Source organism: Paraburkholderia dipogonis, from assembly GCF_042680985.1.
Taxonomy (GTDB): Bacteria; Pseudomonadota; Gammaproteobacteria; order Burkholderiales; family Burkholderiaceae; genus Paraburkholderia; species Paraburkholderia phytofirmans.
In genome coordinates this window covers 1-57,069 of the sequence record NZ_JBHUFR010000012.1, presented here as the reverse complement: position 1 = coordinate 57,069, position 57,069 = coordinate 1, and the positions used below count along the sequence as shown (strand labels likewise).

Sequence of the window (57,069 nt, the reverse complement as noted above, 5' to 3'; positions counted from 1 at the left end):
AAAGGCCGCATTCTCCGACAGGAACCCGTAGCCCGGATGGATTGCCTGCACGTTTTCTCGACGGGCGATCTCGAGGATCTTTTTTGTGTCGAGGTAGGTCGCAGAGGCCGGACCGTCGCCGAGACCGTGTGCGATGGGCGCCTCGCTCACATGAAGGCTCGCGCGATCCGCTTCCGCGTAGACGGCGACACCGGCTATATCGAGCTCACGCAGCGTTCTAAGGATGCGACACGCGATAGCGCCGCGATTGGCGATCAGGATTTTCTCGAACATGAGAGGGGACTGGATTCATGGGCGGGCCGTCCCGCCACGTGGGAGTTGCGTGCCACGGTCGTCCGCGGCAGAGGTCCGTGTCAGCGATTTGCGTGGGTCAATTGTTCCCGCGTACGGATGCTGCATCGTCCGGAGCGAACCAGCATGACGAAGTAAAGCCAGTTGCGGATACGCTTCAGTTCCATATCAAAAGCTCCGCAGGGGTCGGGTTATAGGCGTTGCAAGGATTGTTCAACTGCGGGCAGTTGGAGATCAGGACGATCACATCCATTGCCGCGCGCAATTCGACATACTTGCCTGGCGCCGAGATGCCGTCTTCGAACGTCAAACCGCCTTCGGACGTCACTGGCACGTTCATGAAGAAATTGATGTTCGCGCCGATATCCTGCTTCGACAAACGTCCGTCGTGCGCACAGGCGCGCAGATAGTTATCCCGGCAGCTATGCATGTAGCGCTTTTCCAGCGCGTAGCGCACCGTGTTGCTCTCCTGCGCGCAGGCACCGCCGAGCGTATCGTGACGGCCGCAGGTATCGGCGACGATCGTCAGCATAGGATTGCCGAGGTTCGAATACAGAACGGTACCTGTCGTCAGGTACAGGCTTTTCTGCCGGCGCAGCGTGCGCTGTGGGTCGAAACGCTCACGCGGATCGGCAAGACTGTAGAACAGCGTATCCACGGCCTGGTTGCCTTCCAGATCGAGAATGCGCAGCGTCTGCCCTACTTTCAGTTCGTGAAGCCACGGTTCACCCGCGGCGAGTGTCTCGCGAAAGACCGCGTTTTCGCGGCGTTTGTCGCTGACTGTCAGCGTCGTTGTCATGGTGTCGGGCTCCGCTCAGAGAAAGAAACGATCGGTGTTGACGAAACCGCGCACGTTTTCCTCGCACGAGGTTCGGCAAAGCTCGGCGACGTCGCGCTCCGCGTGACTCAATGCAAGTTTGACCGGCCTGGGCGCGTACTCCGGATTGGGATCGAGCGGATGCTGGATCGCGGTGAGCACGACGAGTGTGTTCATCGGCGCATACAGGTCGACGTGGTCGCCGGCCTTCGAATTGCCGGGTACGAAATTCAACGCGCCAGCGTCGGTCACCTCGACGCGGCTAAACAGATTGAGCGTCATCAACAGGTCCGAGATTCCGAGCCCCCACTTGCCCATCTCGACGAGCAGATTGTCCGTGCCGTTGCGATAGAACGCGTTGCGCAGGTCCTGATAGCGGCCCGTGCCGTAGCGCTCGTGCACTTCTTCCGCGTTCGATACGCCGCCGATACTGTCGTGCCAGCCGCAGGTATCCGCGACAATCGCGGCAAGTACGCGGCCCATATCGGAGTACAGGCAATGACCGGTCGTGAGTTTCGCCGTGTGCTGGCACTTCAGCGTATCGGGCAGGTTGAGCCGCTCGCTCTTCTCGGTTGCGTTGATCAGCATGACGCTGACGTTCGCGCCGCCGCGCAGGTCGGTGATGCGCAACGACTGGCCGCGCTTGACGATCAGCGATGCATGGCCGCCGCCGGGGACGGTTTCTTCGAGTAGCAAATCCATGTTGTTCAGATTCCCGTTAGGCTGAAACCGCGTCGACACGCGCTGCGCCTTCCATTGCGGCTTGGGCCATATGAATGGATGACGCGGAGTCGCGGCTGTGGTCGAGCGGAATGTTGTAAGTGATGCGCGCACCGTAGGCGCCGGGCGCTTGAGCATCTACGCGGACCTTGTCGAACACCAGGACGCGGCTGCCAAGCGTGAAGCCTTCCTTCAGGTCATGCGTGACCATGAAGATCGTCAGTTTCGTTTCGCGCCACAGGCCCAGCAGCAAGTCGTGCATGTCCTTGCGGATACCTGGATCCAGCGCGCCGAATGGCTCATCGAGCAGTAACACGCGCGGCTTCATCATCAGCGTCTGGGCGATCGCGAGGCGCTGTTGCATGCCGCCCGACAGTTGCTGCGGATATTTGTCCAACGCCGCGCCGAGCCCTACGCGTTCCAGCATCGCCACGGCTTCGTTACGCGCGGCGCGCCGCTGCGCACCGAACAGTCGCCCCGTGAACTTCGCACGCGGCAGTTCGAGTCCCAGCATCACGTTGCGGATCACACTCAGATGGTCGAACACCGAATAGCGTTGAAACACTACCCCGCGATGCTCATCGGGTTCAGCTGGCAACGGTTCGCCGTCGAGCAAAATTTCGCCGCGCGTGGCGCGCTCCTGGCCGAGCAACAGCCGCAGGAACGTGGACTTGCCGCAACCCGACGCGCCCACCATCGAACAGAACTCCCCTTCTTCGATACGCAGGTTTAATCGTTCGAGCACGACCTGATCGCCGTATTCCTTCCAGACGTTACGAACTTCGATCATCGCGCGCCTCTGCCATACCAGGGGAAAGACCATTGCGTCAGGCGGCGCAGCCATTCGTCGGTGAGCCACGCCAGTAGCGTGATCCATGCGACGTAAGGCAGGATCACGTCCATCGCCAGGTAGCGGCGCACCAGAAAGATGCGATAGCCCAGACCATCCGTCGAAGCGATCGCTTCCGCCGCGATCAGAAACAGCCACGCCGCGCCGAGCGAAAGACGCATCGCCACCAGCAAACGCGGCAGCAATTGCGGCAGCACGAGACGCAGAATCAAGGTCCAACTGCTTGCGCCGAGCGTCTGCGCCTTGACCCACAACTCGGTTGGGATCTCGCGAGCCCGCGCGTGCAGATCGCGGATGATCATCGGCGTAATGCCAACCACGATCAGCACGACCTTCGACAACTCGTCGAGTCCGAACACGATGAACAGAATCGGCAGCACCGCAAGCGGCGGAATCATCGAGATCACAGTGATGAACGGCGAAAACGTTGCGCTCACCAGCGGAAACGAGCCGGTCGCGATGGCCCCCACCAAGGCAATCACGGCGCTCACGACGAGGCCGATGCCGAGCCGCCGCAAGCTCGATGCCGTGTCGGCCCACAGCAGATACTCGCCCGTGCGCTTGTCCTCGTTGAAAGCGACCTGCTTGATGGCGTCGCTCATTTGCGTGGCGCTCGGCAGCAGCTTGTCATCGGGGTTGAGCTTAAGCCGCATCGACGACCCGGTGAAATAGACCGCCATCAGCACGATGAACGGCAGCAACAGCAGCATGAAACCGCCGCCGCGGCTCGGGTATCGGTTGATGATTCGCATGGATGCCTGCCTTATGAAATGCGTGAGGTTCGGCTCAGAGCTTGCCCGCAGCAGCCATTTCCACGTAGGTCGGATCAAAGCGCAGCTTGACATTGCTCTTGTTGCCGATCACGACACCCTTGTCGAAAGCCATGCCGACCACATCCGCGCTCTTCGCGTCCTGTCCGAGCAGACCGTGATCGAACGAGAACTTCGCGACCCGCGTCATGATCTTCGGCATGTCGGCGCTCGTGACGAAATCGACTGCGGCCTTCGGCGTGTAGAACAGTGCGGTGGTCGACAGTTGACCCTTGAAGCCCGCGAGATCGGTGCCCGATGCCTTCGCCATCGCGCTGAGCGCAGCGGTGCTGTCGGCGTTGTTGGCCTTCATCAGCGCGACCATCTCGAACCATGCGCCCGTGAGCGCCTTGCCGAGCGCCGGGTTGTCGTTCAAAGTCTTCGTGTTGACGACCATCATGTCCATGATTTCGCCGGGAATCTTGCTCGAGTCGAAGACCTCGCTGACGTTCGGCTGCGCCTTCAGGTCGGCGAGCATCGGGTTCCACGTCACCGCGTTGTGAACGGCGGGCGTGGCGAATGCACCGGAGATGTCGGCATCGGACGTGTTCACCACCTTGAGGTCACGCTCGCTCATATGCGCGCTCTCGAGAGCGCGCGCGAGCAGGTAGTGCGATACCGAGAACTGGACCAGATTGATCTGCTGGCCCTTCAGGTCGGCAACCTGCTTGCCCTTGCCCTTGATGAGCACGCCATCGTTGCCGTTCGAATAGTCGCTGACGATCAGCGCGGTCGAATCCACGCCGCCCGAGGCCGGAATGGTCAGCGCGTCCATGTTGGTCATCGCGCAGCCGTCGAACTTGCCGGCGGTGTACTGATTAATGGATTCGACGTAGTCGTTCAGTTGCACGACATCGACATTGATGCCGTATTTTCTGGCCCATTTGGAGACGATGCCCTGGGTTTTAGCCTGGCCCCACGGCATCCAGCCCGCGTAGATGGTCCAGCACACCTTGAAGTCGGTGCGTCCAGCGGCAAACGATGAGTTTGAGGCGACAGCGGCGAGAGAGATGGCGGCGATGCTGAGGAAGCGAACAAGCTTGCGCATGAGGTTGACCTCGGAAGGGACGGTTAGCGACGGCAGGGAGCAGCGCAAACATCGCGTTCTCTCCCGGGCTTTTGTCCCGCCGTGTAACCTCGCCTGAGGTCGACAGCTCTCGGACCAGCACCTGCGTGAAGCAGGCCGGAACCCTAGCCGTCCATTTCCAGATTGTGTGTTAAACCGGATGCTGCGCCGGCTCCTTGCACTTGCTATTAAGCGATAAACGTGCCAAACGAAAATCGCTGCAATCCGGCGTTGCGCGGCGGGCTTCTGCCCCGCCGCAGTGACGGCGCGCACCTGGACATGCCGAATCGGCACCTTATCTGTGCATTAATTCTCAAGACCTTGACATTCCGTTCATCTTTTGGCCAACGCCTCTGACTTGGTCCTTGTTCACAATCCATTCCTCCAAATATGTGACCACCGTCGCGCTAACCAGATTGCGACACTATCTATATAGGAAAAACGCATCGTTCGTGAAGCTGAGCGGACAAAGGGAAGATGCGTCCTGCGGACGCGAATTGGCCGAAGCACTTCGACGTTTTAGGCGCGCGCCATCCGCGCGACAGGAGCCAGCCTCTGACTTGGCGCGTGGGAAGTCGCTAGCCAGGTCGGAGTTGGGACAGGAAAGTCTTCGGGGTAGCTTACGATCGCACGCCGCAGAGCTTTACCGAGTTTATAAAAGCGTCGTGCGCTCGGTATTGGGAAGTTGCAGCACGCCCATCTGCAGCGGAACCAGCTTCACTGGCCATTCCGGCTTGTGTGGGTGAGACATCGACAGGGGCGAGAAGCAGCCGTCAGAGAGCGCCATCGCAGTCGTGTCAACGGATGCTCAGTTGCGATGTAAGCTTCACCGAAAGCGTGGGTGTGTTGCCGTAGAGCGAAGTAAAGTCGTCACCAGAAGCGAAGTAATTTCGTCAACACCGCGTATTTGTGTCATCTTCCGTATCAGCTGGGCGCCAATCATTGGGGGCGCCTATAAAGAAGCAGACGCCCCTGATACTCCATGCCCTACGAGCTTCATCTCGGGATCAACAATGCCGAGTCTGCGCCAATCAGATTCGCGGAGGCTCTTTGCGTGGTCTGAATCACAGCAACTCTCTTAAAAAAATCTTCGTCGCTCCTGATCGGCCGCAGCGCAAACATCTGGAAAAGGGCGGTCTGGATGACGCCCCGATCGCCGAGCAGAACGCACGCGTTACCGATCGATCGAGGTGACCTGATCAACTGCTGGATCGCGTCGGCCATCGCGGACGCAAAGAGGTCGCGGCGCCGCTAGTACAGACAGCGTGCGCTGCCTGTTTCCGGCCCACTTCCTTGTCGCCATTTCATTTAATAGCAATGCCATGCATTCGTATTCCTAAAATTCTACGTGGAAATCGACGATGCATCTTGTTCCTAGGCCACCATGAAGATGACTTGGCATCGCCGGTCGCTTACGAGACGTTTTCGCTCGGGTTCCTCCTATGAGACGGGAGAGGCGCTCGAAAAGGCGTTGGAAGAAACGGTCTGGCAGGACCTGACTCTCGCTCGCGGATTTGCCTGACTCGAGACGATGGTGCGAGAAGTCCCGAATTCAGACAGCGCGGACGACCAGAGCATCTATGAATGGTTCGCGCTGGCGTTTCGCGTAGAGAATACAGTCACACCGCTCTTAACCGCTCGCATCCCGCCGGCCGCTCTCGTTGAACTCCAAGCCGCAGTCGTTCGCCATACCAATCGCAAGGGCGCAGTCAAGTTCTCGACGATAGGTGTCGTTGTCCAACCTGGCATAGGCACCCCATGTTCATCGCCGGCGTTTTGCGCAGTCATGCAGCCAGGCGACGACCGTCAGTTTGGCACCGACGCGCATCAGAAAAACCTGTCCGCAGAAGCGTTCCTTGTCGTGGCCGGCACGTACCAACTGACGGAGGCGGATGAGAAAGAATCGCTCGATGCCCAGTTTGCACTATTCGATGACAACCGCTTGCCAGAAGGCTGCCTGACAATCCCGCAACTATCGTTCGGCTCGATGAGCATTGAATACGCGGGAGCATTGCCTGACGTCCTTATCCAATGCACGACGGATCTTGAAGCCGACGGCGGGATGGAAGACTTGAAAGACCAACTTGAGACAGCTGCCGCGGGCGATCGGGTTCGCCTGGTTAATGTGCCGCCACGTGGTCCCGTCGTCAACGATAGTTACGCAATTCAGGAACGCAAGTCACGAACGCCGTTGAATTCAGTCGCCGAAGGCAGCCGACGAAAGACGATACCCTCGGTCATGTCAGGCGTCTTCAAGATTTCCTCGCGCGCGACGTAAACCAGATAACCGCACCAGGTCTCGACGGGCCTCTATCAACAAGGACACACTCATGGACATGGCACATGTTATCTGGCTAACGGGCCTGTCCGGCGCCGGGAAAACGACGCTCGCCAACGCACTGCGGGGAAAACTGCAGTCGCAGCGGGTTCCGTCGATCGTGCTTGACGGCGACGCCCTGCGCACCGGCATCAATTCGGACCTTGGATTTAGCGCCGAGAATCGCGCGGAAAACGTTCGGCGCGTCGCGGAGATTGCGAAGCTGATGGCGAGCAACGGTCACGTGGCTATCGTCGCGCTCATTTCGCCGCTCGAAGCGCATCGCCAACTCGCCAGATCGATTGTCGGCGAAGCGTCGTTTCTGGAAGTTCATGTGGCGACTTCCGTACATGAATGCGAGAAGCGCGACGTCAAGGGCTTGTACAAGCGTGCCCGACTTGGACAAATCGAGGGATTCACGGGGCTAAGCGCGCCGTATGAGGTCCCACTGGCGCTCGATTGCGTCATCGATACCGCGCTGGAAAGCGTGCAGCAATCGGCGGACAGGCTATACGCGTTTCTTGTGTCGCGCGTGTCCACAGAAAGCAAAAGCTGGGACTATGCTCTCCGCACGTCCTTGGCGAACAGCGCGATCGCAGCCACCAGCGCAGGCAGCGCCAATACCGTGAAGACCTGATCCGCGCTCCAGTGCATTTCCAGCATCTGAGCGCCCATGAATACGCTTAGCAGTGCGCCGCACCGGCCGGCTCCGTGCATCCAGCAGGAACCTGTCGCGCGTGCTCGGGTCGGGTAGAAGATCGTCGGCAGCGCATTGACGCTGCAGATTGCGCCGATCAGGAAAAAGCCGAGAGCGAACGCGAGACACATCATCAACGCACTGGAATGAAAGACCAGTCCAATGCCGACAAACAGCGCACTACCCGCGAGGCACGCCAACGCCGGTAACTTGCGCAAACCCGGCTTGTCCATGCCCCAGCCGATAACCAGTGCGCCGATCACCCCGCCCGTCTGATAAAGGCCAGTAATTTCAGCAGCGAAGCGAAATGGAAAGCCCGACTCCTTGATGAGCGTCGGCAGCCAGTTCGACAAGGTATTGCTTGCGAGAAGCGCTGCGAAGTACGTGAGCCACAGCATCGCGCCGCCGAACAGATACTTCGAAGAAAACAGCAGCTTCGTTTCGGCCGGTCCGGCGCGCTCGACAGATGAAACGAAAACGGATTGGGTGGTAGTACTGCCCGGCACCATCCTTTCGACAATGGGGCGGATCTTTGCGGAGCGTGCCTTTCTGGCGATCAGAAAGCTGACCGATTCCGGCAACTGCATCATCAATACGGGCAGAAGCAGCAACGGCAGCGCCCCACCGACGACCAGCAGACTGCGCCAGCCATACGCAGGAATGATCCACGCCGACATGAAACCCGCGCACGCCGAACTGAACGACACCGCGCAGATGATGAACGAGACCGAAAGCGAACGGATGCGCTCCGGTGCATATTCGGAGATCAGGGTAGCGGTGTTGGGCACGACCGACCCTACGCCCAAACCCGTCAATACCCGAAACACCACCAGCGCGGGCAAGGACGCAGCGGTTGCCGTAAGCAGTGTCGATGCACCGAACAACGCGACGCTGGCCACGAGCACTACCTTGCGCCCGAAACGGTCCGCGAGCGGACCCGCCACCATCGCGCCCACAATAAGACCGATCTGCGCGCCGCTCAACGCGGGCCCCAGCATCTGACTGCTGACGTGCCACTGCTGCTTCAACACCGGGACGATAAAGCCCATGACGGCCATATCGAATCCCTCGAACGCGATAATGCAGAACCCGAGAACCAGTACGAGCTTCTGGAGCCACCCCAGCGGACGCTCGGCTATCAGTTCATGCACGTCGACGACAGCAGCAGTGTTCACCAGTCTATCCTTCGAAAATCTCTAATTGATTCCAGCGCGGGCCGTTTGCCTACGCGCCCAGATTGCGCAAGCGGTCCCGCAACACTTTGCCCGTGGCGGTACGCTCGAACTGATCGACGAAGAAAACCTTCTCCGGACAAATAGGCCCAAGGCGTTGAACAGCCCATGCCATCAATTCGCGTTCGGAAATACGATTGCTCAGGATGATCGCCACCGCCAGAAGATCTCGCCCGGCCGGCTGCGGCAACACGAACGCCGCCGCCTCGTGAACAGCCGGGTGGGTTTCGAGCACACTCTCGACATCGCGGAATTGAACCTTGTTGCCGGCGACATTGAATACGTCGTCCTCACGCCCTTCGATGTATAGAAGACCCTCCGCATCAAGCCGCGCGGTATCGCCGGGGTAATACCATCCATCACGGAAACGGTCCGCCGTTTGGGAAGGATCGAGATAGTAACCTTCGAACATCTGGTCCAGCTTCATCCGCAACCGGCCAGACTTGTCCGCCTGAACGGGCCGGTCTTCGTCATCCACCACTTCGAGCGTTATCCACGGCAGCACACGCCCTGCACTATCCGGCGCGCGACGCAATGTGTCCGGCGACGCGATGGCAACCGGTCCCACTTCCGACGTGCCGTAATCCACATACACATTCGGCGTGAACTTGCGAAACAGCGCCTCCAGCAGACGCGCATTCGGCATGCCGCCAAGTATCCGCAGCGCGACAAGCGACGGAAAGTGCACGCCGTCTTCTTCGAGCAAAGGCAGGATGTCTTCCGCCATCGAGGGCGAGAGCAGCCAGTGCGTGACCGCGTGCGAGCGAACCATATACGCCAGATTGGCCGGCAATCTTTCCGGCGACAATACGATCGCACCACCCAGAATCAGCATGCGCAACGATTGCCCGAAACCGACCGCGAAATTCAGGTCGAGCGGCAACAGCCGCGATCTGGTGTCGCGCGTGTACTCGGACTTGGTGACGCGATCCAGCATATAGCCGTGCGTGCGCAACACGCCTTTCGGGTCGCCCGTCGTGCCCGAAGACAGGGAAATCCAGCACGGGTCGTTTGCTTGCGTTCGCGTGGCGGGCAACAGCGGCACGCGCCTCGCGAGATCGATAGCGGCGAGATGGATGAACGGCAAGCCCTTCAGCTCCATTTCCTTGCGCCCGGATACCACCGCAACGGCGCCGAAACGGCGCGCCGCCATCATGCGGCGTTCAGGCGACAACGCGTCGTGCAGGGGCAATGCGATTGCGCCGATCCGGGCGATGGCGAGCAAGGTGACCAGATGCAATGCCGTCTGGCCCATCGAAACACCGACGGTCTGCCGTTCGTGCACACCGTTAGCGAGCAGCTTCAGCGCGACTATATTAGCTGCCGTGACCAGTTGATGAAAACTGAGTACGCGATCAGGAAGTATCAACGCTGGAGCGGCCGGTTGGCGTCGAGCCTGGAGCTCGATCACTTCCGTAATGTTCCAGAGGCCGTCGGGGAGGTCCAGCTGTTTCAACGTGACGCGATCAGTCATGCTTGGCGATTCAGTGATTTACTTTGCATATCTCACTCCGGCAAAGTGAACGATGAGAGATGTCAATCAGTATTTATTCCGGCAGACCGGCTACTGCTCAACGCCACTCATTCTAAATAATCCGGCTCAAAAGATAACGACAGTATCGAATAATACTTGAGGGGCGAATGAGCGTTTTTTTCATGGCGGCTACGCGCAGGAATGAGGCCCCCCGTCTCCGGCCAAAGCGCCGCTGCACGCGGCGTACAAGACACTTCCTCCCCAAAAGACCTCACGAAACTTGTGCACGTTCGTACGTTTTAAAAGTCCGCCGAAAACATCAATACGGGGCCGTTGTGGGTATTTTGCAATAGCGGAGAAAAAACTATCTTGCCATTTTGCGTTGCTGCATACTCGCGCTCGTAAATAAGAACTCTGACTCTGACCAAGCCAACAACATGAATTCGTCAGCACCATATTCGAAGCAGCGTGCACTTGTCGCGGCGCTCAGCGGGATACTCGCGGGAACCACCCCGCTGATCGCCAAAGCGGACTGTGCAGTCAACGGAACGATCAGCAGCGACAGTCCGGAAATCGGCTGGTCTAACGGCAACTGCACGATCAACACCGGTGTGACCCTCGCCAATTTCCACACCTCGACCGCCTTGCTCGCGGTCGGTACGGGACTCGGGACGCTGACCAACAACGGCACGATCGCCGGTACCCGCTACGGTTTTCTCAACGCCGCCACTATCGGCACCGTTATCAACAACGGGCGCATGATCGCGCGGACCGTGAGCGCCGTCGGCCTTTATAACAATGGCTCGATCGGCCAGCTGACCAATACCGGCACCATCAGCGCGGGAAGCACCGGCCTTTTCAATCCGAATGCCATCGGCACGCTGATCAACACCGGCCTGATCAACGGCAGCGGCGGCTTCGGCTATACGTTCTTCAACGGCATCCGCAACACGGGCGTGATCGGGCTGCTGGAGAACGATGCGGGTGGCATGATCACGGGCGGCAGTTCGGGTATCGGCAACTATAATCGCATCGGAACCCTGATCAACAGCGGCACTATCACCGCATCGAACGGACCGGACCGATTCGGCATCAACAACAGCAACGGCGCCACGATCAACACGTTGACCAACAACGCCAGTGGCTCGATCAGCGGTGGCTCTACCGCTATTCACAACAACGGCATTATCGGCACGCTGACCAATACCGGCACCATCAGCGGCGGCAACGAAGGTTTATCCAACAGCAATCAGGTCAGCTTCATCAACAACACCGGCACGATCACGGCCCAGCTCGGGATCGTCAACGCGGGCAGCATCGGCAGCGTGGTCAACAGCGGCACGATCATGGGCAGCACCGGCAGCGCCGTCGCGCTGGTCAACCAGAGCGGTGGTACGCTGAGTTCGCTGAGCATCACATCGGGCGGAACGATCACGGGTAAAACGGGTATTGCGAACGCTGGCATCATGGGCTCGATTGCCAACGACGGCCTGATCACCGGCAGTGTGGACGCGATCAACAACGGCGGCACCGGCACGCTTGGCACGATCACGAATTCCGGTGTTATCGCCGGCAATATCACCAATCTGTCCGTGCGCGACCTGAATATCAACGGCGGCTCGGGTTCGACCTTCGGCACGCTGACGGGTATTGGCGGCGCCATGGGCGCGATCTCCAACCAGAGCTCGAACGTCAATTTCGGCGCAGGCAATATTCTGCTCGACAGCAACGTCAACGTTGGAAGCAACGCGGTCAACAACACTGGCGCGACGCTGCAGGTCAACCGTAACGTTGCGATCACCGGCAACTATACGCAAGCGTCCGCCGCCACCTTGCAGATCGGCGTAGCGGACGGAGCGACTGCGGGCGGCTCCGCCACCGGCGACAGCGGGTATGGCCGTCTGGTCGTCTCAGGCAGCGCTAACGTCGCCGCCGGCTCGGGCGTCACCTTGCAAAAGCTCAACGCGTACGGATTCGCGGCAGGCCAGCGATTCGTCGTGATCGACGCCCTTGCCGCCGGCACGAACTACAACGCGAACGATCTGCACTATGCAATCGCGGGGACGACTGGGTTGACGGTCAGCGGCGCCGCCGTGGCTAACGGTTCGAACAGCGATCTGGTACTGACCGTCGCCGCCCCGACGCCGACGCCGACACCCACGCCAACTCCGACTCCGACTCCGACGCCCACACCGACACCGACACCGACACCGACGCCTACTCCAACGCCTACGCCAGCCCCGACGCCCACGCCGACCCCGACGCCCACGCCCATGCCGGCCACCGCGCCGAACGCGCAGGCATCTTTGGGCGGCCTGTCGCGCTACACCGGCATCAGCGACCTCGCGCTGCTGAATCTGTATAACGCGTCGCTCGCACTGAATGCATCGGGTTCCACCGACGCGTCTAATCGCGCCGGCAAGCAGCTCGCACCGACTTCGCAGACCACGTCGGCCCGCGCCGCCGCTGCGCCGACTTTCGAAACGCTCAACATCGTGGCGAGCCACGTCAACGGTCTGCGCCTCGCACAAGCAGGTGGCAGCGGTATTTCGACGGGCGAGGCTTCGCCGCAATGGGGCGTTTGGGGTCAGGCATTCGGCGGTCACGCGAGCCAGGACGAACGCGATCAGGTGGACGGCTACAGCGCCAACTTCGGCGGCCTGATTTTCGGCGTGGACCGTGCAGTATCGGATTCGTGGCGCGTGGGTGGTGCGTTCAGCTACAGCAATGCAGCGATCAACAACACGGGCGATACCGCGGGCGACAATACGCGCGTCAACTCGTACGGTCTGATCGGCTATGCAAGCTATGTCGCCAACAAGTGGTACGCGAATCTGTCCGTGGGCGCGATCCAGCAGCGCTACAACACGAATCGCGCGGTCGACTTCACCGGATTCACTGGCGATGCGAACGGCAGCTTCAACGGCCAGCAGTACGTCGCGCGCGGCGAAATCGGCTATCCGCTGGCCTTGAGCGTCGCGACCATTACACCGCTCGCGAGCCTGACGTACAGCTATCAGCATCAGAGCGCGTACACGGAATCCGGCGGCAACGGTGCGGCGTTGTCCATTGGCGCATCGCATCTGACTTCGGTGACCACCGACGTCGGTACCAAGATCGAGCGTGAATTCTCGACTTCGTACGGCGGCGTCGTGCCGGAACTGACGGTTGCGTGGCGGCATGAATACAACAACACGCGCGCGCTCACTTCCGCGACCTTCGCGGCCGATCCGAGCGGGCAAACCGCCTTCACCACGCTCGGCACCAGTCCGGTTACCAACGCCGGCGTCGTCAGCGCGGGCGTGACGTTGTTACGCGAGAAGAATCTGAGCATGACAGCGCGCTACGAACTGCAGTTCGGCGGCGGCTACGTCTCGCAGGCCGGCACGCTGCGGTTGCGTCAACTGTTTTGATCGGGCAGGAACACGGACAGGCGCATTCGCGGCCCTCGCGCGTGCGCCTGTCCGGCCATCTGAATCCAGCACTCCAGCATCTCAGCACTCGATGCGGCCGGCGGCCGCAAAACGGCCGTACATCCCGCGCATGCTACGATCCCATAGCCCTACCCTCACCCACTGAATTGCGGATCTTTCCAGCATGTCTAACGGCGCCCCTTCAGGCAACATGAATATCCAGGAAGCGCTCGAACAAGCGTACGCGCACTGGAACGCCGGCCAGTCCGACCAGGCAGAAATGCTGGCCCAGCGCGTACTTGCCGCGTGGCCCGGACAGGCCGACGCACTGCACCTGCTCGGCCTGATGGCGCACGCCTTCGGCAATCTGGACCTGGCCATTTCCCATCTCCGTCAAGCCTGCCTCGCGCCGCGTGCGCCGGCGGCATATTCGAGCAATCTGGCGGAAATGTATCGTCAGAAGGGCATGCTGCCCGAAGGCGAAGAGGCGGCCCAACGCGCCGTCGCCATGGACCCGACGCTCGTGTCCGGCTGGAACAATCTCGGCATCCTGCTGCAGGAAGCGGGCAAGCTCGAGCAGAGCCGCACCTGTCTCGAACGGGTCGTTGCGCTCACGCCCGAATGGGCGGAGGCGCATAACAATCTGGGCAACACCTGGCGTCTGCTTGGACATATGGACCACGCGCAATCGTGCTACACGGAGGCGCTCGCGCTCAATCCGTCCTACGCCGAGGCCCACAGCAATCTCGCCTTTCTGCTGTCCACTCAAGGACTCTATGAAGACGCGGCCTCGCACGCGCGAGAGGCGATTGAACTCAACCCCCGCCTCGTCGACGCGTATCTGAATCTTGCCGACGTCGAAGCGTCGCGTCATCGTCATGAAGCCGCATTGCGCGCGCTCGACATGCTCAACGCCTTCGCGCCGCACCACCCTGCCGCGCTCATCGCGCGCGCGAAGATACTGCGCCAGATCGCGCTGATCGAAGAAGCGCTGGTTGCCGCGCGGCACGCGGTTGGAGCCGTGCCGCGCAGTGCCGAGGCGCATCACACGCTCGCGCTCGTGCTGCAGGATCTCAGTCTGACCGAAGAAGCGCTCGAAGCCTACGAACAGGCCGCGACGCTGCCCGGAACCCTCGCGGAGGTTGCCTTGATTGGGCGCGCCACGCTGCTGATCGAAGCCGGCCGAAGGGATGACGCGGCCGCTGCTTTCGAGCGGGTGCTGGAGCAGTTTCCCGGCTCTTCGCAGGCCATGGCGGCCCGTTCCGACCTGCGCACGTTCGTGGACAACGACCCGGACATCGAAGCGCTGGAGTCCTTCCTAGCGCAAGGCGAGCGCCGTTCACTGGCCGACCGGATCTCCGCGCACTTCGCACTCGGCAAGGCTTATCTCGACACTAAAAATCCCGCACTCGCATTCCATCATTTCGATGCGGGTAACCAGCAGAAACGGGCTTCTTTTCACTATGACAGCAAGGAGACCGCGCGCTGGTTCGAGCGCCTTCGCGCGGCCGTCACGCCGCAACGCTATGCCGAACTCGCGGCGCTAGGCGAGCCGTCCACGATGCCGGTGTTTGTTCTCGGCATGCCGCGCTCCGGCACCACGCTGATCGAGCAGATTCTTTCCTCGCACTCACAGGTGACGGGCGCGGGCGAACTGCCGGCGCTGCGCCTGTCGGTCGAAGGTATGGGCGCGTTCCCCGAATGGATCGATGCGTTGGACGCGCAATCCGGCAACGACAATCTTCTGCGCCGCTGCGGCGAGGCGTATCTGTCGCGCGTCACGCCGTTTGCCGAGGGTCGCCCATTCGTCGTGGACAAGATGCCGGGCAACTTCGTGTATGCGGGACTGATTCCGCTCATTCTGCCGGGCGCCAGAATCATTCATGTCCGGCGCGATCCAGTGGATACGTGCCTGTCGTGCTACTCGAAGCTGTTCTCCGGCCAGCAGTCTTTCGCCTACAACCAGACCGAGCTGGGCCAGTTCTACCGCGAATACGAGCGCCTCATGGCGTATTGGCGCGGGATCCTGCCTGCAGACGCGTTCATTGAAGTGCAGTACGAGGCTGTCGTCGACGATCTGGAAAGCGAAGCCCGCCGCTTGCTAGCCTTTCTTGGGCTTCCCTGGGACGACGCATGCCTCGACTTTCATCGCAACCGTCGCGTGGTGCGCACGGCGAGCGTCAACCAGGTTCGCCAGCCAATCTATCGGACGTCGAAAGGCCGCTGGCATGCCTACGCGCCGCATCTCGGCCCGTTGCTCGAGGCGCTCGGCGTCAGCGCTCCGTGATGCCGGACTCACCAATCAGGGTCGTCGCGATCGAACAACAGGTTCGCCCGCTGTTCGCCGCAGGCCGGTTCGAGGAAGCCGAAGCCATTCTGCGTCCCTATCTCGCGTCGGGCAGCGGGCCGCTCGTGCTCTGGAAGCTTCTGGCTGCGGCGATCCGCCCGCAAGGCCGTATCGAGGAAACGCGCGCAATTCAGGAGATGCTGGTCGCGCACGCGCCGGGCGACTATCCCGCGCGTTTCGACCTCGCGGAAACGCTGTTGCTGCTCGGCGAATTCAAACGCGGCTGGCGTGAATATCACTACCGTTACAGTCTTGCGCACACCACGCAGATCGAGCGCAAAGTGCAGCGCCCGCGATGGGACGGTCGTGCGATTCCGGGCAAGACCCTGCTGATTCACGACGAGCAGGGGTTCGGCGACACGTTCCAGTTCATGCGCCTGCTGCCAATGGCCAAGGCGCGCAGCGGCGCCAGAATCGTGCTGCAGATCAACGAGGAAACGCTGTCGCTGGCTCAGCGCACCACCGGTTTCGATGACATCGTCGTGCGCGGCACGCTGCCTCCACCCTTCGACATGCACTGCGAGATGATGAGCCTGCCGATGGCACTCGGTCTGTCGATGCAAGACCTGCCCGGTCCGATGCCATATTTCAGCGCCGATCCGCAGCGTGTCGAGCAGTGGCAGCAACGACTTGCCGATTTGCCGCGTCCGCTCGTCGCGCTCGTATGGGCGGGACGTCCCACGCATTTCAACGACGCGAACCGTTCGCTGGCGCTCGCGCAACTCGCGCCGCTCGGCGGCACGGGCGCCACATTCATCTCGATCCAGAAGGGTCCGGCCGCCGCGCAAGCAGACTCGCTACCGCAAGGTATGTCGATCCATTCGCTGAGCGACGAGATAGCCGACTTCGAAGACACGGCCGCTATTCTGTCTATCGCGGATCTGCTGATTTCCGTCGACTCGTCGCCGGTTCATCTTGCCGGCGCGCTTGGCCGCCCCACGTGGGTCATGTTGCCGAGCGTACCCGACTGGCGATGGCTGCTGGAGCGACCCGACACGCCCTGGTATCCGCATACGCGTCTGTTCCGTCAAGGCACGCGCGGTAACTGGAGCGAAGTCATCACGCGGATCGCCGCAGAGCTTGCGCAATTCTGCAAGCGGTGAAAAGCATACGTGACATGCCCGAAAGCGGGCGCATGCGGGACTCCATTGCATGCCGTGCTCTCTCCGTCGCGTTTGTCACGTTAGCCATCACGTTCACCGGATGTGCGACGCTCGACCCAGACGTGAACGCCGACGCGCTCGCCGCGCGTGGCGGTCTGCAGCGGCAGATCGTCGATACTCACCGCTTTGCGCTCACGACTTTCTCGCGCGTTTCGCGGCCTGACAAGCCGCTGCGCATCTATATCGAAGGCGACGGGCTCGCATGGCTGTCGCGCACCGAACCCTCGCGCAATCCAACACCCAGGCATGCCGAAGGACTCGCGCTTGCCGCTGAAGATGCCGCACCCAACGTCGTCTATCTCGCGCGGCCCTGCCAGTTCACGCCGATGGCCGGCGATCCGTCGTGCGCGATTCCGTACTGGACCGGCAAACGATTTGCACCCGAGGTCGTCGAGTCGATGAACGAGGCAGTCAGCCATTTCGCGGCGATGGCGCGCGGACAAGCCGTCGAGCTGGTCGGCTATTCGGGTGGCGGTGCAATTGCCGTGCTGATCGCGGCGCAGCGCCGCGATGTCGCTTCCATTCGAACGGTAGCCGGCAATCTCGACGACGAATACGTCAACCAGTTGCACGGTGTGTCGCCCATGCCGCAATCGCAGAACGCAATCGATTTTGCGCGCGATGTTGCATCTATTCCGCAGGTTCACTTCAGCGGCGCCGAAGACACGATTGTGCCGCCCTCGGTTGCGAAACGCTTTGTCGCCGCGACCGGCGCAACGTGTGCCCAAGCGTTGACGGTTCCCGTGGGCAGTCACGAAGATGGCTGGACCGAACGGTGGCCCGCGCTGCTCGACATCGCTCCGGTTTGTGGGGACATGGCTTCGGGGCATTGATCCGAAATATGGTTCGCACAGACTACGGCATCTCGCCCAACGATCTGGTTTTGCCAGCGTTGATCTGCTTGAGTCGTGGTGCGCCGCGCACTGCCGCCCCGCTGGCGAGTAGCTGTACGAGGTGCGTGCCGGCTTGCAAAACCAGAAGAAGCGGTCAAAACGGCTTTGTTACGTTGCCGAGGCAACCGCGTAAAATCGGGAGATGAAAAATTCTAGATCGCTGTATCGCGGACATCGCTTCCGGCGGTGGTGTCCGGCGGTGGTGATCAGTTGTGCCGTTCGCTGGTACTTTTGGCTTCAGCTGAGTCTTCGCGACATTGAAAAGTTGCTTTTCGAGCGCGGCGTCGTGGTGAGTTACGAAACCGTGCGCCGCTGCTGCGACAAATTTGGCGCCGGGTTTGCGCATCGTGTCGAGGCGGCGACGAAAACCAGGCGACACCTGGCATCTTGATGAGATGTTCGTGACGCTGCGCGGAGTACCCTATCTGCTGTGGCGAGCCATCGACGAGCAGGGCACCGAACTCGATATCCTGCTGCAAAAACGGCGTGCCACGGCCGCGGCCAAGCGATTCTTCAAGCGCGTGCTTCGCTCTTGCCCGGTGCCACGCAAGAGCGTCGCCGACCAGTTGCGCAGTTATCCAGCCGCGAAGTCCAGTATCCCCGAACTGGCAAACGTCAAACACGTGTTCGTCAGGGCTGCAGCCCGCGTGAACAATCGGGCCGAGAATAGTCATCAACCTGCGCGTGAACGTGAGCGACGCATGCGTGGCTTCCGCGAGCCGAAACGGACTCAGGTGTTCCTGTCGAGCTTCGGACCGATCCGACAGCACTTCGCGATCAAGCGGCATCTGCCGCGCGCTTCTCTCTATCGCAAACAGCTCGCTCAGCGTTTGGACGCATGGCATCGGTTCACTGAGCTCGCCCAGAATCCATCAACCATCTGAGCAAACACACGTCTCAGGCAGTTTTGCGCCGTCGACAAGTCAACGTGAAAGCGCCATTTAATACGTTCTACGCCAGTGTGCAGTGACCGGCGCTTATACCTTGAGAGCGCTGGTCGCGAGTCAAGCCATGGAAGGACAGCACCGATGTAGAGAAGCTGGGCCCGAGCAATCCATCCACGAAGCTCAAGCAATTAAGCATCCGCTGGCGACAGGGTGTCGCACTGAGCACGGGGAAAAACCATTTATAGTGCACTGCACAAGCCCGTGCGGTCGGTAGGCGCGATCTGGCGGCCGTGTTATAGTGCACCGCACAAAGCCCCGTCCGATCGGCAAGTGTGATCTGACGACCGCGTCCGGCGTTGCCCGGTTGCGGACAGACATGCCGCTGAAGGTGATTCGACACGCCTGTCAGCCTCGCCCAGTTTCTGTCTACACCATCAAAATGAGGTCCCTGTGAAATACGTTTCCCGCATCGCCGCGTCTGGAGCACTCCTGGTCGTCGCTCTCGGTATCGTCACCTTCGCCCAGATCAAGTTCGCGCCGCAATCCGCAGACAGCAATCCGGTCGCACGAATCGTCCTGAACGTCGAGTCGCAACTGAACGGCTGAGCGACTCCACCGCTGTATGTAGCCCGCGCCCCGCAGGCAAAGAAAAACCCGCCTGGCTCGAAGAGAACTGGCGGGTTTAAGCTATTGCTTTTGGATTCACATACCAGGCGATGGAGCTCTGTCACGTTGGCGACTGGGCTAAGGTGCCGCGATGAAGAAAATGAAATCGCTTTATCACGGTTTCAGGCTTCAGGCTTCAGGCTTCAGGCTTCAGGCTTCAGGCTTCAGGCATCGATCATCAGCTACGCCGTTCGATGGTATTTTCGTTTTCAACTCAGCGTTCGCGACATTGAGGAACTGCTGTTCGAGCGCGGAGTAATCGTCAGCCACGAGTCGACTCGCCGGTGGACTGACAAGTTCGGCGCCGGCTTCGCGCATCGGGTCAAGGCCGCCCGCCGCAAGAGCGGTACGACATGGCATATTGACGAAATGTTGGTGTCGCTGCGCGGCGAGCCTTACGTGCTGTGGCGTGCGGTTGACCAGCACGGCACCGAACTCGACATCCTGTTGCAGAAGCGACGCGACAAAGCTGTCGCGAAACGCTTCTTCAAACGGGTACTGGCAGCCTGTCCCGAAGTACCGAAGAAGATCGTCACCGACCAGCTACGCAGTTACCCGGCCGTCAAGGCAGAGCTCCCGGAGCTGGCGCACGTGAAGCATGTATTCGTCAAGGCCTGCGCAGGCGCGAACAACCGCGCAGAAAACAGCCATCAACCGACGCGTGAACGCGAGCGGCGCATGAAGGGGTTTCGATTGCCCGAGCGAACGCAAGCTTTCCTGTCGTGCCTCGGGCCGCTCCGTCAGCACTTCGCGCTTAAACGTCACTTGCTTCGCGCCTCGCTCTATCGCAAACAGCTCGCTGCGCGATTCGAAGCATGGCGCGAATTCACCGGCGTCACCCAAAATCCGTCCACCGCTTTCTGAGTAGTTGCCTCGCCTGCCGATCTTTTCTCCCGAGACCGGCAACGTGACAGCGCCCACAAACTTGCGTGTTTGCTCGCCAAGTCCACTGCCACCAAGCGTCCTTGTGTCCCCCGTTTTCGGAAAAACAGGCGGTTTCTGACATGCTCAGGCCGCGTCATTGACATGCCCATCGACGCTTTCGCGCGGCCAGACCGCTCCCAACTGCGCGGATGCTTCCTGCAAAAGCGTGTAGAAGGCGTCGTAACGCTCCGGCGGGATCCGTAAGACCGGTCCAGCAATGCTAATTGTCCCGACTACTGCCCCGTCAATCAGCGAACGCACGGTCACGGCCATGGCGACGACGCCTGGCTCCGCCTCCTCGACGACGAGACCATAGCCGCGCTTCCTCGTCAGTTCGAGCTCCGGTATCAACTGGTCGACACTAGCGATCGCTTTCGATGTCCCTGCGCCGTTGGGCTTGCCGAGCCCGCCGCGCAGTGCGTGCCCGATTGCTTCGTCGTTTGACATTGCCGCCAGCCACGCCTTTCCGACTGATGTGGCATGCAATGCGATGGGACTATGCATGGACGGCGAATACATGAGACCAGGCGCCGCGCCCTGCGACGCAGCGAGCCACGCGAGTGTGCCTTCATTGACCACAGTCAGCCGGACCAGCTCGTGACACTGGGCGGCGACCTCGTCGAGAATCGGCTGCACCAGGCCCGGCAGACCAAGCCCATGCAGGTACCGCTGACCGAGCAAAGAAAGCTTCAAGGTCAAGCGGTATTGGGACGTCTGTTCGTCCTGTTCAGCCCACCCCTGCTCGCACAACTGTGCAAGCACCCGATGGGCTGGACCTTTTTCCAGTTCGAGTTGAGCGGCAATGTCGGACATTCGCATCCAGCGCGCTTCGCGCGCCAGCAACTCGATCGCTTGAAGCGAACGATCAACTGCTCCCTTGACAACTCTCATAATGTAGGTAATATGGTTCTTAATGGAACGGTGTTACAACAATAAAGAACGGGCACCGAAAAGTCAATCCAAGCCGGAGACAAGTCATGAGTGGAAGCACCCAGTTTGAGGCCCATCGTCAGCGCCAGTCGAAGATAGCCGCGGCCAGCGGCTGGATCGGCTCAGCACTTGAGTACTACGACTTCTTCATTTATGCAACCGCGGCGTCGTTGCTTTTCCCGCAGCTCTTCTTCCCCTCTCAGAACCCAACAGTAGCCATCATCGCATCCCTGGCGACTTTCGGTGTCGGCTATGTTGCCAGACCCATCGGCGCGATGGTGCTCGGCCACGTCGGCGACCGACACGGCCGGAAGACGGTGCTGATCTTCTGCATGTTTTTAATGGGCATTTCTACGATGGGCGTGGGACTCCTGCCCACGTATCAGCAGGTCGGCATCTGGGCTCCGTTGCTGCTCGTCGTCCTCCGGCTCATTCAGGGATTCGCGGTCGCAGGAGAGGTCTCCGGCGCCAGTTCCATGATCCTCGAGCATGCACCGTTCGGCCGACGTGGCTACTTCGCGAGCTTTACCCTGCAAGGGGTGCAAGCCGGGCAGCTCCTGGCGGCAGCGGTCTTCCTGCCGTTGGCGCATTTCTTACCGAAAGATCAATTTGCATCGTGGGGATGGCGCATTCCGTTTCTTCTCAGCTTTGTCGTCATCATCATGGGGTACATCATTCGCCGCCAGGTTGAGGAAACTCCCGCTTTTCGCGAGGAGCAGGCTCACGGCGAGGTGCCTTCCTCACCGGTTGTCGAGGTCCTGCGACAGAGTTGGGACGATGTCTTGCGCGTCGTCTGCATGGCGCTCGTTGCGGTCATCGCGCTTCTTGCTACAGTGTTCGGCGCCGCGTATGCAGTCCAGCCGGCCTACGGTATCGGCTTTCCTGTTGGCGTCTTTCTCTGGATTCCGGTTCTCGGAAACATCTGCTCGGTCATACTGATTCCCTTCGTTGGCAATCTCTCTGACAAAATCGGCCGCCGGCCGCCAGTTCTTGCCGGCGTGCTCAGCGCCGGGCTGCTCTCTTTTGGCTACCTTTACGCCATCAGCATCCACAATCTCTGGCTCACGATAATTCTTTCGGTGCTGATGTGGGGCATCGCCTACCAAGGCTTCAACGGGGTGTTCCCGAGCCTTTTCCCAGAACTATTCCGCACGCGCGTGCGTGTGACGGGAATGGCCATCGGACAAAACGTTGGGACGACGCTTGCGGCACTGACGCCCACACTCTTCGTAGCCGTCGCGCCGCCCGGCACCGCCAACATTCCGCTGAAGATCGGCTTTCTAACGTTCGGCATCTGTCTTGTCGCCGCGTTGGCTGCATTCACTACGCGAGAGACATACCGGATCCGCCTTAACGATCTCGGCGACCGCGATGCGGTGCCCGTCCCGAAAGCGGAGTACGAGCGCTTGCGCGGCGAAGCGATGGCCGGAAGAACCAGAACTGCCGATGCGCAGGATCTCGCAAAACAGCTTCGCTCGTAGGCTTTTACGACCGCCGTATTCGTTGCGACCACCGTGTTGGCGCAACTCAGAACGAGCCAAGCCGACGCGACGCGACGCGCCGGTGCGAACACATTGACGCTATACAGAGGATATGCACATGCACAACGAAGACACCCCCCGTTACGACGGCCCACGCGAGCTCGCGCAAGCGCTGAGCGCATTTGCGCGCATCAGCGCGGCCGAGGCGCCGTGGAACCAGGAAGGCCTGCGCGCCGATTCTGAGTACCGCGACCTCGGACTCGCCGCGGTGACGAACGGTCGCATCGGCGCGAAGCACATTCGTGCGCTGAAGCCGTTCACCGATCCTACTGGCTGGCACTGGCACGACATGACCGGGCACTATCTGTATGTGCTCCGCGGATCTGTCACGTTCCGTTTCGCAGGCGTAGAAGGCGACGTCACGCTCAAGGCCGGAGAGTGCCTGTCGCAGCCCGCCGGCGTGCCGCACAACGTCATGGGACGCTCCGACGACCTGGAGGTCATCGAGATCAACGAGCCCGCCCACTACGGGACCTGGGATCTTGACGTACCGCCGGCGCCGTGGAACTGACGGGCGTTACACCCGTACAAGACTGCGCCATTAGCCAACATCAAACACCACACCGCAATGGATCCACATATCACAGGAAAAACGCGACTTTATGGGTTGGTGGGCGATCCACTGACGGCCGCCAAGTCGCCACAGTTATTGAACCAGCTTTTTACTGAACAGCGCGTGGACGCGGTTTGCGTTCCGTTCTGGGTCAACGCGGCAAATCTGCCGGCCTTCGTCAGCGGTGCGCGAGCGATGGGCAATCTGTCCGGCATGCTGGTCACCATGCCTCATAAACAACGAATGCTCGCGCTTGTCGACGAACTTGATCCGACTGCCCGTCAGGTCGGGGCGCTCAACGTCATTCGCTGCGAACCGGATGGCCGCTGGGTTGGCGCGATATTCGATGGCGTCGGTTGCGTTCTTGGGATGCAGTGGGAAGGCAACCATCCGGCGAATAAGTCCGTGCTTCTCGTTGGCGCCGGAGGCGCTGGTAGCGCCATCGCATTTGCGGTCGCAGCCGCTGGCGCTAGCAGGCTAACCATATCCGACGTCGATGAGGCCCGGGCTGGCGACCTTGCGGCATCCGTCGCTGCCGAAACAGGATGCGACGCGCGTTCGGGGCCACCCGACCCGCAAGGATTCGAGGTCGTGATCAATGCCACGCCGCTCGGCATGAGAGCAAACGATGCCATGCCGGTCGATCCGGAGCGGCTGGCTCCCGGCGCCATCGTCGTCGACATCATCAATTCGGCCGAGCCAACGCCGCTTCGCCGCGCCGCGCAAGCGCGCGGTTGCCGCACCCAGGACGGCGGCCCGATGCATCAGGGGCAGGCCTTCTATGCACTCAGGTTTCTGGGCTTCGATTACCGCCCCGATGGACGATCAGCACCCGACGCCGGCCCGCGACAAGCGCCGGGCAGGAATGCCTGACGGTGGAGTCAGAACATAAAAGGAAAGCGCCCGAAGCCGGCAGTCGCCACCTATTCGATTTCGAAGCATGAAGTGATTGAAAATTTTTAAAGGAGAATGCGTATGAGAGTCGCCTTGCTGGAGGTCAGCCATTGGCATGTCCCGCTCTATCTTGATGCGCTGGAGGCGCCGGGGATTGAAGTGGTCGCCGTGTCGGATGCAGAGCATGTCAAGGGAGAGGCTATTGCCGCACGCTTCGGAAGCAAGTTGTATTCGTCGGCCTATGAACTGCTGGAACATGAGGAAGTCGATTTCGCATTTGTGTTCGGGCGGCATTCCGAAATGCCGGCACTCGCTGAGGCCGTGATCGCACGAAACATTCCGTTCGCGCTGGAGAAACCGTGCGGTATCAACCTGTCGCAGGTCACCCGGCTTCGTGCACTGACTGAGCAAGCCAATCTTTATTGCGCAGTACCGTTGATCTTTCGAATGAGCGAATTGCTGAGCTCAATCGAAGATGCCGAGGGGCGCATACCGTCGGATTTCAATTACATGTCGTTCCGTTTCATCGTGGGACCACCCAGCCGGTACGAAGCAGCAGGCGCCGGCTGGGCGCTCGATCCCGAGTATTCCGGCGGCGGATCGACGATCAACGTCGCTACTCATTTCATCGACCTGTTCAGATTGCTCACTGGCAAGAAGATCGCCCGAGTCTCCGCTACGATGAACTCAAGAACGCATCGGGGCGCGGTTGAGGACTATTCCCTGCTGACCATGCAGACCGAAGACGGCGTGATCGGCCTGGTGGAAACGGGATATAGCTTTCCCAGTACCGCCGACGAGCAGCGCGAATTTTCGTTCACTGTGGCATCCGATCGTATGTACGCGAAATCCGGCCCGGACCGAATCGAAATACGCGACAGAAACAACCTTTCCGCAGGCACGCGAAGCCGCCGCGTCCAGCTTGAAACTGACATCTACTACCCCTTGTTCGTCAAGCGGGTACTCGCCGAGTGCCGCACTGGCGCCAGGCCAATCGCGTCATTGCGCGATGCAGAGCTGATGATGCAAGTCATGGATGCGGCCTACGCATCGGCCAGGCAAGGGGGTGCGCTTCAAACTCTCGAGCCGATTCCCAAGTGACGGGCTGCCCGGATCGCAAGCTCATGCTGCAAACAGGTCATTGCAATGCGGGCAACTACCCTTCGCCGAAGGAAGCGGACTGGATCGCGCGCGATTTCCGCTTCAACACCGGCGAGGTGATGCCGGAGTTGAGGCTACATTACCGCACCGTCGGCGCCCCATCCGGTGAGCCGGTCCTGATCCTGCACGGCACGACGGGCACTGGTGCCAGTATGCTGACACCTGATTTTGCGGGAGAGCTGTTCGGTCCCGGACAGCCGCTCGATGCCGGCAAGTATTTCATCATCCTTCCGGACGCGATCGGAGCCGGTGGATCGTCCAAACCGTCCGACGGACTGCGCATACGATTTCCGGCTTACAACTACGACGACATGGTGCTCGCCCAGCACAGACTGCTGACCGAGCACCTTCGAATTCGGCACCTGCGCCTGCTGATCGGTAACTCGATGGGCGGTATGCACGCATGGATCTGGGGTGTGCGGTATCCGGACTTTATGGATGCGCTCGTGCCAATGGCGTCGCAACCGACGGAGATGTCCGGCCGCAACTGGATGCTGCGCCGCATGCTCATCGAGATGGTCCGAAACGACCCGGAGTACCGGGACGGTGATTACACCAGCCAGCCCAGTTCCTTGCGCTTTTACAACGCGTTTTTTGCACTGGCCACTAACGGTGGGACGCTTGCCTACCAGAAGGCGGCCCCGACGATCGACCTGGCCGACAAGTACGTCGACGCCAGGCTGGCTCAGCCGTTCACATTGGATGCCAACGACTTTCTATATCAATGGGGTGCTTCGCGCGGCTATAACCCGGCTCCCGGACTGGAAAACATCAAGGCTACGGTCCTGGCCATTAACGCTGCCGACGACGAACGCTATCCGCCGGAGACCGGCCTGATGGAGCGTGCGATGCAACTTGTTCCCAACGGACGGCTGCATCTTATTCCTGCGAGCGAGGACACGTGCGGCCACGGCACCACCGGGCTGGCTCGCTTCTACAAGCGTGAGTTGCAGGAACTGCTACAAACGACGCCGCGCAGAAGCGGTGAGTGACGCCCTTATGGGCTTACAGATCACCGCCGCGCCTGCTCCGAGAGAAGCCACTGTCCGCCTGGCAGCATTGCGTGGCTCGAATGATATTAATGCGCGCTCACATGATTGCGCTAATTTGCCAAGGTACGAATTCGCTCTGTCCGTAACCATGCTGCTCACTGCGAGTACGGTTCCCCGAAGCGACATCCAGCAGCAATTCGAAAAGCACTCCGCCCAGTTGCTCGATCGTCGTTCTCCCTTCCAACACCTCTCCGCAGTTCAGATCCATATCGTCGGACTGTCGTTGCCATAGTGCCGTGTTCGTCGCAAGCTTGACGGATGGCGTGGGCGCGCAGCCGTAAGCTGAACCACGTCCCGTCGTGAAGCAGATCAGGTTCGCCCCGCCGGCCACCTGGCCCGTAGCCGACACCGGGTCGTAGCCCGGCGTGTCCATAAAAACCAGGCCGCGCGCCGTGACCGGCTGAGCATATTCGTACACCTCGGTCAGATTGGTCGAGCCGGCTTTCGCAATGCCTCCCAGCGATTTTTCGAGGACGGTCGTCAAGCCACCCGCCTTGTTGCCCGCCGACGGATTGTTGTTCATTTGCGCCCCTTGGCGATTCGCGTAGGCTTCCCACCACTTGATGCGATCAAGCAGCTTTCGGCCCACCTCGGGCGTTACGGCGCGGCGCGTTAGCAAGTGCTCCGCGCCATAGATTTCGGGCGTCTCAGAGAGAATCGCGGTGCCGCCGTGCCGTACGAGCAAATCAACGGCTGCGCCCAGCACCGGATTGGCCGTAATACCAGAATACCCGTCCGACCCGCCGCATTGAAGACCGACCGTGAGGTGACTTGCGCTGACCGCCTCCCGCCGCACGTCGTTTGCTTCGGGCAACATGCGCCGAACCAGTTCGACACCCTTTGCAATCGTCGATGTCGTACCACCGCTGTCCTGAATCGTGAACGTTCGCAAGCGGTCGTGTTCCCGAAGTCCCTGCGTCTCGAGTAATCGCGGGATCTGATTGGTTTCACACCCCAGACCGACGACCAGCACGCTCGCAAAGTTCGGATGGCATGCATAGCCGCCAATCGTGCGCTGCAGTATTGCGAGACCATCGCCCTCAGAGTCGATGGCGCAACCGGAACCATGCGTGAGCGCGATAACGCCATCGACGTTCGGAAACTCAGCCAGTTCTTTGGGATGGATGTCGCGGCGAAAATGGTCAGCAATGGCCCGCGCAACCGTGGCTGAGCAATTCACCGAGGTGAGGATTCCGATGTAGTTGCGCGTGGCCACACGGCCGTCCGCGCGGACGATGCCCTGGAATGTTGCGGGCCGGTTCGAGGGTAGAGTTGGACGCGCAGCCTGCCCGAACGCGTAGTCGCGCGCAAAGTCGCCCATCGCCAGGTTGTGGGTGTGTACATGCTGCCCCGCGCGAATTGGCTGACTTGCAAAACCGATTACCTGGCCGTAGCGGTGCACCGCCTCACCCTGACGGATGTCACGTGTCGCCACTTTGTGACCGGGCGGAATCAGTCCTGACACCGTCACCGCTTCTTTGTCGATCACCGTGCCGGAAACAAGCTGTTCGAGCGCGATAACAACATCGTCGGCAGGACTGAGCCGTATGACACGAGCCGACATCGACGGGGTGGATGGGGCGGACGTGTCGGCGATATTCAACGACATGGCACTACTCCTACGTTTCTCAGGGTGGAGGCCGGTCGCGCGTAATCACGTGGCATTCGCGCGACGGGCAGTGAAGCGGTGATCGACGACGCTTGACCGCTTAGCCAGCGCTCCAGGGCGTTTTGCAGCGCGTGTACTCGAGTTGATAGAGCGTCGTGTCCGGTGCTGTCGCGCCGGGTTGGGGCAATGAAGCGAGTCCCGAAACTAAACGGTCCACCGCTGAACGGACATAGTCTGCCCGGCACCCTTCGACTAACACGATCCATGTAGGTACCTGCGTACCTTCTGAACGCGCCTTTTTCTCCGCCGTCTCCACCTTGCTGATCGCTTCGTCGGCAAGGCACAGGTGCACGCCCGTGATACCCGGCAGATCCACGAGGGACGGCAGCACGCGCTGACGCAAACCCTTCACGACGTCTGCCCGTGCATCCGAAGGCACGTCGAAGCGTACAGTCATGAGATAGCTACCCTGCCCTACACCGTCCGAATAGGCGACGTGACAGATTGAGCGCGCGACGCTGCGAAACGAGGCGACCACCTGCCGGGTCCACGGCGTCGGCGTATTGAGTCGAGAAAGGTAGTCCTGCGCGCCAAGAACCTCTACCGTGTCGGCCTCGTAAAGATTGAAGTATTCAGGACCCGCATTCAGTGCGATGAAGCGCCGACCACGCCTGAACCCGGGAATCCCGGCGCGTTCGGGCATGTGCTCACGGTTGTGCCACTCGTAGAATTCATCCTTCGCTTCCGGCAGCAGGTCATGCCAGATTGCGACGACGCCAGTTCCAGCAAGGCTCATATCTCCTCCCTTTAACAAATCGAATAGTCCTATGCCGAGGGATACTCGCCGCGGCCCCAGGCCGCGCCGAGTGTATCTACGTACGGCACAACCTTTTGTGTCTGCTCGCCGAGTCCGCTGCCGCCAAGCGTCATCGTGTCGCCTGCTTTGAGAAAGACCGGCGGTTTCTGACCGAGGCCTACGCCAGGAGGCGTGCCCGTAATAATCACGTCGCCCGCCATTAAAGGCATGAAGCGGCTGAGATACGCCACGATATGCGCGATATTGAAGATCATGGTCCGCGTGTTGCCAGTCTGACGACGCGTGCCGTTGACGTCGAGCCACAGGTCCAGAACCTGCGGGTCGGGAATTTCATCACGCGTGACAAGCCACGGTCCGAGCGGAGCGAACGAGAATCCGCTTTTACCCTTGGTCCACTGGCCTTCGCGTTCGAGCTGATACGCGCGTTCGGAAACATCGTTCGCAAGGCAGTAGCCCGCCACATGTTCTAGCGCGTTGGCTTCGTCGATCTGCCAGGCGGGTTTGCCGATCACCACGCCGAGTTCGACCTCCCAATCCAGCTTTTGCGCGTCGGCGGGCAAGATGACCGGGTCGTTCGGGCCGCTAATGGAGCCCGTATGCTTGTTGAACACCACAGGTTCCCGCGGTATCGGCGTGTCGGTTTCGGCAGCATGATCGGAGTAGTTCAGACCAATGCACACGAGATTACGGACGTTGCCGACGCAGGCGCCGAGACGCGTGCCCGCTTCAACGACCGGTAGACGATCTAAATCGAGTTCGCTCAGCTTTGCAAGAGCGACTGGCGAGACAGTCGTTCCATCAATGTCGCTCACGATGCCGCTCAGATCGCGGATCGCGCCGCTCGAATCGATGATACCGGGGTGCTCCTGGCCAGGCTGGCCGAAACGGGCGAGACGCATCTCATGCTCCTATCAGGACAAAAAAGTAATCGGCAATTTGCCGAGGTTGCCGAAGCCAACACGCAGCTCACAGCCGATTGGCAATGCCAGCACACCCGCGTAAGAGCCGGTGATAACAGCCTGGCCCGCAAGTAGTCCGAGGCCGCGGACACGAAGGAAATTGATGAGCCACACGATCGGCGCCAGCAAGCTGCGATCAGGATGGCGGCCGGCGAACGTGACTGCGGCTTCCCCGACGCTGGCCAGACTGATGTCCAATTCGACGGGGAGATCGGCCAGCGTCGCGCCTCCGATCGAATTAACGCGGGGTCCAATGACAAGGCCGGCATTGAACAGGCCGTCTGCCAGTAGTTCAGGGAACGTCAGCGTTTCGGGGTGCGAATAACGACTGCCTAGCAATTCAAGCGCGAGGTGCGTGTGGCCAAGAGCGTCGAGCACTTCAGCTTCGCTATAGGCTTCGCGTCGTGGGGGCAGGTCGCGGTTCAGCAGACAGGCCAGTTCGGGCTCTGCCCTCATAAAGGCACGCGGAGGCCCGCTCATGCGACATACGTCACCTCGACGGATATCAGCGTCATAGATCGGCGCGGCGATGACTTTGCCCGGCTGAGGAAGCGCGCATTTCCATGCGCCGATCCTCTGACCTAGCTGGTAGCTGACCTCTTGCTGGATGGCAAAACCGTCGTCCACATCCGCAGGCAACAGGTCGACAGGTAGCCGCTCGACAAGCTCGCCTTTTCGACGCGCTGTCACAAGAATACGTGCTGCCTCTGCACGCGGACTGGCGATAGCCTTGGCGGCCTGTGTCGCAGCTGGCGCGTTCATGCCGCCCTACCTTTGTCAGTGCAGTTTCGACAGCGCCTGACGGAATGAATCAGTTCCCGGCACTGCGCCGCCACCGCACCGAGGATCGACTGCACCAGCCCCGGCAAGCCGAGTCCACGCAAGTACCGCTGACCGAGCTCGGAACGCTTCAAGGTCAGACGGTATTGCGACGTGTCTTTGTCCCGTTCCGCCCAGCCCTCCTCGGACAGCAGCGCAATCACTCGATGGGTTGGGCCTTTCTCCAGTTCGAGTTCAGCGCCGACGTTGGACATGCGTATCCGGCGTGCTTCACGTGCGAACAACTCGATGACTTGCAGGGAACGGTCAACTGCGCGCTTGACAACTTTCATAGTGTTGATAACATTGTTCTTAATGGAACGATGTTACAACAATAGAGAACGCGCATAGAAAAGTCAATCGAAGACGGAGACAAGTTATGAATCGAAGCACCCCGGCCGAGCCGAATCGCCTGCGCCAATCGAAAACAGCAGCGGCCAGCGGCTGGATTGGATCAGCACTTGAGTACTACGATTTCCTCATTTACGCGACCGCAGCGTCATTGGTCTTTCCGCAACTTTTCTTCCCCTCCGGCAATCCGACAGTCGCGATCGTCGCTTCACTGGCGACTTTCGGTGTCGGCTATGTCGCCCGTCCGGTAGGCGCTATGGTGCTCGGCCACGTCGGTGATCGGCACGGTCGAAAGACAGTGTTGATTTTCTGCATGTTCCTGATGGGCATTTCGACGATGTGCGTGGGACTTTTACCCACGTACCGGCAGGTCGGCATCTGGGCTCCGGTGCTGCTCGTCATTCTCCGGCTCGTTCAAGGGTTCGCCGTTGCAGGAGAGCTCTCCGGTGCCAGTTCCATGATTCTTGAACATGCACCGTTTGGTCGGCGCGGCTACTTTGCAAGCTTCACCATCCAGGGGTCTCAGGCTGGGCAGCTTCTGGCGTTCGGGGTCTTCCTGCCCCTCGCTCATTTCATGCCGAAGGATCAGTTCGCTTCCTGGGGATGGCGGATTCCGTTCCTGTTCAGTGTTGTCGTTATCATCGTCGGTTACATCATCCGCCGCCAGGTTCAGGAAACCCCCACTTTTGCCCAGGAGCAAGCTCAGGGTCAGGTTCCGGCCTCACCGGTCGCCGAAGTCCTGCGGCAGGATTGGGGCGATGTTTTGCGCGTCGTCTGCATGGCGCTCACTGCCGTCGTCGTGTTTCTCGCTACGGTGTTCGGCACTGCGTACGCAGTACAGCCGGCGTACGGTATCGGCTTTCCTGCCGGCGTCTATCTCTGGATTCCGGTTCTGGGTAACGTCTGTTCGGTCATACTGATTCCATTCGTCGGCAGTCTCTCAGACAGGATTGGCCGCAGGCCGCCGGTACTTGTCGGCGTCTTGAGCGCCGGCCTGCTTTCCTTCGGCTTTCTCTACGCGATCAGCATTCACAGCCTCTGGCTCTCGCTGATTTTTTCCACGCTCATGTGGGGCATCGCCTACCAGGGCTTCAACGGTGTGTTCCCGAGCCTGTTCCCAGAACTCTTCCGACCGCGGGTGCGCGTGACGGGAATGGCCATCGGACAGAATGTCGGGACGACCTTATCGGCCTTGATCCCCGCACTTTTCGTCGCAGTCGCGCCCCCTGGGTCCACCAACATTCCGTTGAAGATCGGTCTTCTTACATTCGGCATTTGTCTGGTCGCCGCGTTCGCCGCGTTCACCACTCGGGAGACGTACCGTATCCGCCTTGACGAGCTCGGCGACCGCAACGCTATTCCCGTACCAACGGCCGAATATGAACGCCTGCGCAGTGAATCGATGGTCGCGACGAGCAAGAATGCCGCTGAATCCGGGTTTGTCCACAACGTGCGGTCTTAAGCCGCCGCCGGCCGCCTGCTCCGCGTAATCGGTCCTCGGGCACAACGCAAATCGGACGTCCATGCGAACGTGTGACTCGGCGCGGGACGCCGGCTCGAACGTGCACGAGTTCCTCGCCTCGTCGTGCGCCGACGGATCGTCATCGGTCGGTGCAGCTTGGGTCACGCGCGCTTTCACGCCAACTTAGGTATGTCGGTCTACTGATTTATCGCGTGCCCGAGTTAATTCGCAAGTTCATATATCCGGGGACGTGCAGGCTGGCGAAGGCGGCTTCCATGTAATCGAGAAATCGAGACGTAACCGGCGACTAGTAGCAGCGCACTTAAGGCGTCGGTGCCGACCTCGTTAAACAGGCGTAACTCGCAGACGTAACTCGCTTTATCCACAATAGGAGACACAATGAGGACTTTAGACGTGACCAAGGCCGCCGTCGTCGCGGCAACGGCTTTCGCGGCCGCAGCGCCGGCGTTCGCACAAAGCAGCGTCACGCTGTACGGCATCGTCGATGATTCGATCGTTTATCAGAGCAGCCAGACGTCGCTCGGCTCGACGAGCGGTGGTCGCTCGAACGTCAAGATGGCATCGGGCATCTGGGCGGGCAGCCGCTTCGGCCTGAAGGGCGCAGAAGATCTGGGTGGCGGCACCAAGGCCATCTTCCAGTTGGAGTCGGGCTTCAACCCCAACAACGGTGCACAGCAATACGCCAACGCGATGTTCGGCCGTCAAGCCTGGATCGGTCTGACGAACCAGACCTTCGGTACGCTGACATTGGGTCGCCAGTATACGTCTTACTACACACTGATGGCGCCGTACAGCCCGACGAACTGGCTGACCGGCTACTTCGGCGCGCACCCGGGCGATCTGGACGCATTGGATACGATCTATCGCGCGAACAACTCGATCGTCTATACGTCTCCGAAGCTCTACGGCCTGACCGTCAGCGGCTCGTACTCGCTCGCAGGCGTGCCGGACAGCGTGTATCGCGGTTCGACGTGGTCGGCAGCGATCCAGTATCAGCAGGGCCCGATCGGCGGTACGGTTGCGTTCTCGCGCATCAACAACTCAACCGTCGGCGGCGGCGTCTACGGTGCGGATTCAACGATGAATACGGCTGGCCAATCGGGCGTGTCGGCTGTGACGAACGGCTATCAGGGTGCGCAGGCGCAGAATCGCTTCGCGGTCGGCCTCGGCTATGTATTCAACAGCGCGTGGGATCTCTCGGCAACGTACACAAACGTTCAGTACATCCCGGGCGTGCTGTCGAAGTTCACCGACGAGCAGGTTTTCAACACCGCCGGCACGGTGCTGCACTGGAAGCCCGCGACGGCATGGGACTTCGCTGCCGGCTATAGCTACACGTGGGCGAGCAAGGCGAACGGTGTCGACGACGCAGCGTCGTATCATCAGTTCAACCTGTCCCAGTACTACGCGATATCCAAGCGCACCGGCTTCTACGCGCTCGAAGCATTCCAGCGCGCGAACGGTCGGACGCTCGGCACGCCGACGTTCCCGGGTGGCCCGACCAACCGGCAGATCAATGCAACGGCATCCATCGGCGATGGCTTCCAGTCGGCTCCGTCGTCGTCGCGCAGCATGTTTGCAGCAGGCGTGGGTATCGTCCACCGCTTCTAGCATCACCAAAGTTTTATCCTTATTGCGGCTACTTATTGCGGCTACGATCGCCAACACTTTCAATGCACATTGGATCCGTTCATGACCTCATATTCCAGCTATCTGCCTGACGATCTCGACGGCGCCCTGCTTGTTGGCCGCGTGTGGCGTCAAACGAAAAGCGGTGCGGGACCGTGCGTCGTTGCCGTTCGCGGCGGCGAAGTATTCGATGTCTCTCGCCTCGCATCAACCGTGTCCGATCTTTTCGATCGCCAGGATCTGGTCGAACTCGTCAGGCAGGCTTCGGGCGAATCTCTGGGTCATGTCGGCAATCTGATCGAAGCCACCGTCGCCGCACAACGGGAAGAGGATCAACCCCACCTCCTGGCTCCCTGCGATCTGCAAGCCATCAAAGCCTGTGGCGTGACGTTTGCCGTGAGCCTTCTTGAACGCGTCATTGAAGAGCAGGCAGGCGGCGACCCTGCGAAGGCTGAGGAAGTACGCGCTGCGATCACGCGTCTGATCGGCACCGATCTGTCGAAGATCAAACCCGGCTCAGAAGCTGCCGTCAAGCTCAAGGAAGAACTGCAGCGACGCGGTGCATGGTCGCAGTACATGGAAGTCGGAATCGGCCCCGATGCAGAGGTGTTTTCGAAGGCGCAGCCTATGTCTTCAGTCGGACTCGGTGCCGATATCGGCTTGCTGCCTGCTTCAAAGTGGAACAACCCAGAGCCGGAGATCGTCCTCGCAGTCAACAGCACGGGCGAAGCGGTGGGCGCCACACTGGGTAACGACGTCAATCTGCGCGACATCGAAGGCCGCTCCGCACTGCTGCTGGGCAAATGCAAGGACAACAACGGCTCATGCGCGATCGGTCCGTTTATCCGCCTGTTCGACGGACTGTTCACGCTGGACACGATCCGGGAAACAAGTGTTTCGTTGTGCGTGGAAGGTACCGACGACGGCTTCGTGCTCGAAGGCGTCAGCCATATGCAGGAGATCAGCCGTGACCCTCTTGACCTGGTGAGTCAGACCTGGGGCAAGCACCATCAGTATCCTGATGGCTTCATGTTGTTCCTAGGCACGATGTTCTCTCCGATCAAGGATCGCGATGCGCCGGGTGGCGGCTTTACGCATCACCTCGGCGACCGCGTGACGATCAGCGCCCCTCCGCTTGGCGCGCTCGTGAACACCGTGCGACTGTCGACCGAGATCGCTCCGTGGACATTCGGCGTGCGTGCGCTGTACGCCAATCTCGCCGAGCGCTCACTGCTGAACCTCGGTTGATCAGGCAGACATCCACTCACTGACGGATTTACGATGACGCAATTCAAGAACTTCATTGGCGGCGGATGGGTCGATGGCAACGACTTCGCTCCTAATGTGAACCCTTCGGACACGAGCGACGTGATCGGCCATTTCGCACGGGCCAGCGCAGATCAGACACAGAAAGCAATCGCGTCTGCACGCTCAGCCTATCGCACCTGGTCGCTCAGTACCCCACAGCAGCGCTTTGACCTGCTCGACCAGGCCGGCAGCACCATCCTTGCGCGCAAAAACGAACTCGGTAAGCTGCTGGCACGCGAGGAAGGGAAAACGCTCGCCGAAGCAGTCGGCGAAGTGGGACGCGCCGGACAGATTTTCAAATTTTTCGCGGGCGAGGCATTGCGGGGCGGCGGCGAGATTTTGCCGTCCGTTCGCCCGGGACTGACAGTTGAGGTCACGCGCGAACCGGTGGGCGTCATCGGTCTGATCACGCCGTGGAACTTCCCGATCGCTATTCCCGCCTGGAAGATCGCGCCCGCGCTCGCCTATGGAAACTGCGTGGTCATCAAGCCGGCGGAACTCGTGCCGGGCAGCGTATGGGAACTTGTCAAGATCATCGCCGAAGCCGGCGCCCCGGCGGGGGTCATCAATCTGGTCATGGGCACGGGTTCGATCGTCGGCGAAACACTCGTCATGTCAGCCGGCGTGGATGCCATCAGCTTCACCGGCTCGGTTGGGACCGGCCAGGCGATCGCCGCGAAATGCGTCGCCGCCGGTAAGAAATTCCAGCTCGAGATGGGCGGCAAGAACCCGATGGTCGTGCTCGACGACGCGGATCTCGACGTCGCCGTCGAAGCGTGTATCAACGGCGCGTTCTACTCCACCGGCCAGCGATGTACAGCTTCTAGCCGCCTGATCGTGACGAGCGGCATCCACGACCGCTTGGTCGAGGCCATGCTGGCGCGCATGCGTAGCCTGAAGATCGGGAACGCGCTGGATGCATCGACGCAGATCGGTCCCGTTGTCGATGCCAAACAATTGGAACAGGACGAGCGTTATATCGAAATGGCACGCACCGAAGGCGGATCGGTGTTTGGCGGTGAACGTGTTACGTCGACAACCGAAGGTTTTTTCCTGGCACCCGCTCTCGTGACCAACACGACCCCGGCGATGACGATCAACAGGGAGGAAGTGTTCGGCCCTGTCGCTTCCGTCATCAAGGTCGCGGACTACGAGGAAGCGCTTGCCGTAGCCAACGACTCGCCATTCGGCCTCTCCGCCGGCATCTGCACCATGTCGCTGGCTCATGCGAGCCATTTCAAGCGTCACGTACAGGCCGGTATGGTAATGATCAATACGGCGACCGCGGGCGTCGATTACCACGTTCCGTTCGGCGGGCGCAAAGGTTCGAGCCTGGGTCCCCGTGAACAAGGCACCTATGCGCGCGAGTTCTACACGACCGTAAAAACTGCATACGTCGCTCCGGGAAACGTTTGAGCAAGCGCTGAAATAGCGAGCGGGAACCGGCAGCATCGTATGAGCTGCTCGAGTCCTCCTGCATTTAACACGACTGAACGGCCGACGTGAACGGTACCCGGCTAGTCGTCAGCCGACTACACGCCCGTTGACACGCGCAAACAAACAGTTCCATCTAATATCGTTCGACGGAAGCAGGTTACCGAGTGGATGGCCACGCTGAAGGTCCGCTGATCGGTATGAAGCAATCGGTATGAAGCAGCTACTTGAGCGACGATCTTTGCGCCTCCGCGAAAGGTCCGCTTACGTTAAGGATTGTTGGACGCCTGCCCCAAACCGCAGGCGTGTGACTACCCTGGCGCCGGCGGGCGTCCAACAATCCTCGAGGGAGGAAATCGCGGGATGCTCAGAGGCGGCTCGAACTGGCCGCGGTTATGGCGATTTGACCAGTGGCGTTGTCGCCCAGGTCTCGACAAACCCGTAGAAATGTCAGCGGATGCTGAGACGAGAACCGCGATACCCTTGTTTTTGCAAAGTCAGCTTCGTCCCGTCGATCTGGATCACGGCGATATCCCTTTGCGTATCGACGGCCACGATTTTTGCCTTGAACTCGCGCCGGTCGGTCAGGCGCACGGTCACGTCATCCGACTGATCGACGACATGCGCCGTCGTCAGAATGAGACCGTTCGGGCTCACGATGAAGCCTGATCCGACGCCGGACATCGCGTGCGGTGTAGCGCCCAGGCCGTCCTGCGATTGTGGCAACGCCTGCTTGAAGAACGCGAAGATGGGATCGTCACCATCGATCGCTTCGGAGTCGGGACCCGAAGCGGCCGTCGCGCTCGCGGGCGCATTCACCGGCACTGTCGCGCGGATATTCACGACAGCCGGCCCATAGCGTTCGACGATCGCGGGAAAGTCGATTGGCGCGGCCGCGCTGCCAGTTGCAGCACGCTTTTCCTTCGCCGTCGCGGTGGTCGGCGCCGACACGGAAGCAACGCCAGACGCCGCTGCCGGAGAAGCGGCGACTCCCTCCGTGCAGAAAAAACCGGTCAGGCATGCCGTCGTCATGGCGGTGCAAAACCAGATGCAAGACAGGGGGGAACAGGTCAATCGGGTCAGGGCGAACACAGCGCACCTCCCCTTATGCGTTGCACCGTGAAGAAATAATTTTGCGCACGAGAGCCCCGGACTGCGAGACAACACACCGATGAATTCCAGATCGAAAGGACCGCGGGCGCGGGAGATCGCGTCGAGCGTTCCCATGCGGTCGCGAGTGGGAATGCGATCAACCTGTTGTACGATCTTTGATGGATCGAAGTCGACTTGGGATTGGGCTGCAGCATTTTTGCCAGCAATGGGCGTTCCGGACGCGAACGGTCTGCTCGCTTGTCTTCTTTTTATTTATAGGGAAGCGGCGACCAAATTGCAGCGAGTACAAATCCTGGCGTGCGTCAAAGGGGTGTATTCGGCGCGCGTGTCATGCGGCGGCGCGTCAGATGCCTGGTGCTCACGGTTTGCTTGCGAATATGCAAAGCGCTTCGTCATTCTGTGTCAGTTTTTCATCTGCGAAACCGGCGGCCGCCAAGCGTTCGATCAGGCCGTCTTGCCGTTGTCGTCAATAGACTGTGACGCGCGGCGCGAGCGTTCCGCCCGGCTTCATCACGTAGCGTATTTCGGTGAGGCCCGCATCAGGGGTGGGCCAGACCTGCATCAAGTTGATCGCAAGTGCCGTGTTGAATGTGTTGTCGTCGAACGGCAGGCGCTCGACCGAGCCACGGCGTAGCTAGGACTGGCCGCGCGATCGCTTCGGCATTGCGCACGGCATCCTGCGCAACCACCTCCGTCGATGGGTCGACGTCGGCAATCGTTCCCGCAGCGCCTTTTGCACGAAAGCTCAACGCCGACCGCGTAACGATGACTTTCGAAGTCCGTGACGCGATAGCCGCATCATGCACGGGCGTGAGCGGTCCTGATGCCAGTTATGCCAGCGCCGACCATGGCCATTCGTGACATGACAGGGTCCACGTGTTCGTTGAGCATCGCCGGGCGCGCACTGTTGTTGCCGCCGCCAATGCCTCATTTGTCCATGTACCGGAGAGTTTAGGCATTTGCGCCGTGAATGGCCGAGGCGCCCCTACTGGGGCATTCGTACTTTTTGTGCAATTTCTGGCAGTTACTTTCTAAGTATCCTTATTTTTATGAACTCGAAGAATCGGGTTCCAGCGAGGTGCTACTCCGCAGGAGAGCCTTGCTGGACGAGGCTCAGCGGGCGACGGACGCCAGAAATTGCACAAAAGGTACGGATACCCCGGCTCACGAATGTCCCATCGCCTCAACGACCAGCGTGGCAAATTTTGCCAAGCGCTGATAGACTGTTTTGCATGAGTACGATGAACATTTCCCTCCCCGATTCGCTGAAAGCATATGTCGACGAGCAGGTCGGCGAATGCGGCTACGGCACGAGCAGCGAATACGTCCGCGAACTGATTCGTAAGGATCGAGATCGCAAGCATTTACGTGCGATGATCCTCCACGGAGCAACCTCTGGACTCGCGGGTCCGGTCGATGCCGCCTACTTCGAATCGCTGCGCGTCCGGGTGCGTACTTCGCGCAAATGACGGCCAGGCCCGTCATCCCGACTCGACTGGCCCAGCAGGACGTAGAAGACGAACTCACTCGCTACCTCGTCGACGAAGGCTCCGAAAGCGCCGCGCTCGGTTTCATTTCGGAGATCGAGCAGGCATATGCGCATCTCGCCAAGCCCCCCCGCACCGGGTCTCCACGTTACGCGTACGAACTGGACATACCGGGCTTGCGATCATGGCCGCTTGATCGGTACCCGCATATGATCTTCTACGTCCTGCGCAGGCATCATGTAGAGGTCTGGCGTGTCCTCAACGGCAAGCGCGATCTTGCGGCGTGGCTATTGAGCGACGACGGCGAGAATCACTGACACCGTCGCCACGGCAAAAGGCCCGCGAGCCGCCTATCTACATCGCCGGCTTCTTCAATTCTGCGCTTTCCGCGGTTGTGCACAGAGATCCGCATGCCGGACATCGGGCGGGCTCTCATGGGCGCGAGCTGAGTAATTGCCCCGCCTGCCGATCTTTTCTCCCGAGACCGGCATCGTGACAGCGCCTCGACGAGCTACGCGGCTTGAACATGCTACAGTTCCGTCAGCCATTCGCCGGCTCGCACCGGGTGATCTGTCCGATGACGGACGAGACGACCGATGTTCAGCCAGGCGCCTGCAGGAAGACCGCTGCTGTACCTGCCGAGAAATTCGCCACAACTGCCACGCTCCCAGGTGCGCCGCGAGCTACTTCCGCAATAGGGCAGGCGCGCCGCTCGACACTTCCCCTGAACAACATCCATGGACTATCAGGTCAGTTACGAACACAGCCTTGCTGCGGCACCCGAAGAATTCATAGTTCACGTGCCGTCGCAGCTGATCAAAGATGTTCCGGACAACGTGCCTCGGGCATTACTTCCTGAATTCATCGCGGGACTCATTGCTGAACGATCCCCGAGCATCGGCAAGATTCGCAATCTCAGGATCCTGTAGCTTGTCGAGAGCCAAGTCCGACCCACTGTCTCTGCTGCACCTGCTCGATTTCCAGGTGCGCGCACCACAATCCCGAGTGGATCGCCCAATGGTCCGCTGTCCGGTTCCTGACGGCTGGTTTCCGCGGCGAAGCCGCGTCTGGGTAGGGTTAAAGCGTTGACCGTTAGTTGCACAAAATCAATGACCATTCTGCGCCCTTCTACGGCGACACCTGCGGCGTTGCTTCGCCTTCCTCCAGTCAGGCACCTACTGTCCTGCTTAGTTGCGGGTGGACAGCTTGGACGGACGACATTTTGTGCGTGATAATGCACATGATATGCAACATGGAGGTGAACATGGGCAAGGCACTGGAAGCTCGACCGCGCAAATCCACCAACGTCACCCTGCCGCCTGAAATCCTGGAGCGGGCCAAGCAGTTGGGGATTAACCTTTCGCGCGCGAGCGAACGCGGCGTGCGCGAAGAAATCCAGGAGGCGGAGGCTCGCCGTTGGGCCAATGATAACGCCGAGCTGGTCGCCGCCTACACGGCAATGGTCGATCGCGACGGACTTCCACTCGCGAAATTCAGGACTTTTTAATGGCCCGGTTCGATCTCTACGCCAATCCTGACGATGACACAAGGAGACTCGCGCCGTACCTGCTCGACGTGCAGAGCACGCACGTCGGAATTTTGCCCACGCGCATCGTGATTCCTGTGCGACCAGGGCGGCAACTCGCCTTCTCCGGCAAGCCGTCCGATTTACTGCCGGTTTTCGAGATTCACGGCGAAGATTGTTTCCTTGACACGCCTGCCATGAGTGCCGTTCCCTTGAACGCCCTCGGCAAACATATCGGTTCTCTTTCGGCTCACCGTGAAGCCATCCTGGCGGCGCTCGACCGGATCTTCGGTGCGTATTGACTGATTGCAACACGAAACACCCCGATTGTGTCGGCCCAAGCTGCCCCCTGTTGCTGCACATTCCTGGTTGTGTTGAAGCCAGATTCAAATGCCGTGGCGCAGGCCGGATACGTGGGTTTTGACTCTGGTTTCTGGGGGTGAAGTCGCTGTGTAGTTGTTTCTGTCTATCTCGGGCGGGTTTCCTGATTACCGCTGATCGCAATCGACGATTGCCGACCCTGCTCCCCTGCTCCATCGTAGATGGCCGATCAAGGTCCCGGAACCACTTACAGCACTCATGCAAGTCCAGACCAGCCGATTACAGCCTGGGCGACTGGACTTGCGCAGACGCACCCCCAAGCATTTCCATCGCGTCGTTCGGCATCCTTTCATGCCCTTCCCACGTCGGGCATCCCTCGCACCACAGATGCTGTTGCAGCTCTTACGTCGTGCGCGCGCGCCTCAGACCGACCCTGTGCGGCCGTTCGATTGCGTGGATAGCGATGGACCGTTTCTGAGCTAAAAGAGACGTGAGTGGCCCAGATTTTCTCGGCTGACGCCTGCGGTGAGAAGGTGTGCCTTTGGCGATCCGTGCAATTTCTTGCGCCCCACCGACATCAGTGCCGGCGGGTTCATTCGGGCGGGGCGTGGCTTGGCAAAGCGACTCCGCAGGCCGCCATTTCTGCAACAAATCTCATATCAGCGCAACGCGCAAGAGATCGATGGTGGCGCGTATCACATACGCTATTTGGCTGACGCCAGGCGAAGGTCGCTCCACGACTGACGCGCTGGCGCGCAGCGTCAACTCATTCAGAAGTTCAACCGTGCGGGTGGCATTCCCAGTTGTTATACGTCGGTCTGTCGATTGGCGTCAGCCCTGGGATCATGAACACCGTGCAGGTGAAGCGCCGTCCCTTCCCCGTGGTAGCGTCGTAACTCACCTGCTGGCCGCCCAGCGCGTTCTTCCGCCCATACTGAACGTTGGCAATCGTGATCTCGTCCGAGGAGGCGAGACCGATGGTCTTCGCGGTGGACGTCTGGACATCGATCATGTCCAGTTTCGTGGTTCCGCACGCCGACAGAGCAACACTGACGGTACTGACGACCGCTATGCCGAGAATCGTCCGCAGCGCGGAATGCAGGTCTTGTTGCATGGTTCTTCCTTATCGATGGTTTGAACATTGACGTTGCCGCGCAAGCACGCGCGGCACATGCCGGGTCTTCTCGCGCGATGAAATTCGCTGTCGCCGCACGATGCGGCGACGGATTCGAGCAGGTCGACGAAACGATCACGTGCCCGGGGTATAGAAGGCGGCCTGCAATTCATCGCCGGCGTTCGAGATATACGACTGCCAGACGAGCGCCATCGCACCGGATGCGTTGACGGCCAGCGCGGGCCACGAGGCGTCCTGCGGATCCTGGCTGAACAACGTCGGGGTTCCCCACGAGCCGTTCCGATAACTGGCAGCGATCACGTCCGACGAGCCCGGCGTACCCGAGTCCTGCCACGCCGCCGTCACGTTGCCGGCTGCATCGATCACCAGCGGCGGAAGCTGCGCCGCCGTCGTGTTCACGGTTGCCGTCAATTGATGCAACGGCCCCCAGTTACCGCTGGCATCCGACACGCTTGCCTGCAGCACGGCACCGCCTTGCGCCCACATCACCGCCGCGACGCCGTTCGGATTGACGCTAAGTATCGGCGTGGCGATGAAGGCGCTGGGCTCAGTGATCTCCGGCGCCACGGCCAGCGGGGCCTGCCACCCGCTTCCCACCACGTAGCGCTGCGACATGGTGGTGGTCAGAAGTTTGCCGCCCGTCACATCGAGTTGCCCCCACACCAGCGTGATGTTGCCCTTCGCATCCATGCCCGCCGCGGGCGTGTCGATCGTCGTGAACAGGCTCGTATTCGACACGGCCTGATTGACGTTGGTCCAACCGTTCGTCGCGTCGAACGTGGCCGTCCAGATCGCCGACTGCGTCGTGTTGGTTTGCCCCCACGCAAGGACCGCGCTGCCGGACGGCAGGACGGAGATCATTGGCCGCACGTTGGTGGTGTCGCCCGTGACGGCGCCCGGCCCGGTCTGAGCGGGCATCTGAATCTGCGCGGTCGCGGACCACGTGCCGTTCGGCGTATAGCGTGTCCATGCGATGCGCGAATTGAGCAGGTCGATTGACTGCGGCCACGCCACGATTGCGTTACCCTGGTCGTCGATCCCGGCGGTATAGGTGGAACTGGTCACGTTCGGCGCCACTTCGAGCGCCGTGCCCCATCCAGCACCTGGGCTATACGGGCGCGCCCACAACGCGTACGCGTTGGGGCCCGGCATCCATTCGGTCCAGAACGCGACCGCCTGGCCGCTGGCGTTGCCGACCAGTTGCGGCGCGATCGTGCCGGGACCTGTCATCGAATGGCTGCCGTCGCCGGTGTCCAGCCGCATCGGCGTGCCCCAGCCCGAACCCGGCACATAACGCGCTCCCCACATCTCGTTGCCGAGGCTGCCTGCGGAACCGGTCGTCACCCACGTGACGAGCGTGTTGCCGTTCGCGTCCAAGGTAGCACTCGGTTCGGCTTCCACGGCTTTGCCGTCCATCGCGACCGCTTGCGACCAGCCGGGCTGCGCCTTGGTAGTGCCACCGGTCCCCGGCGATGACGGACCGGACGGTGAACCAGGATTCGTTGTCGGCGACGAGGCGCCGCCTTTTGTCGATACATCGTCGCCGCCGCATGCGGTTAACGTTAGACAAGCGGCCATGACGACCAATGCTATGGGTTTCATAAAAGTCCTTTTTTATTTGCCAACTGGCTCGCCCCTGCTATCAACCGACATAAAGCACGACACCTGTTAATACTGGGGCATCCGTTTCCCGGCTTCTCACTCTGTCACTTCAACGAAAAAGCAAACAGAATCCATACGGCATGCAGTTTCTCGTGCATGCAGCACATTTTCTCCAGGCATTACTAATCGCTTAACGTGTACGCAACATGTTCCCAAGTCATCAAAACCAAAGGCGACCGCGGATTGCATTCCCGTCAAATCGAGCGTTTCTCTCAGATATTGCACATTCGTTGCAGGAAGACCCAAGCAACGGATACGACCGAATCGGGCCGTACGGGTGAAGTCGAAAGCGCACCTACTGCATCGGTACGGCCCGAAGGGCCCTGCCTTTTCGGTTGTGAACCGGCAGATTAAACATGCTGAAAGTAAGTATGTTTCCTCCGTTGTCGAATCAAATATGCGTGGCCCCATGTTGACCGGAGGTTAGCCGATCTTTCAGACTGAATTTTGCATTTCTAATGTTGCACCACGACTAAAAACGTCAAACAGATCCAGTTTTAATGATCATACTTTTCCTCTTGTTCAAATGATATAGATCGTTCTACATTTATGTCAACGGGTTCGAAACCAATATTCGATCGGCGAAACCAAACGCGGATGCCTCAGCCCGTTGAACGAAGCGGCGCAGAAACGTCTTGAATGAGAACAGCATAGGTGCGGACGGGACGCAAAGTTCATCGGTTACCCCGGCAGGGACGCGCCGGCTACCTCATTATTCGTTTAGCACGGAAGTTGCGCGTGTGGGCTACTTCACTGCGGCTGTGCAACGGTCGCGTTGATTAAGGGGCAGGGAGCCTACTTCACGCTTATCCGCTAAAACGGCCACGGCTGTGTAGCGCTCCAGAATCGCGGCGTCGAAGCCGAAAGGCGACCATTCCGTCGCTTCGGACGACACCCGGTCCTCTGCAGCAGTTGTAGGCAACATCCTGCTTCGTCCGCCGCATTGCACTGAAGCGCTGACCTAAGAAGCCAGGATTAGGTAGCGACATCACCTCTGTGCGTGGAGAGATTCCGCACAAACATTCTGGCTTTAACGGACCATGGTCTTACGGCTTCTTCCTATTCAGCAACCTTTGACCCGGAACCCTTGAACCATCGGTCGGGCGCACCGACTTAGCGCTATGAAGGAGGCTGAGCCAGAGACACCGAACAGATGAGGAGTCGGGCTCGACAAATTCATCGACATGACGTCTTTGCCTTTGAGGTCTGGTCTACCACGTCAGAATCTCGGGCGGGCGTCGGACTACGGAAGGAATTTAACGAAACTGCGCAGCTTTGGTGACGCGGACATTCGCAAGATTCCGCGCGCTTTGGCTTGGCCTATGACACGCTGGCTAAGAGCCTGTATAGATCGTTCTACTCTGTTCCGAGAAATGGCATCAGATCAGATGTTAAAATTCTCGAAAATATGTCAAATCGAGAGTGTGATCTGCATGCGCGCGAGCAAACGACAACTTGTCGTCGACAAAGCCACTGTGCTGTTTTCAAAGCATGGCTTCCAGGCCGTAGGAGTGGACTGGATTATCGACGACTCCGGCGTCGCGCGAATGACGCTGTACCGCCATTTTTCAGGGAAGGACGATCTGATCCGGGAGGTTCTGCTCCAACGCTACGCACTGATCATTGGCAGCATTGAAGCCCGCCTGCAGAGGCTCACGGTTCCGGAGGAGCGAGTCAAGGCAATCTTCGACTGGTACGGCGATTGGTTCGCCACGCCAGAATTCGCGGGCTGCCTGTTCGAACGCGCACTGGCGGAGTTTGGCACCGAATACCCTAAAGTTTCAGGCGTTGCCATTCAATATCGGGAAAAGATGACCAGTTGGATGGCAGAACTGCTGGGGGATGTCATGCCAGCGTCTGATGCTAAACACCTTGGTGACGTTTTCATGATGTTACTGGATGGGGCAACCGTCAACGCTCGCGCAGCGAATGATCCTACGCCTGCTTCGCAGGCGTGGGCCGCAGCAGAGGTTCTACTGAGATCGGCAAAAGGCTGACGCGGCGTTAGCGTGCGCCCCGGTACGATCTGTTCATAACCGGCGCTGCCCAGCGAATTCCGATGCCAGCCGGATTCGACGAGCAGTAGAACAACGGACTGGGCGCGCTCCGCGACGCGGTTCGAATAATCACACTGGGCGGCTCCGCTTCGTTTACCAAATTAAGCAGGCGGCGTGAACGTGACTGGGCCTGACGGGCCAATTGATGCCCGTAACTGCGGGCGTCATCGTCAGGAACTGATCATGTGCGATCTTCCCACCGAAGTCGTTGGGCGTCTGAATGTCCAGCGGTTACGCGTGCGAGGGATCAATCTCCTACAGATCGTGGATCTATCGCTGCAGGCTCGCTACCGTCACTGAGAAGAACAGTTCGTTCTGTGGTCGGTGCCGACCATCGTTTTTCCGTTTTCGCAGCATTCTACAACCGGCGTGGCCCAAACACTTGACCTATCGCGAGCCGGTGACGCGCTGCTGGATATTGCTCATGCCGACGCTCTGAATGAGGTCGATGGCTGCGTTCAATGCATGGACGCCGGGAACCCTGTTGACCGTCGACCGCCCATTGATGCCCTTGCCATATCCTGACGACGATTTCCAAAAAGGAACGCCACCTGTCGGCGGCGTATGCGATGCGGGACAGCGACGTGTAGCGGTCTGAACCAAACCTCCACTCACTAGGAACTCGCCCGCCCGATCCTATAACTCGTGATCGGCAAGCCACATCAGCGCGCCGTCACGCTCGCTGCCGGCGATGGTCGTCCACATGCGCCCTGCTTCATCGACTGCGACGCATCCCGGTTGCCAGTGCTCGGGGTTGCGGAGCGTGTTCACCCAGCTCTGCACCTCATCGCCAAACAGCACGACCACCCCACCACGGCCAACGTATCCGTTGTCTTCCCGCCAAAGCCGTGCTCTCTCGAAAAGAGTCACGATGATTCCCTGCACCTTAGGGATGTTGTGAAACGCGGCACAGCGACGTGGTCGTCACGAGCCATGGCGAGCGCGTGAACCCGGGCGGATGTGCCACGTCAGGCACCGTTCACGGCGTCCTTGAACGCCTTGCCCGCGGTGAATTTCACCGTCTTCGCCGCAGCGATCTGGATCTCCGCGCCGGTCGCCGGATTGCGGCCGACGCGCGCCGCACGTGCGCCGGTGGAAAACGAGCCGAAGCCGATCAGCTGCACGGTGTTGCCCTTGGTGACCGCGGTGGTGATGGTGCCAATCAGTGCATCCAGCGTTTCGGCGGTCTCGGCCTTCGTGGAGCCCGTCTTCGCGGCGACGGCATCAATCAGATCCTGCTTGTTCATGGTTTGGCCTGCAGAAGGGTGAAGTAAGTCGCCACCCTACCCGATCCACGGGCGTCCGCGCAATCGGCGCACTCCGGAATCGGCGCCCGGATGCTTTCCGTTGGACGGCACCTCGTCCCGTGACTGCACGCGGGCGACCGTCTCCGTCAGATACCTACGGGCCAATGGGACCTGTGGCGAGGGACAGTCAGGCGACGCCGATCCCGAGCAAGGTGCGGCAGGTTCAGCCCGCGTCCCACGGGTGCCACCCCGGCCGTGGCCACGGGCCCCAAAGTAGGCTGTCTCGAACGGCCTGAGCAAAAAAAGACTTGCCAGATCACGCAATGTCCGTAAATGAAGGGTATGAAAGCCACAATTATGTGGAATTGGACGAATTTTTTGTTGGCAAACGAAGTTGCTGAGAGTCGGGAGCCTAGAGTGACGCGATGTTTGCGGAGATCGCTACATTCATGCTTTGCTTTCTTTCCATAATTCGACTATAGTCGAATTATGGAAACGACTCATACCGTCGCCGCACTTGCGGCACTTGCGCACGAGTCCAGACTCGCGATCTTTCGCTCTCTGGTACAGGCAGGCCCCGAGGGTTTGCCCGCCGGCCAGATCGCCACGCTGCTCGATGTGCCACCGTCGTCGCTCTCCTTCCACCTGAAGGAGCTGTCTCATGCGCAGCTCGTCACCAGCCGTCAGGAAGGCCGGTTCGTCTTCTATTGCGCGAACTTTGCAACGATGAACGGCCTGCTGGCTTATCTCACCGAGAACTGCTGTGGTGGCAACCCCTGTTCGCCGGTAGCAGCGTGTTCCCCTTCCAGCAAGAGGAAGTCATGAAACGCTTTCACATTCACGTCGCCGTCACTGATCTCACGGCGAGTATCCGCTTTTACTCCGCGTTGTTCGCGACCGGACCGACCGTTGTCAAGGATGACTACGCAAAGTGGATGCTTGACGACCCTCGCATCAATTTCGCGATTTCGCAACGCGGCGCCACGCCGGGGGTGGACCATCTTGGGGTGCAGGTCGAGAACGAAGCCGAACTGGCCGAGATGCACGATCGCCTTGAAGGCGCAGCACTACCGGTCGACGCGCAGATCGGTACTGCCTGCTGCTACGTGAAGTCGAACAAGTACTGGACCGTCGATCCACAGGGCATCGCATGGGAGTCGTATCACACCCTGAACGACATTACCGTGTTCGGTGAGTCGCGAGATACGCAGACCAGTTCCCCCGCTTCCGAGGTTGCGGCGTGCTGCGCTCCGTCGTCGGGCAAACCGGTTGGCATTCCGGTCAAGTCTTCGTCGTGCTGCTGAGTCCTGCACGCATTTCAATGAGGAACGTATGACGACCAACGTATTGATCCTGTGCACGCACAACTCGGCGCGCAGCGTGCTCGGCGAGGCCATGCTGAATCACCTCGCTTCGAAGCTGGACAAGGACGTGCGTGCTTTCAGCGCGGGCAGCAAACCAGGCGGCCGTCTGAACCCGTTCGCCGTCGAGGCACTCACGCGCGTGGGTATCGACGTGAGCGGCTATCGCAGCAAGAGCTGGAACGAATTTGCAGGCGATGATGCGCCTACCATGCGGATCGTCATTACCGTCTGCGATAGCGCGGCTGCGGAGACATGTCCTTACTGGCCGGGCAGTCCCGTCAAGGTTCACTGGGGCTATGCGGACCCTTCTGTTGCACCGGGCGGCGACGACGGCAAGCGGGTCGCGTTTGAACTGACCCGTCAGGCGATCGGATACCGCATGCTGCAGCTCCTCGCACTACCGCTAGACACGATGAGCAATGGGGATCTCCAGCGCGCTCTCAGAGAGATTTCCGAATCATGACCGCAGTGATGGGACTGAAGCGCAAGGTATTCGCCGAACTGGTGGGTACGGCGCTGCTGCTCGCGGTGGTGATCGGCTCCGGCATCATGGCGGCACGACTTGCCGGTGGCAATGTGGCAATTGCCCTGCTCGCCAACACGCTGGCGACAGTGGGCGGCCTGTATGTGCTGATTGAAGTTTTCGGGCCATTGAGCGGCGCCCATTTCAATCCGGCCGTCAGCGCCGTCATGACGCTGCGTGGCGAACTGCCCGTGCGTGAACTCCTGCCGTATATCGCTGCGCAGCTGGTCGGCGCACTGCTCGGCGCGTGGCTTGCGCATGCAATGTTCGATCTGCCCATCGTCGAGCTATCGGGCAAGGTTCGCACGGGAACCGGGCAATGGATTGCCGAAGCTGTGGCCACCGCCGGCCTGCTGCTTGTCATTCTGCGTGCGCCGGCCGGACGCGCGTCGATCCTGGTCGCCGCCTACATCGGTGCGGCATACTGGTTCACGGCGTCAACGTCGTTCGCAAACCCGGCCGCTGCGTTTGGCCGCATGTTCAGCGACAGCTTTGCAGGCATTGCGCCGTCGAGCGTACCCGGCTTTGTCATTGCGGAGCTGATCGGCGCAGCAATTGGCCTCTCCCTGCACTCGGCGTTCGAACCGCGCAAGCAACGTATCGGTCATCCGAATCTGATCGAATCCTCAGGCGAGCATGGAGATATTCGCTGACGCGGGCATCTGGTCAGTTTGCGCTTCACGACTACCTTGAGGATTTAAGTGTTAGCGCAGGTACCTCACCGCTTCCGCGGAACCGAACCATCTGGCGCGGGCGTAGATTCTAGGCGCTGAAGAAGACGCTCGACAGCCTGCCGGTCACCCTCTACCGCATCGCGCTCTTCATCCGTGAGCGGGATTTCCTGCAACATCCGGATCATGCCGGCCTTTGATGCGATCAGTTCGGCCCGGGTCGACTCCTTCGGGACGTAGAAGTTACACCGTGCACAGGCCATGCGGTGCGGACATTGATCGAAGAATTCATACGAGCATAATCCGTGGCCCAAGTCGTAGTAGCGCCACGGCTGGTCAACGCTTCGCTCATCTATCACCTGCCGATCTATCAGCACCTCCATCATTCTCAGGTTCCGCTGGAAATACTGCGCCTCCGAGTAAGCTTTTGCCAGCTTCGTGGGCGTGAACGCGACATAGTGCTGCGTGGTGACTGGCGAACGATGACCGAGCCATGCCTGCAGCTCGAATAGCGTCATCGGTTCCCTGGCATTGAACAGCTGACTCGCGATGGTCGACCGTGCCCGGTGGCTACTGATCTGGCCGCGTGCATCGACTGCTGGAATGCCGGCCTTCCGACAGAGCATTGGAATGAGACGCCGGTTCAGAAAGCGATGCAGAATCCTCTTCGCACGATATGAGAACAGGAAGGCCACCTTTTCGCCGGTCTTGATATCGAGCGCAAGTGGCTGGACCGGACGCACTCTTTCCCAGGCCCATATTGCTTCGCCGACGACCGCATCGATAGGTTTGGTAAATGCGGTTCCTGTCTTGTGCACTGGCACATCGAGCATCCAGCACTGCTCTCCCAGGCTTCCTGCCAACGGTTCCTTTCGCGCACAGCCGGTTCGCAGCCTTACTATCTCATCGCTACGTAAGCCGGCGAAGAGCCACACGATGCCCAACGCTTGCATCATCTCGAGCGGATAGTAACCGCCCGTGCTGCGACGAATCTCCTGCAGATCGTCGCCTGCCGTGCTGCCGTGCAGCGGAAGATCGTTCAACGTCAGGTTAAGCCCAGCCCAGAGGAGCTTGGCCCATAGGTCGTCAGCAATGGCGCGTGGTGCCGGTCCTATGAGTGACTTCACCGAACGGGGCGTGGCAAATGCCCGCGACGGGTCGAAGCGGCGCGGTATCCATTCCCATTCCTGAGCATCGACAAAGAAGCACCTTATCGAACCAAGCAAGGCCGTTTTGGTGCGGGCGCTGATGGGTTTGCCCAACTTGGCGCCCAGACCTGCAGTTTTCCAGACGTAGTCCTCGACTCGCATGCGGTCCACCGCGCCGACATATTCTGCCGCCAGCTCCCGGGTCCACTGATCGGCGCGGGTGGTTTCGGGATGTCGGTCTTTCATCCAACGCCCCGCCTTCAGAATCATGCTTCGAAACTGGCGGCGACTACGTACGGTCAGGGTAGTGGTCGCGTCCCATTGCTCTGCCATCGCAACCCATTCGGAGGCGATATTCGCTATCCCCGCTGCATGTATGAATTCCCTGTCGACCGTATCGCGGACTTTGGGTTCATCCACAACCAATCCCGATGCCGTCAGGACACGCGTCAATTGGAAGTACAGCGCGCTGCGGGCGACCGAGTCGCACCAGCGGTTGCGAGCTTCCTTGACAACCTCCGCCGTCAGGGATTCAAGTTCCGGCCGTCCATTCATGAGCAGAAGCTCGGCAACCATGCTCGTCAGTTGTTTGTTGGGGCCTCGATAACCCCATGTTTCCGCAGTGTCGGTCACGCGCTTCAATGTGGCAGCAACTTGTTCCTTGCCGAACACCAATTCCGCCAGGGCTAGCCGTTTCACCCCCTTGAAACAGGAGGTATCGTTGATGCACTGGAGTAGATACGCGACGGCGATCAATACCTCTCGCTCACCGCCACTTGCTATGCTGTTGGCCGAAACAAGCGCGCGTTGGCTCGCCCCGATCATCTCGCGCCATGCGGTGCTGTCCCATCCCTAGAATGCGCGATTCTGTCGCGCACAGTGATCAAGCAGGATCAGCCTGACACGATCGCTACATCCGCATTTGCCGTCGACCACGGCAAGCGCGTCATTGATCGGCGTCACTAACCGCTGGAGCCCTGCCAGGTGACCAGGCGCCGCCCTTGCATTGCGCGTGCTTCCCATCGCCTCGGAAACCTCGCGTGCCAACGTTCGTTGCTCTGCAACCGTGAGGCTGATGCTGCGGTCATAGTCCGCGATTCGCACGGGCCAGACCCATCGACAGGCGCCGGAGCCTGGCGGCTGCGAGGACGGGAGACGGGGAGCTTTCATGACCGTTACGGCTTGTCCGCAATACCCGCCAGCGCTTCGATACGCCACGTATGAATCTGACGCATTGTCTTTGCGAATCGATCCGCCAGATCCTGGCCGGAAAGATGGATGTATTGCCGTGTCGTCTCCAGACTCTGATGGCCGGCAAATCGAGCGATCTCGTGGAGCTGCCAGCCCGACCGTGCAAGGTCGGTCAGACAAAGATGTCGAAGCGTATGAGTAGAAAACGCCGGAACGTCGGCGCGGAGGGCTATGGACCGGACAACCTTGGACCAGGTCCACAACGTGATTGCCGCTCCACGATTGCGGGGTGATTCAGACAAGAATACGGCGTGCAAATCTCGTCCCGCTGGCGGTCTTCGGCGCAGATAGTCACGCAGCAGTTCTGCTGCGGTCTCGGAATACGGCACCACTCGCTCGCGTCGCCCCTTTGTTGTCTCAGCACGCACGCGCAGTAGTCGATGCGCCGGATCGAGATCACTGCCATGGAGCTGACACAGTTCTTCGCGGCGAAGCGCTGCATCGTAAGCAAATGCCAGCATGCATCTGTTTCGCTTCGATTCTTCGCGAACCACAGCGAGCAAGCTCCTCCATTGCTCTTCTGTAGGAATCCACGGGAGCTTATGGAATCTCTGGACGAGCCCTCGGTCGCCGCCCCCGCCGAATTGTCTCGATGAGGTATAACGGCCGCAGCCAACGGGGTTAGTTCGGACCAGCCCTTCGTCAATCAGAAACTCGAAGAGTAACCGGAGCGCGGTAAGACGCTGCTGCAACGTTGCATTCGACAGGCAGCCGCCTGAGCCGGCGCGAGCCTCGTCGGGTGCCGATCGTCTCGGCTGGGAGCGCATCTCGCCCACATATCGCGCAATGGATTCTCGCGATGTACCGCGAAGGTCGACACCGTGCTCCTGCTCAAAGCGAAGGAAGCCTTTGATCGCGTTCATGTACGCTGCGATCGTGTTCCTCGCCAACCCGAGCGAAGAGCAACTCGCTATCCATCGGCGCGCGTAACAGTTTGACGCGATCAACGGATAACGCTGCCATTCCGGTTCGACCAAAGCGCTGCGGGCAGCCATGAATGCCCTCCCGGCAAAAGAGTCGCACCGGAAACTAGCAGGGCAAAACGGGGCGAAATCACTATCGCCTCCAGTCCGGGTTATCCACCGGACTGCTCGCCTCTCGCTACAGAAAAGCGGGCGGCAGCCCCGTGGATAACCCTGCGACCTCGCGCACTCCGAGCCTCAAGTCTCGACATTGATGTACCGTAGCACGATCACAATTCCAACTAACTACAACTATGCGGCCCTTCACTTCCGCGCGCTCCCCGCATTTGGGCATGACGCAACCTGAAACGCTGCCCCGCGTCAGACGACGCTGCGAGTTCGACGGTCTTCCTCAGTGTCCGCCTTTGCGCCAGCTCGCCGCGGTCGCTCGCTCCACCGCCGCGTAATAACGTGCCTGCGAAGTCGCAGCATCGTCGTTGTGTTCCGTCTTCAGGATATCAAACAGATGCTCTGCGACGACTGCCCCGATCGCGTGAACCGCGTCGTGTCGCGTGAGCCCTTCTTTTGCGAGTCGAACCATCGCCCGGACCACGGGTTCAAGATTCAGAGCGATCTGGTTTTCGACGATCGCGTGTAGCGCGGCATGCGCCGTTACATTGGGTAGCTTGATTCGCGCGATGCGGTGATACGTCTCGACAAGCGCAATTCGCTCGTGTTCGTCGAGTTCAAGCCATGAATCGGGTTCGGGCGCACGCTCGGGGTTGTACTCTTCCATGACGCAGGTCCTGTGCTGACTTCCATCTATCGTAAAACTGCCGTCTTCGGCCGCGAGCACGGGATCTCGCGGGCGATCTGCCGGATTTCGGTCAGGGCCTCCTTCAGACGCTGGATCGGCAAGGCGGATTTCCAGCCGAAGGCGCCACGCCGGAATCGCGTGGCGAATGCCCATTTGTGAGAGGCGGTCCGTGTCATGCCTTGGTAGACGTTCCTAGCGCGTCTTCATGTAGGCAGCGTACAGCGCCGCGTTGAGCGCCTGCAGTGCGCGCCGGCTTTCCAGCAGTTCGTGATGCCGGCCCTGACGCTCCAGGCTGAACAACTCGAGCATCATCTTCGCCGTCCGCTCGGGAGCATTCTGTCGCGAAGGCTCTGCCTGTCTGAACAGCGGTGCGAGGCCGGCCTTTTCCGTGAGTGCCCACGCCGTACGGTGATAGGCAGTCGAGCTAGCGCATACCCGCTTGAACCATCAGCCTACTGTCACGCACATACACTTCGTCCGTGGAAGTTGCCTGCGCAGCGGCGTCGGCCTGGTCCGCTACCACAAAGACACAGACAGCGAGATTTAACTTGGCAGTCTGCTCTTCGAGCGACTGCGCCGCTGCCGCTGCCTGCTCAACGAGCGCGGCATTGCGCTGAGTCAGAATATCCATCTGCTCGACCGCCTGACTGAGCTGCTCTATCCCAACACTCTGTTCGGCCGACGCATCAGCAATCTCGCCGACGATTAGCGAAACCTGGCTGATGGCATGTTTAACCTGTGCGATAGTGCCACTGACCTCGCAGGCCTGCTGCGTGCCCCCTTGCACGAGGGTGGTGGACGATTCGATGAGGCCTTTGATCTCCTTGGCCGCTGAAGAGGAACGATGTGCAAGTGCCCGGACCTCGCTGGCGACCACAGCGAAACCTCGGCCCTGTTCACCGGCCCGCGCCGCTTCGACAGCGGCGTTAAGCGCGAGGATATTGGTCTGGAAGGCAATGCCTTCAATCAGGCCGGTGATTTCGGAGATTCTGGCTGAGCTTTGGTTGATTGCCCTGATCGTCTCAACCATACTTTGAACCGCTTCGTCTCCTAATTCAGCCATGGTGGCCGCGTTCTCCGCCAGGAGCCTCGCGTGCCGGGCATTGTCAGCCCCCTGTTTGACCGTCTCCGTCAATTGCGTCATGCTGGCCGCAGCCTTTTCAAGAGACGCCGCCTGCTCATCGGTTCGGCAGGAAAGGTCCACATTGCCGGCCGCGATCTGTCTTGTTGCAGTCGCAACGGTTCCCGCGGCCACGAGGACAGCGCAAATTGCCTCCGAAAATCGCCCGATCAGTTCGTTGAAAGCTGAGGCCGTACGGCCAATTTCATCCATCCTCTCCACAGGAGCGCGACAGGTCAGATCGAGTGTGCAGCTCGTCTTCCTGAGCGCAGTCTGAATTCCGTCCAGACTGCGCGCAAGCAATCTCATCTGGTGCCACACGTAGGCACAAGCCATCGACCCACCAACCGCCATCAGAGTCGCCATGAGCAACACGATTCGCCTGTAAGCGACGTCGTCGCGATGACGCGAGTCATCAGCTTCCTTGCTCAGGCCATCAGAGAGTTGGTCGATTTCCCGTCCCATCGATATTGCGTATGGGCGTACATTTTGTGCCATTGCCGCGGCCGCAGAGGGCATGTCACCACTGCGCCCCAATCGCACGGCTTCGGTAAACCCTTCCTCAAGCCGTACCCTGTCTGCGATGAACCTGGCAGCAAGCGCCTGTGTGGAAGCAGGCTTGTCGCTTAGCCGGAACAGGTCGAACTGTCGATCCGCTGGCTGTTTCAGGATTTCAATAAGGTCAAAGCGCTCCTTTCTCGCTTGAGCATCTTTGATGGACATCGCCTCGAGAAGCTGGATCGCCCGGACGCATTGCAGCCGGAAGGCGTTCTGAAGATATTGCGTGGGCAGAACTACCTGTTGATAAAAAACTTCGGCCCGGGTATTCGCATCGGCAATGCCCTTAAGTCCGAATGCTGCGGTAATCACACATACCATACCAAGCGCAGCGAAACTCAAGCCGAGCCGCGTCTTGAGACGCACTGACGAAGTCAACATCGGGAACCCCCGTATTTAATGAAATAACACCGCTGTCCGAACTGCCCGGAAGAGCAGGCTCACTTGAGCACGGAAGTCCCTCGATATTGGACACAGCCGCTCCCCAGACATGCAACACGGGAGACGCAAGTGTCCGGTCCGACGAGAACGCCTTACTATCGGGCGCTATGGTATTGACCCGGATGTTATTCCCTCAGCGGGCTGCACTCTCCCAATACGGGTCAACGTTACCGGTCGAAATTGTCGGGTCGAATGACCACCTCCGTCCTGACGGCGTTCTGGCGCACGTGCTGGCCGCCCGCCCGTTTGATTTCTGGATGCAGAGGAACGTCACCGGTGTCGGTGCCGGACTTTTCGGCAGCGACCTCATTACTTCTTCGCAACCAGGCTCCACTTTTTCGTCTCACCCTTGCTGGTCCGCCTGTATTCTGGCCGTCAGGCGATGTCTCTCGATTTCATGCGTAAGTCCAATTGCACAGCGCCCAATGCGAGCAACGGCGAAACAAGCAATCGGCTCCTTTGCAAGTAGCCAGGCGCCAGTCCGAACATGCAGCCACATCTGTTAGCTCGCCCCGCAAGCGGCCTTCATTTCAGTTTTGACGCAAAAGACTTACAGATTTGAAACGCTTACTGCGGTGAGGGCCCGGCATTGGCGGCGGAGGCGTTGATGGAGTCGCATGC

General features: G+C 60.1%; 51 protein-coding genes, 3 pseudogenes and 1 riboswitch (1 of these 55 only partly in view). Of the genes and pseudogenes, 30 read left to right on the top strand and 24 right to left on the bottom strand.

Annotation, left to right across the window (positions count from 1 at the left end):
- The 7 genes and pseudogenes from uca to ACFSNN_RS17405 all read right to left on the bottom strand — a co-directional run.
- Positions 1–273, bottom strand: the 5' end (the start) of a protein-coding gene (gene uca, locus ACFSNN_RS17435) for an urea carboxylase (protein ID WP_134465850.1). The gene continues 3,327 nt to the left of window position 1, outside the view; the window shows 273 of its 3,600 coding nt (coding positions 1–273); its start codon is at positions 271–273; the stop codon falls past the left edge of the window.
- A gap of 175 nt (positions 274–448) precedes the next feature.
- Positions 449–1,090: an urea amidolyase associated protein UAAP2 gene (locus tag ACFSNN_RS17430; RefSeq protein ID WP_134465849.1), complete on the bottom strand. Its 642-nt coding sequence runs from the start codon at positions 1,088–1,090 to the stop codon at positions 449–451.
- 15 nt (positions 1,091–1,105) lie between these two features.
- The gene (locus tag ACFSNN_RS17425) at positions 1,106–1,810 is read right to left on the bottom strand and encodes an urea amidolyase associated protein UAAP1 (protein WP_134465848.1); all 705 of its coding nucleotides are present in this window, start codon (positions 1,808–1,810) and stop codon (positions 1,106–1,108) included.
- Between the two features lie 16 nt (positions 1,811–1,826).
- A complete protein-coding gene (locus ACFSNN_RS17420; protein WP_134465847.1) occupies positions 1,827–2,618 on the bottom strand; it encodes an ABC transporter ATP-binding protein in 792 nt (263 codons plus the stop codon).
- A complete protein-coding gene (locus ACFSNN_RS17415) occupies positions 2,615–3,430 on the bottom strand; it encodes an ABC transporter permease (RefSeq protein ID WP_134465846.1) in 816 nt (271 codons plus the stop codon). The genes ACFSNN_RS17420 and ACFSNN_RS17415 overlap by 4 nt, the downstream gene beginning before the upstream one ends.
- Positions 3,431–3,464: 34 nt before the next feature.
- A complete protein-coding gene (locus ACFSNN_RS17410) occupies positions 3,465–4,535 on the bottom strand; it encodes a putative urea ABC transporter substrate-binding protein (protein ID WP_134465845.1) in 1,071 nt (356 codons plus the stop codon).
- A gap of 58 nt (positions 4,536–4,593) precedes the next feature.
- Positions 4,594–4,693: riboswitch (guanidine-I (ykkC/yxkD leader) on the bottom strand.
- Between the two features lie 427 nt (positions 4,694–5,120).
- Positions 5,121–5,334, bottom strand: a pseudogene (locus ACFSNN_RS17405) (DODA-type extradiol aromatic ring-opening family dioxygenase); the annotation flags it as partial.
- A gap of 750 nt (positions 5,335–6,084) precedes the next feature.
- On the opposite strand from ACFSNN_RS17405, the gene ACFSNN_RS17400 reads away from it, so the two are divergent.
- Positions 6,085–6,831, top strand: coding sequence for a hypothetical protein (locus ACFSNN_RS17400; RefSeq protein ID WP_134465844.1), 747 nt, complete (start codon positions 6,085–6,087; stop codon positions 6,829–6,831).
- A gap of 52 nt (positions 6,832–6,883) precedes the next feature.
- Positions 6,884–7,507 carry an adenylyl-sulfate kinase gene (gene cysC / locus ACFSNN_RS17395; protein ID WP_134465843.1) on the top strand — a complete coding sequence of 208 codons (624 nt, stop codon included), beginning with the start codon at positions 6,884–6,886 and terminating at the stop codon, positions 7,505–7,507.
- On the opposite strand, the gene ACFSNN_RS17390 is transcribed toward cysC, so the two are convergent.
- Both ACFSNN_RS17390 and ACFSNN_RS17385 read right to left on the bottom strand, forming a co-directional pair.
- The gene (locus ACFSNN_RS17390; protein WP_134465842.1) at positions 7,429–8,742 is read right to left on the bottom strand and encodes an MFS transporter; all 1,314 of its coding nucleotides are present in this window, start codon (positions 8,740–8,742) and stop codon (positions 7,429–7,431) included. The two genes, cysC and ACFSNN_RS17390, sit on opposite strands and share 79 nt — an antisense overlap.
- A 49-nt stretch (positions 8,743–8,791) precedes the next feature.
- Positions 8,792–10,273, bottom strand: a complete 1,482-nt coding sequence (locus ACFSNN_RS17385; RefSeq protein ID WP_134465841.1) for a class I adenylate-forming enzyme family protein — start codon at positions 10,271–10,273, stop codon at positions 8,792–8,794.
- Positions 10,274–10,710: 437 nt separating this feature from the next.
- Here ACFSNN_RS17385 and ACFSNN_RS17380 point away from each other — a divergent pair, with 437 nt between their 5' ends.
- From ACFSNN_RS17380 to ACFSNN_RS17350, 7 genes and pseudogenes are all read left to right on the top strand, one after another.
- Positions 10,711–13,686, top strand: a complete 2,976-nt coding sequence (locus tag ACFSNN_RS17380) for an autotransporter outer membrane beta-barrel domain-containing protein (protein ID WP_134465840.1) — start codon at positions 10,711–10,713, stop codon at positions 13,684–13,686.
- A gap of 184 nt (positions 13,687–13,870) precedes the next feature.
- Positions 13,871–15,973 carry a sulfotransferase gene (locus ACFSNN_RS17375; protein ID WP_134465839.1) on the top strand — a complete coding sequence of 701 codons (2,103 nt, stop codon included), beginning with the start codon at positions 13,871–13,873 and terminating at the stop codon, positions 15,971–15,973.
- Positions 15,973–17,136, top strand: coding sequence for a glycosyltransferase family 9 protein (locus ACFSNN_RS17370; protein ID WP_134465838.1), 1,164 nt, complete (start codon positions 15,973–15,975; stop codon positions 17,134–17,136). The genes ACFSNN_RS17375 and ACFSNN_RS17370 overlap by 1 nt, the downstream gene beginning before the upstream one ends.
- 32 nt (positions 17,137–17,168) lie before the next feature.
- Positions 17,169–18,029, top strand: a complete 861-nt coding sequence (locus ACFSNN_RS17365) for an alpha/beta fold hydrolase (RefSeq protein ID WP_244323188.1) — start codon at positions 17,169–17,171, stop codon at positions 18,027–18,029.
- A gap of 202 nt (positions 18,030–18,231) precedes the next feature.
- Positions 18,232–18,973 (top strand): annotated as a pseudogene (locus ACFSNN_RS17360) (IS6 family transposase).
- Between the two features lie 453 nt (positions 18,974–19,426).
- The gene (locus ACFSNN_RS17355; protein WP_166799431.1) at positions 19,427–19,582 is read left to right on the top strand and encodes a hypothetical protein; all 156 of its coding nucleotides are present in this window, start codon (positions 19,427–19,429) and stop codon (positions 19,580–19,582) included.
- A gap of 234 nt (positions 19,583–19,816) precedes the next feature.
- Complete coding sequence (locus tag ACFSNN_RS17350) at positions 19,817–20,506, top strand: IS6 family transposase (RefSeq protein WP_134466416.1); 690 nt, start codon at positions 19,817–19,819, stop codon at positions 20,504–20,506.
- A 144-nt stretch (positions 20,507–20,650) separates the two neighbouring features.
- Here ACFSNN_RS17350 and ACFSNN_RS17345 read toward each other — a convergent pair whose 3' ends face one another.
- Entirely contained in the window at positions 20,651–21,457 is an 807-nt protein-coding gene (locus ACFSNN_RS17345) for an IclR family transcriptional regulator (protein ID WP_134465836.1), read from the bottom strand.
- An 86-nt stretch (positions 21,458–21,543) separates the two neighbouring features.
- On the opposite strand from ACFSNN_RS17345, the gene ACFSNN_RS17340 reads away from it, so the two are divergent.
- From ACFSNN_RS17340 to ACFSNN_RS17320, 5 genes are all read left to right on the top strand, one after another.
- Positions 21,544–22,977, top strand: coding sequence for an MFS transporter (locus tag ACFSNN_RS17340; protein ID WP_134465835.1), 1,434 nt, complete (start codon positions 21,544–21,546; stop codon positions 22,975–22,977).
- Between the two features lie 118 nt (positions 22,978–23,095).
- Entirely contained in the window at positions 23,096–23,548 is a 453-nt protein-coding gene (locus ACFSNN_RS17335) for a cupin domain-containing protein (protein ID WP_134465834.1), read from the top strand.
- 57 nt (positions 23,549–23,605) lie between these two features.
- Complete coding sequence (locus ACFSNN_RS17330) at positions 23,606–24,463, top strand: shikimate dehydrogenase family protein (protein ID WP_134465833.1); 858 nt, start codon at positions 23,606–23,608, stop codon at positions 24,461–24,463.
- 102 nt (positions 24,464–24,565) lie between these two features.
- Positions 24,566–25,585, top strand: coding sequence for a Gfo/Idh/MocA family protein (locus ACFSNN_RS17325; protein WP_134465832.1), 1,020 nt, complete (start codon positions 24,566–24,568; stop codon positions 25,583–25,585).
- Between the two features lie 23 nt (positions 25,586–25,608).
- A complete protein-coding gene (locus ACFSNN_RS17320) occupies positions 25,609–26,637 on the top strand; it encodes an alpha/beta fold hydrolase (protein ID WP_134465831.1) in 1,029 nt (342 codons plus the stop codon).
- Between the two features lie 97 nt (positions 26,638–26,734).
- Here ACFSNN_RS17320 and ACFSNN_RS17315 read toward each other — a convergent pair whose 3' ends face one another.
- The 5 genes from ACFSNN_RS17315 to ACFSNN_RS17295 form a co-directional block, all read right to left on the bottom strand.
- Entirely contained in the window at positions 26,735–28,306 is a 1,572-nt protein-coding gene (locus ACFSNN_RS17315) for a UxaA family hydrolase (RefSeq protein ID WP_134465830.1), read from the bottom strand.
- Between the two features lie 100 nt (positions 28,307–28,406).
- Complete coding sequence (locus ACFSNN_RS17310; RefSeq protein ID WP_134465829.1) at positions 28,407–29,102, bottom strand: hypothetical protein; 696 nt, start codon at positions 29,100–29,102, stop codon at positions 28,407–28,409.
- Positions 29,103–29,131: 29 nt separating this feature from the next.
- Positions 29,132–30,022 (bottom strand): fumarylacetoacetate hydrolase family protein, encoded by an 891-nt coding sequence (locus tag ACFSNN_RS17305; RefSeq protein WP_134465828.1) that lies wholly within the window; start codon positions 30,020–30,022, stop codon positions 29,132–29,134.
- 12 nt (positions 30,023–30,034) lie between these two features.
- Positions 30,035–30,844 (bottom strand): 2-keto-4-pentenoate hydratase, encoded by an 810-nt coding sequence (locus ACFSNN_RS17300; protein WP_134465827.1) that lies wholly within the window; start codon positions 30,842–30,844, stop codon positions 30,035–30,037.
- Positions 30,841–31,194 (bottom strand): helix-turn-helix domain-containing protein, encoded by a 354-nt coding sequence (locus tag ACFSNN_RS17295; protein ID WP_134465826.1) that lies wholly within the window; start codon positions 31,192–31,194, stop codon positions 30,841–30,843. Before ACFSNN_RS17295 ends, ACFSNN_RS17300 begins: the two co-directional genes overlap by 4 nt.
- An 86-nt stretch (positions 31,195–31,280) precedes the next feature.
- Here ACFSNN_RS17295 and ACFSNN_RS17290 point away from each other — a divergent pair, with 86 nt between their 5' ends.
- From ACFSNN_RS17290 to ACFSNN_RS17275, 4 genes are all read left to right on the top strand, one after another.
- The gene (locus ACFSNN_RS17290; protein WP_134465825.1) at positions 31,281–32,714 is read left to right on the top strand and encodes an MFS transporter; all 1,434 of its coding nucleotides are present in this window, start codon (positions 31,281–31,283) and stop codon (positions 32,712–32,714) included.
- Between the two features lie 399 nt (positions 32,715–33,113).
- Positions 33,114–34,346: a porin gene (locus ACFSNN_RS17285; RefSeq protein ID WP_134465824.1), complete on the top strand. Its 1,233-nt coding sequence runs from the start codon at positions 33,114–33,116 to the stop codon at positions 34,344–34,346.
- An 81-nt stretch (positions 34,347–34,427) separates the two neighbouring features.
- Positions 34,428–35,612, top strand: a complete 1,185-nt coding sequence (locus tag ACFSNN_RS17280) for a fumarylacetoacetate hydrolase family protein (RefSeq protein WP_134465823.1) — start codon at positions 34,428–34,430, stop codon at positions 35,610–35,612.
- A 33-nt stretch (positions 35,613–35,645) separates the two neighbouring features.
- Positions 35,646–37,088, top strand: a complete 1,443-nt coding sequence (locus tag ACFSNN_RS17275) for an aldehyde dehydrogenase family protein (protein WP_134465822.1) — start codon at positions 35,646–35,648, stop codon at positions 37,086–37,088.
- Positions 37,089–37,586: 498 nt separating this feature from the next.
- Here ACFSNN_RS17275 and ACFSNN_RS17270 read toward each other — a convergent pair.
- Positions 37,587–38,180: pseudogene (locus ACFSNN_RS17270) on the bottom strand (trypsin-like peptidase domain-containing protein); the annotation flags it as partial.
- A gap of 244 nt (positions 38,181–38,424) precedes the next feature.
- On the opposite strand from ACFSNN_RS17270, the gene ACFSNN_RS41395 reads away from it, so the two are divergent.
- From ACFSNN_RS41395 to ACFSNN_RS17240, 6 genes are all read left to right on the top strand, one after another.
- Positions 38,425–38,853 carry a hypothetical protein gene (locus ACFSNN_RS41395; RefSeq protein WP_244323185.1) on the top strand — a complete coding sequence of 143 codons (429 nt, stop codon included), beginning with the start codon at positions 38,425–38,427 and terminating at the stop codon, positions 38,851–38,853.
- Between the two features lie 598 nt (positions 38,854–39,451).
- Positions 39,452–39,688, top strand: coding sequence for a type II toxin-antitoxin system ParD family antitoxin (locus ACFSNN_RS17260; RefSeq protein ID WP_134465821.1), 237 nt, complete (start codon positions 39,452–39,454; stop codon positions 39,686–39,688).
- Positions 39,685–40,023 (top strand): type II toxin-antitoxin system RelE/ParE family toxin, encoded by a 339-nt coding sequence (locus ACFSNN_RS17255; RefSeq protein WP_134466411.1) that lies wholly within the window; start codon positions 39,685–39,687, stop codon positions 40,021–40,023. The genes ACFSNN_RS17260 and ACFSNN_RS17255 overlap by 4 nt, the downstream gene beginning before the upstream one ends.
- Positions 40,024–40,443: 420 nt before the next feature.
- Positions 40,444–40,635, top strand: coding sequence for a hypothetical protein (locus tag ACFSNN_RS17250; protein WP_134465820.1), 192 nt, complete (start codon positions 40,444–40,446; stop codon positions 40,633–40,635).
- 335 nt (positions 40,636–40,970) lie between these two features.
- A complete protein-coding gene (locus tag ACFSNN_RS17245) occupies positions 40,971–41,213 on the top strand; it encodes a type II toxin-antitoxin system CcdA family antitoxin (RefSeq protein ID WP_244323183.1) in 243 nt (80 codons plus the stop codon).
- Positions 41,213–41,533 (top strand): CcdB family protein, encoded by a 321-nt coding sequence (locus ACFSNN_RS17240; protein WP_134465819.1) that lies wholly within the window; start codon positions 41,213–41,215, stop codon positions 41,531–41,533. The genes ACFSNN_RS17245 and ACFSNN_RS17240 overlap by 1 nt, the downstream gene beginning before the upstream one ends.
- A gap of 797 nt (positions 41,534–42,330) precedes the next feature.
- Here ACFSNN_RS17240 and ACFSNN_RS17235 read toward each other — a convergent pair.
- Together ACFSNN_RS17235 and ACFSNN_RS17230 are read right to left on the bottom strand one after the other, a co-directional pair.
- Positions 42,331–42,666, bottom strand: a complete 336-nt coding sequence (locus ACFSNN_RS17235) for a hypothetical protein (RefSeq protein WP_134465818.1) — start codon at positions 42,664–42,666, stop codon at positions 42,331–42,333.
- Positions 42,667–42,801: 135 nt separating this feature from the next.
- Complete coding sequence (locus ACFSNN_RS17230; protein ID WP_134465817.1) at positions 42,802–44,289, bottom strand: hypothetical protein; 1,488 nt, start codon at positions 44,287–44,289, stop codon at positions 42,802–42,804.
- 1,493 nt (positions 44,290–45,782) lie between these two features.
- Between ACFSNN_RS17230 and ACFSNN_RS17225 the strand changes: the two genes are divergently transcribed.
- Positions 45,783–46,346: a TetR/AcrR family transcriptional regulator gene (locus ACFSNN_RS17225; RefSeq protein ID WP_134466413.1), complete on the top strand. Its 564-nt coding sequence runs from the start codon at positions 45,783–45,785 to the stop codon at positions 46,344–46,346.
- Positions 46,347–47,042: 696 nt separating this feature from the next.
- Here the strand turns inward: ACFSNN_RS17225 and ACFSNN_RS17220 are convergent.
- On the bottom strand, positions 47,043–47,276 hold the full coding sequence (locus ACFSNN_RS17220; protein ID WP_244323181.1) for a hypothetical protein: 234 nt from the start codon (positions 47,274–47,276) through the stop codon (positions 47,043–47,045).
- Positions 47,277–47,374: 98 nt separating this feature from the next.
- Complete coding sequence (locus ACFSNN_RS17215) at positions 47,375–47,653, bottom strand: HU family DNA-binding protein (RefSeq protein WP_134465816.1); 279 nt, start codon at positions 47,651–47,653, stop codon at positions 47,375–47,377.
- Positions 47,654–48,142: 489 nt separating this feature from the next.
- Between ACFSNN_RS17215 and ACFSNN_RS17210 the strand changes: the two genes are divergently transcribed.
- Genes ACFSNN_RS17210 through ACFSNN_RS17195 form a run of 4 tightly spaced genes read left to right on the top strand, consistent with a single transcriptional unit; the run spans position 48,143 to position 50,193 of the window.
- On the top strand, positions 48,143–48,478 hold the full coding sequence (locus ACFSNN_RS17210) for an ArsR/SmtB family transcription factor (protein WP_134465815.1): 336 nt from the start codon (positions 48,143–48,145) through the stop codon (positions 48,476–48,478).
- Positions 48,475–48,957: an ArsI/CadI family heavy metal resistance metalloenzyme gene (locus tag ACFSNN_RS17205; protein WP_134465814.1), complete on the top strand. Its 483-nt coding sequence runs from the start codon at positions 48,475–48,477 to the stop codon at positions 48,955–48,957. The genes ACFSNN_RS17210 and ACFSNN_RS17205 overlap by 4 nt, the downstream gene beginning before the upstream one ends.
- Positions 48,958–48,985: 28 nt before the next feature.
- Entirely contained in the window at positions 48,986–49,480 is a 495-nt protein-coding gene (locus tag ACFSNN_RS17200) for an arsenate reductase ArsC (protein WP_134466410.1), read from the top strand.
- Positions 49,477–50,193 (top strand): aquaporin, encoded by a 717-nt coding sequence (locus ACFSNN_RS17195; RefSeq protein ID WP_377689803.1) that lies wholly within the window; start codon positions 49,477–49,479, stop codon positions 50,191–50,193. The genes ACFSNN_RS17200 and ACFSNN_RS17195 overlap by 4 nt, the downstream gene beginning before the upstream one ends.
- A 65-nt stretch (positions 50,194–50,258) precedes the next feature.
- On the opposite strand, the gene ACFSNN_RS17190 is transcribed toward ACFSNN_RS17195, so the two are convergent.
- The 3 genes from ACFSNN_RS17190 to ACFSNN_RS17180 form a co-directional block, all read right to left on the bottom strand.
- Entirely contained in the window at positions 50,259–52,184 is a 1,926-nt protein-coding gene (locus ACFSNN_RS17190) for a tyrosine-type recombinase/integrase (protein WP_134466409.1), read from the bottom strand.
- A gap of 350 nt (positions 52,185–52,534) precedes the next feature.
- Positions 52,535–53,605 carry a tyrosine-type recombinase/integrase gene (locus tag ACFSNN_RS17185; protein ID WP_134466408.1) on the bottom strand — a complete coding sequence of 357 codons (1,071 nt, stop codon included), beginning with the start codon at positions 53,603–53,605 and terminating at the stop codon, positions 52,535–52,537.
- Positions 53,606–53,924: 319 nt separating this feature from the next.
- Positions 53,925–54,308, bottom strand: a complete 384-nt coding sequence (locus ACFSNN_RS17180) for a hypothetical protein (RefSeq protein ID WP_134466407.1) — start codon at positions 54,306–54,308, stop codon at positions 53,925–53,927.
- Positions 54,309–54,320: 12 nt separating this feature from the next.
- On the opposite strand from ACFSNN_RS17180, the gene ACFSNN_RS17175 reads away from it, so the two are divergent.
- Positions 54,321–54,488: a hypothetical protein gene (locus ACFSNN_RS17175; protein WP_377689827.1), complete on the top strand. Its 168-nt coding sequence runs from the start codon at positions 54,321–54,323 to the stop codon at positions 54,486–54,488.
- A 265-nt stretch (positions 54,489–54,753) separates the two neighbouring features.
- Here the strand turns inward: ACFSNN_RS17175 and ACFSNN_RS17170 are convergent, their stop codons facing one another.
- Positions 54,754–56,388 (bottom strand): methyl-accepting chemotaxis protein, encoded by a 1,635-nt coding sequence (locus ACFSNN_RS17170; protein ID WP_134466406.1) that lies wholly within the window; start codon positions 56,386–56,388, stop codon positions 54,754–54,756.
- Positions 56,389–57,069 lie beyond the last annotated feature (681 nt).

What these genes read in the sequence shown, in the direction of transcription:
- ACFSNN_RS17430 (WP_134465849.1), bottom strand. Translation starts at nt 1,090, where the DNA reads ATGACAACGACGCTGACAGTCAGCGACAAACGCCGCGAAAACGCGGTC.
- ACFSNN_RS17425 (WP_134465848.1), bottom strand. Translation starts at nt 1,810, where the DNA reads ATGGATTTGCTACTCGAAGAAACCGTCCCCGGCGGCGGCCATGCATCG.
- ACFSNN_RS17420 (WP_134465847.1), bottom strand. Translation starts at nt 2,618, where the DNA reads ATGATCGAAGTTCGTAACGTCTGGAAGGAATACGGCGATCAGGTCGTG.
- ACFSNN_RS17415 (WP_134465846.1), bottom strand. Translation starts at nt 3,430, where the DNA reads ATGCGAATCATCAACCGATACCCGAGCCGCGGCGGCGGTTTCATGCTG.
- ACFSNN_RS17410 (WP_134465845.1), bottom strand. Translation starts at nt 4,535, where the DNA reads ATGCGCAAGCTTGTTCGCTTCCTCAGCATCGCCGCCATCTCTCTCGCC.
- ACFSNN_RS17400 (WP_134465844.1), top strand. Translation starts at nt 6,085, where the DNA reads ATGGTGCGAGAAGTCCCGAATTCAGACAGCGCGGACGACCAGAGCATC.
- cysC (WP_134465843.1), top strand. Translation starts at nt 6,884, where the DNA reads ATGGACATGGCACATGTTATCTGGCTAACGGGCCTGTCCGGCGCCGGG.
- ACFSNN_RS17385 (WP_134465841.1), bottom strand. Translation starts at nt 10,273, where the DNA reads ATGACTGATCGCGTCACGTTGAAACAGCTGGACCTCCCCGACGGCCTC.
- ACFSNN_RS17380 (WP_134465840.1), top strand. Translation starts at nt 10,711, where the DNA reads ATGAATTCGTCAGCACCATATTCGAAGCAGCGTGCACTTGTCGCGGCG.
- ACFSNN_RS17375 (WP_134465839.1), top strand. Translation starts at nt 13,871, where the DNA reads ATGTCTAACGGCGCCCCTTCAGGCAACATGAATATCCAGGAAGCGCTC.
- ACFSNN_RS17370 (WP_134465838.1), top strand. Translation starts at nt 15,973, where the DNA reads ATGCCGGACTCACCAATCAGGGTCGTCGCGATCGAACAACAGGTTCGC.
- ACFSNN_RS17365 (WP_244323188.1), top strand. Translation starts at nt 17,169, where the DNA reads ATGCGGGACTCCATTGCATGCCGTGCTCTCTCCGTCGCGTTTGTCACG.
- ACFSNN_RS17345 (WP_134465836.1), bottom strand. Translation starts at nt 21,457, where the DNA reads ATGAGAGTTGTCAAGGGAGCAGTTGATCGTTCGCTTCAAGCGATCGAG.
- ACFSNN_RS17340 (WP_134465835.1), top strand. Translation starts at nt 21,544, where the DNA reads ATGAGTGGAAGCACCCAGTTTGAGGCCCATCGTCAGCGCCAGTCGAAG.
- ACFSNN_RS17335 (WP_134465834.1), top strand. Translation starts at nt 23,096, where the DNA reads ATGCACAACGAAGACACCCCCCGTTACGACGGCCCACGCGAGCTCGCG.
- ACFSNN_RS17330 (WP_134465833.1), top strand. Translation starts at nt 23,606, where the DNA reads ATGGATCCACATATCACAGGAAAAACGCGACTTTATGGGTTGGTGGGC.
- ACFSNN_RS17325 (WP_134465832.1), top strand. Translation starts at nt 24,566, where the DNA reads ATGAGAGTCGCCTTGCTGGAGGTCAGCCATTGGCATGTCCCGCTCTAT.
- ACFSNN_RS17320 (WP_134465831.1), top strand. Translation starts at nt 25,609, where the DNA reads ATGCTGCAAACAGGTCATTGCAATGCGGGCAACTACCCTTCGCCGAAG.
- ACFSNN_RS17315 (WP_134465830.1), bottom strand. Translation starts at nt 28,306, where the DNA reads ATGTCGTTGAATATCGCCGACACGTCCGCCCCATCCACCCCGTCGATG.
- ACFSNN_RS17310 (WP_134465829.1), bottom strand. Translation starts at nt 29,102, where the DNA reads ATGAGCCTTGCTGGAACTGGCGTCGTCGCAATCTGGCATGACCTGCTG.
- ACFSNN_RS17305 (WP_134465828.1), bottom strand. Translation starts at nt 30,022, where the DNA reads ATGCGTCTCGCCCGTTTCGGCCAGCCTGGCCAGGAGCACCCCGGTATC.
- ACFSNN_RS17300 (WP_134465827.1), bottom strand. Translation starts at nt 30,844, where the DNA reads ATGAACGCGCCAGCTGCGACACAGGCCGCCAAGGCTATCGCCAGTCCG.
- ACFSNN_RS17295 (WP_134465826.1), bottom strand. Translation starts at nt 31,194, where the DNA reads ATGAAAGTTGTCAAGCGCGCAGTTGACCGTTCCCTGCAAGTCATCGAG.
- ACFSNN_RS17290 (WP_134465825.1), top strand. Translation starts at nt 31,281, where the DNA reads ATGAATCGAAGCACCCCGGCCGAGCCGAATCGCCTGCGCCAATCGAAA.
- ACFSNN_RS17285 (WP_134465824.1), top strand. Translation starts at nt 33,114, where the DNA reads ATGAGGACTTTAGACGTGACCAAGGCCGCCGTCGTCGCGGCAACGGCT.
- ACFSNN_RS17280 (WP_134465823.1), top strand. Translation starts at nt 34,428, where the DNA reads ATGACCTCATATTCCAGCTATCTGCCTGACGATCTCGACGGCGCCCTG.
- ACFSNN_RS17275 (WP_134465822.1), top strand. Translation starts at nt 35,646, where the DNA reads ATGACGCAATTCAAGAACTTCATTGGCGGCGGATGGGTCGATGGCAAC.
- ACFSNN_RS41395 (WP_244323185.1), top strand. Translation starts at nt 38,425, where the DNA reads ATGGGCGTTCCGGACGCGAACGGTCTGCTCGCTTGTCTTCTTTTTATT.
- ACFSNN_RS17260 (WP_134465821.1), top strand. Translation starts at nt 39,452, where the DNA reads ATGAGTACGATGAACATTTCCCTCCCCGATTCGCTGAAAGCATATGTC.
- ACFSNN_RS17255 (WP_134466411.1), top strand. Translation starts at nt 39,685, where the DNA reads ATGACGGCCAGGCCCGTCATCCCGACTCGACTGGCCCAGCAGGACGTA.
- ACFSNN_RS17250 (WP_134465820.1), top strand. Translation starts at nt 40,444, where the DNA reads ATGGACTATCAGGTCAGTTACGAACACAGCCTTGCTGCGGCACCCGAA.
- ACFSNN_RS17245 (WP_244323183.1), top strand. Translation starts at nt 40,971, where the DNA reads ATGGGCAAGGCACTGGAAGCTCGACCGCGCAAATCCACCAACGTCACC.
- ACFSNN_RS17240 (WP_134465819.1), top strand. Translation starts at nt 41,213, where the DNA reads ATGGCCCGGTTCGATCTCTACGCCAATCCTGACGATGACACAAGGAGA.
- ACFSNN_RS17235 (WP_134465818.1), bottom strand. Translation starts at nt 42,666, where the DNA reads ATGCAACAAGACCTGCATTCCGCGCTGCGGACGATTCTCGGCATAGCG.
- ACFSNN_RS17230 (WP_134465817.1), bottom strand. Translation starts at nt 44,289, where the DNA reads ATGAAACCCATAGCATTGGTCGTCATGGCCGCTTGTCTAACGTTAACC.
- ACFSNN_RS17225 (WP_134466413.1), top strand. Translation starts at nt 45,783, where the DNA reads ATGCGCGCGAGCAAACGACAACTTGTCGTCGACAAAGCCACTGTGCTG.
- ACFSNN_RS17215 (WP_134465816.1), bottom strand. Translation starts at nt 47,653, where the DNA reads ATGAACAAGCAGGATCTGATTGATGCCGTCGCCGCGAAGACGGGCTCC.
- ACFSNN_RS17210 (WP_134465815.1), top strand. Translation starts at nt 48,143, where the DNA reads ATGGAAACGACTCATACCGTCGCCGCACTTGCGGCACTTGCGCACGAG.
- ACFSNN_RS17205 (WP_134465814.1), top strand. Translation starts at nt 48,475, where the DNA reads ATGAAACGCTTTCACATTCACGTCGCCGTCACTGATCTCACGGCGAGT.
- ACFSNN_RS17200 (WP_134466410.1), top strand. Translation starts at nt 48,986, where the DNA reads ATGACGACCAACGTATTGATCCTGTGCACGCACAACTCGGCGCGCAGC.
- ACFSNN_RS17195 (WP_377689803.1), top strand. Translation starts at nt 49,477, where the DNA reads ATGACCGCAGTGATGGGACTGAAGCGCAAGGTATTCGCCGAACTGGTG.
- ACFSNN_RS17190 (WP_134466409.1), bottom strand. Translation starts at nt 52,184, where the DNA reads ATGATCGGGGCGAGCCAACGCGCGCTTGTTTCGGCCAACAGCATAGCA.
- ACFSNN_RS17185 (WP_134466408.1), bottom strand. Translation starts at nt 53,605, where the DNA reads ATGGCTGCCCGCAGCGCTTTGGTCGAACCGGAATGGCAGCGTTATCCG.
- ACFSNN_RS17180 (WP_134466407.1), bottom strand. Translation starts at nt 54,308, where the DNA reads ATGGAAGAGTACAACCCCGAGCGTGCGCCCGAACCCGATTCATGGCTT.
- ACFSNN_RS17170 (WP_134466406.1), bottom strand. Translation starts at nt 56,388, where the DNA reads ATGTTGACTTCGTCAGTGCGTCTCAAGACGCGGCTCGGCTTGAGTTTC.